The following is a 55,599-nucleotide window of genomic DNA, read 5'->3' on the forward strand; positions in this document are numbered from 1 at the left end:
ATGGTCTTGGCCAGGATCACCGTCGGCTGACCGGTGTGCTCCATCGCCGCCTTGTAGGCCGCATAGACCTTCCGGTAGTCGTGGCCGCCGCGCTTGAGCTTCCACCACACGTCCGCGTCGGACCAGTCGGACACCATCTCCTTGGTCCGCGGGTCGCGCCCGAAGAACTGCGAGCGCACGTAGGCGCCGTCGTTGGCGCGGAAGGTCTGGTAGTCGCCGTCGCTCGTCTGGTTCATGATGTGCACCAGGGCGCCGTCGCGGTCGGCCGCGAGCAACGGGTCCCAGCCGCGGCCCCAGATGACCTTGATGACGTTCCACCCGGCGCCGCGGAAGTAGGCCTCGAGCTCCTGGATGATCTTGCCGTTGCCGCGCACCGGGCCGTCCAGCCGCTGCAGGTTGCAGTTGATCACGAAGGTCAGGTTGTCCAGCTCGTCGTTGGCGGCGACGTGCAGCAGCCCGCGCGACTCGGGCTCGTCCATCTCGCCGTCGCCGAGGAACGCCCACACGTGCTGCTGCGACGTGTCCTTGATGCCGCGGTGGTGCAGGTACTTGTTGAACTGCGCCTGGAAGATGGCGTTCATCGGGCCGAGCCCCATCGACACGGTCGGGAACTCCCAGAAGCCGGGCATGTTGCGCGGGTGGGGATAGGACGGCAGTGCCAGCGGCTTGCCGTCGACGACGTGCGAGTGCTCCTGGCGGAACCCGTCGAGCTGCTGCTCGGTCAGCCGTCCCTCCAGGTAGGCCCGTGCGTAGATCCCGGGTGAGGCGTGGCCCTGGATGTAGACCTGGTCGCCGCCACCCTCGTGGTCGCGCCCCCGGAAGAAGTGGTTGAAGCCGACCTCGTAGAGGGTGGCCGCCGACGCGTAGGTGGAGATGTGCCCGCCCACACCGACGCCGGGCCGCTGCGCGCGGTGGACCATGACGGCGGCGTTCCAACGCATCCAGGCGCGGTAGGTGCGCTCCACGTCCTCGTCACCGGGGAACCAGGGCTCCGACTCGGGACCGATGGTGTTGATGTAGTCCGTCGTGGTGAGCGACGGGACCCCGACGTGCCGCTGCCGGGCGCGCTCGAGCAGCTTGAGCATGACGTAGCGCGCGCGGGTGCGGCCGCCCTCGTCGATGACGCCGTCGAGCGACTCCAGCCACTCGTCGGTCTCCTCGGGGTCGATGTCCGGCAGCTGGCTCGGGATGCCGTTGAGGATGGGGCCGGCCTGGTCACGTGACACCACGGGAGTCCTTTCGCTCAGACGAGCGCCGCCGTCGGGCGACGCGGCCTCCATCCTCTACCCGAAGGGCTCGCTGTTCATAGTCGGGCAGGGTTACCGGCCGGTATGACGATTCTCGCCTCGCCGGCGTAGAGCGTCAGCCGTGGGTCGCGCACGAAGCCGGCCAGGGTCATGCCCGACTCCTGCGCGAGCTCGACGGCCAGGCTCGAGGGGGCGGAGACCGACGACAGGATGGGGATGCCCGCCATCAGAGCCTTCTGGGTGAGCTCGAAGCTGGCCCGGCCGCTGACCTGCAGGACGTGCCCGGTGAGGGGAAGGCGGCCCTCCCGGACCGCCCAGCCGATCACCTTGTCGACCGCGTTGTGCCGACCGACGTCCTCCCGCACGCACACGAGTTCACCGTCGGCCGTGAACAGCCCGGCGGCGTGCAGCCCGCCGGTGCGGTCGAAGACCTTCTGCCGAGCGCGCAACGCCTCCGGAAAGGCGACCAGCAGGCCGGCCGCCACACGCGTGCGATCCTCGCGGACGGCATATCGGCTGCGGGTGCGGACCTCGTCGATGGTGCGCTTGCCACAAAGGCCGCAGGAGCTGCTGGTGACCAGGGCGCGGGCCGAGCTGGGCTCCGGCGCGGGGACACCGGGCGCCAGGGTGGCGTCGACGACGTTGTAGGTGGGGCGGCCCGACTCGTCCTCGTCCAGGCAGTGCATCAGCTGGATGACGTCCTCGGCGGCGTTGATCAGGCCTTCGCTGAGCAGGAATCCGAGGGCCAGGTCGAAGTCGTCGCCCGGCGTGCGCATCGTGACCGCAATCGAGACCCCGCCCGCGCGGACCTCCAGGGGCTCCTCCACGGTCAGCGTGTCGGGACGGCCGACGACCGCCGGCGCGCCCGGGTCGCTCAGGTCGACCCGTCTCGCCGGTACGCGTGTCGTCACTCGGCCCATCCGGCCACTCTAGAGGAGCCGGTGCGGCGGGGTCGGTGGCCCAGTTCGAGCAGACTGCTTGCAACATCGGGCCAGACCTAGTGGACTACGCCTTGACAACACGCTCGTGCCGGCGGGGGAGCTCCTCGGCCGGCCTCTGGAAGGGAACAACACGTGGTTGCGACCGCGCAAGCGGCGTCGGCGAAGAGCTCGGCGGAGAAGCTGGGCTTTGCCGCAGGACAGATCGTGCAGGAGTTCGGCTATGACGAGGACGTGGCCGAGGACCTGCGACTCGGGATCGAGGACGTGATCGGTTCCGAGCTCGAGGACGAGGACTACGACGGGGTGGCCGATGCCGTGGTCCTGTGGTGGCGGGACGGCGACGGTGACCTCATCGACGACGTCGTGGACGCACTGACCGGGCTGGTCGAGGGTGGGTTCGTGGTGCTGCTGACACCCAAGGTCGGGCGCGACAACCATGTCGACGCGAGCGACATCGAGGAGGCCGCGCTCACCGCCGGACTGCACGCCTCCGGGAGTGTCGGGGCCGGCGCCGACTGGAACGGCACGAGACTCGTCGCCCCCAAGACCTCTCGCCGCTGACCTTTGCCGCCGCCGGCGCGCGACCTAGGGTGGAGGTCATGAGCATCCCTGTCGATCTCGCCGTCCTCGGCGAGACGCTGCGCGACTTCGACTATGCCTACCTGGTCACGATCACCGAGGGGTCGACCGCGCACGTCGTCGCGGTCAGCCCTGTCGTTCGTGGTGACAAGGTCGAGATCGACGGGCTCGGGCGGCGCACCCTGTCGAATGCCGGTGAGCGGCCCGCCGTCACGCTGGCCTGGCCGCCCCGCGAGCCGGGAGGCTACTCCCTGATCGTGGACGGCACCGCCGAGACGGCCGGCGTCGGTCTGGCGGTGTCCCCGAGCCGGGCGGTGCTGCACCGCGCGGCCCCCGAGCGGGAGCCCAAGGAGGGCGACGGCTGCGCCTCGGACTGCGTCGAGGTGCCGCTGGCCGGAGCGTCGTGAGCCCCGCGTCGCCACCCGGGGTGGGCGCGGCAGCGCCCCCGCTCGCGCTGCAGGACGAACACGGTCAGCAGGTGTCCCTGGCCGACTACCGCGGCCGCAAGTACGTCCTGCTCGTCTTCTACCCCTTCGCGTTCTCCGGGATCTGCACCGAGGAGCTGGGCAGCGTGCGGGACGACCTCGGCCGCTACCAGAACGACCGCGTCCAGGTGCTCGCGATCTCCTGTGACCCCATGTTCACGCTCCGGGCGTGGGCCGAGCGGGAGGAGTTCGAGTTCCCCCTGCTCAGTGACTTCTGGCCGCACGGTGGGGCGGCCCGTGCCTACGGGGTCTTTCACGACCGGGGCGGCTTCGCCACCCGGGGGACCTTCCTGCTCGACCGGGACGGTGTGATCCGGTGGACCCTGGTCCACGAACCGGGTGAGGCGCGGGACCTCGCGAGCTGTCATCAGGCGCTGGCGGATCTGGGTTAGCCTGTGCCGCCGGACTTCCGATCCGCCGGATCGGTGCGCCAGGGCCTGTAGCTCAGTTGGTAGAGCACCGCGTTTACACCGCGGGTGTCGTCGGTTCGAACCCGGCCGGGCCCACGTGGACGATCTGACCCTGCGCGACTTCGTCGCCGCCCTCGAGGAGCTGTACCCACCGGACACGGCCCAGTCGTGGGACCGTGTCGGGCTCGTCAGCGGTGACCTCGACCAACCGGTGCGGCGGATCCACCTGGCCGTCGACCCGACGCTGGCCGTCATCGAGGAGGCGCGCGCCGAGGCCGCCGACCTGCTGATCACCCACCACCCGCTGTTGTTGCGCGGCGTGCACAGCGTCGCGACCACCAGCGCCAAGGGCGCGTCCGTCACCTCCCTGGTTGTGGGCGATGTGGCGCTGTATGTCGCGCACACCAACGCCGACGTCGCCTCACCCGGGGTGTCGGACGCCCTGGCCGCCGCCGCCGGCCTGGACGGCACGGAGCCCCTGGTGATGGAGGAGGGCCGCCCGCTCGGACGGGTCGGAGAGCTGGCCGCGCCCGTCACCCTGCGTCGCTTCGCCGAGCTGCTCGCCCGTGCCCTGCCGTCCGCGCCGGGCGGCCTCCGCGTCGCGGGCGACCCGGACGCCGAGGTGCGCCGGGTCGCGGTCCTGGGCGGTGCCGGGGACGACCAGTTCGATGCGGTGCGCGGCTGCGGCGCGGACGTCTTCGTGACGGCCGACCTGCGCCACCATCCCGCGTCGGAGGCGAGGGAGGAGGCCAGGGGCGGCACGCCATACCTCATCGACGCCGGGCACTGGGCGACGGAGTGGCTCTGGCTGGCCAGTGCCCGTGACGAACTCCTCCGGACACTCGCCGACCGGGGAGATACGGTGGAGTTCCACATCTCCAGCCTGTGCACCGACCCGTGGGACTTCGTGGTCGATGCACGCACCGCACCCGAGCCCGGAGGCCGTCCTGAAAGCTGAACTGAGTCGTCAGTGGCGCCTGCTCGACCTGCAGGCGCTGGACACGAGGATCGACCAGATCGACCACCGCAAGGCGAGCCTGCCGGTGCTGAAGGAGCTCGAGGGTCTGCAGCGGGAGGCGTCGGCTCTGGACGCCGAGGTGGTCAGGGCGCGCACCGCCTTCGACGACGTGGGCCGCGAGATCGCCAAGTCCGAGGCGGACGTGCAGCTGGTCCGCGACCGCGCCCTGCGCAACCAGACCCGGCTCGACTCGGGACAGGGCACCGCCAAGGACATGCAGGCGCTGCAGCACGAGATCACCTCACTGGCGCGGCGGCAGTCGGAGCTGGAGGACCTCGAGCTGGAGGTCATGGAACGGGCGGAGGGGCTCGAGACCACCCTGCGTGAGCACGAGGCCGCCCGGGCCGAGCTCGCATCGCGCATCGCCGACCTGGAGGCGGCTCGCGACAAGGAGCTCGGGGAGCTCGACGCCGAGCGGGAGCAGGTCGTCGCGGAGCGGGCGCAGACCGTGTCGGGTGTGGGCGAGGACCTGATCGCCCTCTACGACAAGGTCCGGGCCTCGAGCGGCGGGCTGGGCGCGGCCGCCCTGACCCAGCGGCGGTGCGGTGGCTGCCGACTCGAGCTCAACCAGGTGGACCTGGGCCGCATCGCGGCCGCGCCGGAGGACGAGGTGGTGCGCTGCGAGGAGTGCCGCCGCATCCTCGTGCGGACCTCCGAGTCGGGGATCTGAGCGGTGGGGCGCAGGCTCATCGTCGAGGCCGACGGGGGATCCCGCGGCAACCCGGGCAAGGCGGGGTATGGCGCGCTGGTCCGGGACCCGGGCACCGGCGCGGTGATCGCCGAGCGTGCCCGCTCCGTCGGCATCGCCAGCAACAACGTGGCCGAGTACTCCGGTCTGATCGCGGGCCTGCGGGCTGCCCAGTCGATCGACGCGGGTGCGGACATCGAGGCCCGGATGGACTCCAAGCTGGTCGTCGAGCAGATGTCCGGCCGCTGGAAGATCAAGCACCAGGACATGCGCCGACTCGCGCTGGAGGCGCGTGACGTCGCGGCCGAGATCAGCGCGGCCGGCGGGTCGGTGACCTTCACCTGGGTGCCGCGGGCCGAGAACTCCGCTGCCGACGCCCTCGCCAACGCCGCCATGGACGGGCAGACCATCGAGCGCGACCCGGCCGACCTCGCCGGCCCGGACGAGACCCCCGGCGAGGCCGCAGCGCCGGGTGACGCGAATGCCACGGGACCGTCGTCGGACGTGGCTGGTGCGATGCGGACTCCGGTGCAGGAACAGGTCATCAGCGACAGTCGGCACGCCGATCTCGATGCGCCCTCGCGGATCATCCTCGTCCGGCACGGGGTCACGAACTTCACCGTGGCCGGCAAGCTCGACGGCCGCGGGGGAGCGGACCCCTCACTCAATGAGCAGGGGCGCTCGCAGGCCAAGGCCGCAGGCGCTGCGGTGCGGGAGCTGCTCGAGGACATGCCGCACGGGCCGGTCCGGGTGCTGTCGTCCTCCCTGGCCCGCGCGGTCGAGACCGGAGAGGCGGTCGCCGCTGCCCTCGGCCTCGAGCCTGTCATCGACGCCGACTGGGACGAGCAGGGATTCGGCGATTGGGACGGCAAGAGCATGGCCCAGATCGCCGCCCGCTTCCCCGACGACCTGAGGTCGTTGCGCACCGACGACGACTATGCCCGGCCCGGTGGCGAGTCGCACCGCCAGCTCTTCGAGCGGGTGGGTGGCGCCCTGCACCGTGCGGTCGACCTCGGCGGAACCGTCGTCGTGGCCACCCACCGCAAGCCGATCATGTGCGTTCTCTCGCAGCTGCTCGCCATCCCGCACGAGCGACTCTGGTCGATCGCCACCTCGCCGGCGTCCTTGACCGGCATCGAGGTGTGGGCGGACGGCGGGTTCTCCGTGTCGTTCGTCAACGACACCCACCACCTCACCCGATGACCCGCGATGACTGACGACCGGCCGGCATACCGACCCGACACGCTCGCCGTGCGCGGCGGACTGGCGCGCAGCGACTTCGAGGAGACCTCGGAGGCGCTTTTCCTCACCTCCGGGTTCGTCTACGGTTCCGCGGAGGAGGCCGAGGCGGCCTTCGCCGGGAAGAGTGACCGGTTCCTCTACTCGCGCTACGGCAACCCCACCGTGGCCATGTTCGAGGACCGGATGCGGCTGCTGGAGGGCACCCAAGCGTGCTTCGCGACGGCGAGCGGGATGTCGGCGGTGTTCGTGGCGCTCGCGGCGCTGCTCGGGCAGGGCGACCGGGTCGTGGCCTCACGCGGGCTCTTCGGCGCCTGCTTCGCCATCCTCGACGAGGTGCTGCCGCGGTGGGGGGTCGAGACGGTCTTCGTCGACGGCACCGACCTCGAGCAGTGGCGCGCGGCCTTGTCGCAGCCGACGGCCGCCGTGTTCTTCGAGAGTCCCAGCAACCCGATGCAGGAGCTGGTGGACATGTCCGCCGTGTGCGGCCTCGCGCACGCGGCCGGCGCGCAGGTGGTCGTGGACAACGTCTTCGGCACGCCCGTCTTCTCCCACCCGGTCGAGCACGGGGCGGACGTCGTCGTCTACTCGGCGACCAAGCACATCGACGGGCAGGGCCGGGTGCTCGGCGGCGCCGTGCTCGGGACCAGTGAGTTCATCGACGGCCCGGTCAGGACGCTGATGCGCCGCACCGGACCCTCGATGTCGCCGTTCAACGCCTGGGTGCTGCTCAAGGGCCTGGAGACCATGTCATTGCGGGTGCGGGCGATGGCGTCCTCCGCGCTGGAGCTGGCTCGGGTCCTGGAGTCACATCCCCGGGTGTCGCGGGTGCTCTACCCGTGGCTCGACTCGCACCCCCAGCACGGGCTCGCGCATGCCCAGATGGAGGGGGGAGGGACGGTCGTGACGCTCACCCTGGACGGCGGCAAGGCCGAGGCGTTCGCACTGATGAACGCGCTGCGACTGGTCGACATCTCCAACAACCTGGGCGACGCCAAGTCGATCATCACCCACCCGGCCACGACGACCCACCGCAGCGCCGGAGCCGAGGGACGCGCGGCCATGGGCATCACCGACGGCACGCTGCGGATCTCGGTCGGACTGGAGGACACCCGCGACCTGGTCGAGGACTTCACCCGGGCGCTGGCCTGATCCGGCGGGGCCGCTCCCCAGCCAGTCCTGCGGTCAGGTCTGCGCCCGGTCGGTGAGTTGCCGGTAGACCAGGTCCGCGGCCGCGAGGTAGGTCACCGCGTAGTAGCTGCGGCGTCCCTGGTCGTCCGCCTCACGGGCCTTCTCCGGTGAGCGCTCGGTCCAGCGCCGGTGCAGCTCCTGCAGCTCCCGTGCGAACGCTTCGGCCTCCGGCCTGCTGAGGTGCAGGGCGGCGTCGGCGATCATCGCCTCGGCGTCGTCCGACGTGGTGGTGGCCATGGCCGCGTCGACGAGGGCGTGGCTGTTGTTCTGCGCCCATCTCCTACCTCGTCGCCGCAGCGTGCGCGGGAGCCGTCCGCGCGCGACTCGGAGCGCCGTCGCAGCCGCCCGGGCCGCGCGAGCCACTGCGGGCCTCGATCCGCGCGGGCCTCGCCTTCATCTGGCGGCACGAGGCGCTGCAGCCGATCTTCGTCACCTCTGCCGCATTGAACTTCGGTGCCAACGGGCTTCTGCTGACGTTGATCATCGCCTTGCAACAGCGCGCGGTCGCACCGTCGGTGATCGGGCTCCTCGAGACGGGCCTGGCCGCCGGGATGCTGGTAGGCGCGGCGGTGCTGCCCACGGTCAGCCGGCCGATCCGCCGGATCCCGCTGCTGTCCAAGGTGGATCCGGTCGAGGACCTCGGGGCGGCGGTGGGCGAGGCGAGCGAGCCGGGGCAGTCGACGCCGTCTTAGGTCACCCCAGGGCCAGCGCCAGGGTGGCGGCACTGACCGCTGCCACGGCACACACGGCCCCCTCGATCCCCATGCGTCGCAATGACACCCGGACCCCCGCACGATGGCAGCGGTCCCGCCACAGGAGCGTGGCCAGCGAGGCCCAGACCGTGATGAGCGGGCCACAGTTGACGCCGACCAGCAGCGCCGCGAGGCGGTTGGGGTCGGTGTCGGCGACCGGCTCCAGCGCCAGGTAGGCAGGCAGGTTGTTGACCAGGTTGGCGCTGCCCGCCCCCACGCCCGCGACGCGGAGCAGGTCGGCCCCACCGGCGCCGGTCCCGGCCCAGTCGCGCAGCAGGTCGGTCAGCCCGTGCCGCCCGGCCACGTCGATCACCACGAAGAGCACGCAGACCCCGACCACCGTGGCCCAGGGCACCGAGATCCGCCGCAGGAGTGTCCGATCCCGCCAGGTGGCCAGCAGGAGCAGCAGCACCGCCGCCGCCCCGGCCGGGACGGCGGGGACGATGCCCGTCGCGAAGACCGGGCCGAGCGCGAGACAGACCGCAGCGGCTCCCAGCAGGAGCACCCGGTCGTGGGGCTCCGCAGGTGGCTCGACGGCATACTGCCCGCGCAGGTGGCTGCGGTGCAGCGTTGCCAGGACGACCACGGTGGCGGCGATCGCGGCCAGCGCCGGGCGCCACATCAAGGAGACGTATGCCGCGAAGTCCACTCCCAACGCGTGGAACTGGTGCAATGCCAACAGGTTCGTGAGGTTGGACACCGGCAGCAGGAGCGAGGCGGTGTTGGCCAACCAGACGGTGGCCATGACGAACGGCGCGGCGGACATTCCCACCTGGCGGGCCAGCGTGATGACCACCGGCGTGAGCAGCACCGCCGTCGTGTCGAGACTGAGCACCATGGTGCTCACGCAGGCCAGTGCCACCACGAGGGCCCACAGGCGCCAGCGACGGTGACGTCCTGCTCGGGCCGCCCAGTGCGCGGCCACGTCGAAAACCCCCGCCTCGTCGGAGATCTCGGCGACGATGGTGACCGCGACGAGGAACGCGAGGACCGGGCCGACGCGCTCGGCCAGCAGAGCGGCGTCCATCGGCCTGCTGGCTCAGGCCGCGGTGGCGTCGAGGATCCAGGGCCGCCCCGGGCGCGGAGAAGGCGTGAGGAGTGTCGTGAACGCGGGGGAGAGGAGGCGCTCAAGAGCCTCCGGGTTGCGAGCCGGTTGGCCGACCTGGCAGAGGTGCCGGGCGACCAGGCCCCGGGTGTGCTTGGCCATGTGGGTGGCCCCGGGCACCCTGATCTGGACCCACCGCTGCGCGAGGCCGTCGTGCGGAGTCCAGGCCGCGGCATACGTGCTCGAACGGCAGTCGACGATGACGCCGCTGCCGGCCGCCGCCGGCAGCACCTCGGCGAGCGGTTCCCGCCAGACCGAGGCGAGGGGACCCAGGTCGCCGAGGTTGACGGCCATCGACAGGCGGTAGGGCGGCACCGGGTCGGTGAGCCGCAGGACGCCGAAGAGTGCGGACGCGACGAGCAGCCACCGGTTCGCGCGTCGCTTGGCCGCGGTGTCGAGACTCGTGTGGTCGAGGGCGTCGTAGAGCACGCCGGTGTAGAGGCGGCTCGCCGGGAGCGCCGGCGCCTCGTGCAGCTCGAGGTTGTGGTCGATCTCGTCGCGCAGGTTGGCGCTGACCCCGAGGAGGGCGGGAGCGTCCGCCCGGCGGCTGACCTGCTCGAGCGCATCCATGACCTGCTCCCGGACCGGTGTGAGCTCGGGAAAACTGAGCTTCTTCAGGTCCACCGGGTTGCCCCGTCGACGGCCCGTCTTCGACTCCGAGGGCGGCAGGAGGATCAGCACGTCCAGACTGTATGCCGCGTCCGGGCAGGGCGCTCCTCTAGGGTTGCCCCATGGCGAGTCGACGCATCCAGGTGCACAGCGACCGACGCGACGACAAGGGGGTTGACGCCGGAGAGCTCGATGCGGCGTTCGCTGCCGTGCGGGCGGAGCTCAAGGTGCCGGACGAGTTCCCGCCCGAGGTGCTCGCCGAGGCCGAGCGGGTGGCGAGCGCACCGGACCTGCCGGATCGTGACGAGACCGGACTGGCGTTCTTCACCGTCGACCCGCCCGGTTCGAAGGATCTCGACCAGGCGATGCACCTGGAGCGCACGGGCGATGGCTACCGCGTGCGCTACGCCATCGCTGATGTGCCGGCCTTCGTCACCCCCGGGGGTGCGATCGACGAGGAGGCCAGGCGCCGCGGGCAGACGATCTACAGCCCGGACCAGCGCAATCCCCTGCACCCCGCGTCGCTCAGCGAGGGGGCCGCCAGCCTGCTGCCCGGGCAGGTGCGTCCTGCCTACCTCTGGGACCTCACGCTCGACGCCGACGGAGAGGTGACCGCGGCCGAGGTCTACCGCGCCATGGTGCGCAGTCGGGACCGCCTCGACTATGACCAGGTGCAGGAGGCGGTCGACGGGAGACGCGACGACGGGCGCCTGCTCCTGCTCAAGGAGGTGGGGGAACGCCGGATCGCCTTGGAACGCGGGCGCGGGGGGGCCAGCCTGCCGATGCCCGAGCAGGAGGTCACGCTGACCGACGGGGGGCGCTATGTGGTGGGCTTCCGGCCGCTGGCGCCGGCCGAGGACTGGAACGCGCAGATCTCGTTGATGACCGGGATCGCCGCGGCCGAGATGATGCTGCACGGGGAGGTGGGCATCCTGCGCACGATGCCGGCTGCCGACCGCGACACGATCGCCCGATTCCGCCGCCAGGCGCGGGCCCTCGGGGTGGAGTGGCCGGCCGAGATGCTCTACGGCGAGTTCCTGCGCTCACTGGACCGCTCCAACGGCAAGCACCTGGCCCTCATCCACGACGCCACGACGCTCTTCCGGGGTGCCGGTTACACCCCGTTCGACGGCGCTGTCCCGGAGCAGACCGAGCATGCCGCGGTGGCCGCGCCCTATGCCCACGTCACTGCGCCGCTGCGCCGGCTGGTGGACCGGTTCGGCCTGGTGGTCTGCGAGGCCCTGTGCACCGACTCCACGGTGCCCGAGTGGGCGGTCCAGGCCCTGCCGACCCTGCCCGAGATCATGCAGGCAACCGACCAGCTCGCCAACGCCGTGGACCGCGCCTGCACCGACACGGTCGAGGCGGCGGCGCTCAAGGACCGGGTGGGTGAGGAGTTCGACGCAGTGGTGGTCGACCAGCGCGGAGAGGGCGAGTCACTGGTCCAGGTCACCGATCCCGCGATCCTCGCGAAGTGCGACGGCGAGGCCCAGCTGGGCGCGGCCGTCCGCGTCAGGCTCGTGGAGGCAGAGGTCGCGGACCACTCGGTCCGCTTCGCGGTGACCGGTGGGGCGGCGGGGTCGGCAAACGGTGGCCAGGTCCTCCCGGCACCGGCCGCTGCGCCGGGAGGACACGACGGAGCGTGAGGACATGACGACCGGCTCGCGCGAGCTCCCCGCGGTCGTGGCGAGCGATCTGGACGGCACGCTGCTGCGGAGCGACGGCTCCGTCTCCCGCCGCACCAAGGAGGTGCTGCGTCGCGTGGAGGCAGCCGGCGTCGAGATCGTCCTGGTCACGGCGCGGCCCCCTCGTTGGCTGGACCACCTGCGCGACATCGCCGGAGCGCACGGCGTCATCCTCTGCTCGAACGGCGCCTTCGTGTATGACGTGGGCGCGGGTCGCGTGACGGCCGAACACTGCCTCACGGTGGAGACGATCCTGGAGCTCGCGGCGGACCTGAGGACGGCCTTGCCGGGCATCGGGTTCGCCGTCGAGCGCAGCACCGGGTTTGCCCACGAGCCGGGCTACCTCGTCGGCGGCACGGAGCCGCGTGGCGTCACGGTGGTGGAGGCTCCCCAGGACGCTGCGGCTCTGGAGTCTCTCCTCGACCCCCTTCCGGGGAAGCTGCTGGCCAAGTGCCCGGGCGTCGCCGACGAGCACTTCCACCAGACCGTCCGTGCCGTCGTGGGGGAGCGGGCGGTGCTGGCGTTCTCGGGTGCCCACGGTCTGGCCGAGATCAGCGCGGCCGGCGTCACCAAGGCTGCTGCACTGGCCGACTGGTGCGCTGCGCTGGACGTCGGCCCAGACCGGGTCTGGGCATTCGGTGACATGCCCAACGACGTGCCGATGCTGACGTGGGCGGGCACGTCCTTTGCTGTCGCCGGTGGGCATCCCGAGGCCCTCGCCGCGGCGACGTCGGTGTGTCCCTCGAACGACGCCGACGGGGTGGCCCAGGTCCTCGAGGCGGCGCTGCTGCGGTAGGAGCCGCCCCATGCCTTCCCCCTCCGGGCGTCCTCCAGCGTTGCGGCGGGCGAGAGCGGCTCTCGACGACCCCTTCTTGCCGCAGCGACCTTCGGCGAATGGCCTATGCTTGGGCGCGGATGAGTCGGTCAGACGGTCGCGTCGGTGTCCACGTCAGTGGCGCCGCCGAGGAACGTCCGGGCTCCGTAGGACACGGTGGTGGCTAACGGCCACCCGGGGTGACCCGCGGGACAGTGCCACAGAGAGCAGACCGCCACGGTGGACCACCCCGCTCCGGCGGGGCAGGCACCGGGGTAAGGGTGAAACGGTGGTGTAAGAGACCACCAGCGCCCCAGGTGACTGGGGCGGCTTGGTAAACCCCACCGGGAGCAAGGTCAGACAGCACGCGTTCGAGGGCGGTCCGTCCGAGCGTGCGGGTAGACCGCTGGAGGTGTCCGGCAACGGGCACCCGAGATAGATGACCGTCACCCGGCCGCCGGCAACGGCGACCGGGCACAGGACCCGGCGTACAGACCGACTCATCCGCCAACAGTCGGAGCGATGGTGCGCCGTTGTTCAGCGTCGTCAGGATGCTGCGGTGTTCGACAGCCGCCCCGCTTGACGATTCCTTGACGAAACGGGTCCTTCGCCATCAACCACGCCTCCTTGACAGCGGTCTACGCTCTGGGGCCATGGCCACCACACGAACCGGTCCGTCGCCGGTGCTCCTGCGCTTGTTCTCCACCGCCACCATCGCCCTGGCCGTGGTGGTCGCCCTCTGCGTGAGCGCCCCACCTGCGACCGCTTCGCCGGCGGCCGCGCCCACGGTGGTCCAGGCCGTCCAGACCTCCACCCGCTGGATCTCTGTCGACCGCGCCGTGTCTCGCACGGGACCGGGGACCCAGTACGCCGCGGTCGGCCGGTACTGGAAGGGCACGCAGGTCACCGGCACGTTCACCGGCTCGGGCTGGCTGAAGCTGGCCAACGGGCGCTACGTCTCGGGTGATTCGTTGACGAGCGTCACTCCCGGCATCCTGACCCGCTACGTCGCCACCGCGACGGCCAACTACCGGACCGGACCCACGACGAACTACACGGTGGTGGGCACCTACCGCAAGGGCACGAAGCTGACGGGCACCCCGTCGGCATACGGCTGGCTCAGGCTGGGCAACGGTGGCTACATCTCGTGGGCCGTCCTGCGCACCACCCCGCCGCCCCCGCCGACCACCCGTTGGGTCAAGGCGTCGTGGGCCAACTACCGCACCGGCGCCGGCACCGGCTACCGCGTGGTCGGTCGTTACTGGCAGGGCACCCAGGTGGGTGGCCGCCTCACCTCGAACGGCTGGTTGAAGATGACCAACGGGCACTACATCTCGGGTGTGGTGCTCACCTCCAAGCGGCCGCCGACCGTGACGCGCTACGTGAAGTACGCCGTGGCCAACTACCGGTCGGGGCCAAGCACGCGGTATGCCGTGAAGGGCACCTACAGCCGGGGCACCAAGGTCACCGGCAGGATGAGCAGCAGTGGTTGGCTTCGTATCAACGCCAGCGGTTTCCACATCTCCGGCACGGTGCTGAGGTCGCAGCCCCTGAATACCACCACCGAGGTGAGCCAGCACGTGGCGGTGCGCTGGGGCGACGTCTACACCCGCCCCACCACGTCGTCCACCCGCATCGACTACGCGCCCAAGGGAGGCCTGGTCAAGGGCACCGTCTCGAACGGGTGGCTCCGCATCGGCCCGCACCGCTACATCCGGATGGCGCAGCTGACCACCAACACCTACGCCTACACCGGCAGCAACGGTCGGTTGAACCCGAACTCGTTGTGCCACCTGCCCATTCCCGGCAAGGAATACCGGTTCGTGAGGTGCGGGGGCGCCCGGTCGGGCATGCAGGCGATGAACGCCGCCTTCAAGGCCAGATTCGGTCACAACCTCGAGGTCGACGAGTGCTATCGCACCTACGCCACCCAGGTCTTCTACCGCCAGGAGAAGGGGACCAAGGCCGCAGTGCCCGGCTACTCCAACCACGGCCGGGCCATCGCCTGTGACGTCAGCGGCAACGCGGCGCGCTACGGCTACGGCACGCCGCGGGAGCAGTGGCTGGTCGCGAACGGGCCGAAGTATGGCTGGCAACGTCCCCACTTCATGGACCAGGGCGGCTCCAATCCCGAGTTCTGGCACTTCGAGTACGTCGGCTGACCGGCTTCGATCCGCAGGTCGCCTCCCGGTGCCCGCGGATGAGATCCGGCGGTAGTGGGTAGGACCACGGCATGGAGACTCCACGGAACCGGACCACGCAGGCCGACGTGCCCCTCGAGCTGCGGCCGGGCGTCCAGCCACCTGGGGATGCGCTGACGACCCGGCTGTGGCTGGCCCGTCTCTCACTCATGGTGTGCGTGGTGATGACCGTGGTGGTCTTCATCCTCGGCAACCACCCGTTCTGGCACGTTGCCTTCCCCGCGGGGATCCTGTGGAGCCTGGTCGCCTCGGCCTCCCTCACCCGGCGCAGGAAGGTCTGGGAGGACCTGATGGAGCGCCGGCACAGCGTCGTCAAGCAGCTGGAGCGCTGAGCTCCGCCCGGCGGCACTCACCAGGAGACCGGCTGGGGCCTGCCCTCCTCGTAGCCGGCGCTGCTCTGCACCCCGACCACCGCGCGCTCGTGGAACTGGCGGACGGAGGCAGCCCCGGCGTAGGTGCAGGAGCTGCGCACGCCGGAGACGATCGAGTCGATGAGGTCCTCGACGCCGGGGCGGGCGGGGTCGAGGTACATCCGGGAGGAGGAGATGCCCTCCTCGAACAGCGCCGAACGTGCCCGCTCGAACGCCGACGCGGTCCTGGTCCGGTTGCGCACGGCGCGGGCGGAGGCCATCCCGAAACTCTCCTTGTAGAGCCTCCCGTCGGCGTCCCGCATCAGGTCCCCCGGACTCTCGTGGGTCCCCGCGAACCACGAGCCGATCATCACGCTCGCCGCCCCGGCCGCGAGCGCCAGCGCGACGTCGCGTGGATACTTCACCCCGCCGTCGGCCCACACCGTCGCGCCCGACTCCCTTGCGGCAGCCGCACACTCGAGGACGGCCGAGAACTGCGGACGACCCACCCCGGTCATCATCCGCGTGGTGCACATGGCCCCCGGTCCGACGCCGACCTTGATGATGTCCGCGCCCGCATCGGCGAGCTCGGCGGCGCCCTCAGCCGACACGACGTTGCCGGCCGCGATGGGCAGGCGGATCCCCGTGGCCACCTCGTGCGCGTCCCGGGCGGCGACCACCAGCGGGAGCGCCTCGAACATCTTGTCCTGGTGCCCGTGTGCGGTGTCGACGACCAGCACGTCGGCGCCGGCGGCGATGATCTGCTCGGCCTTGGTCTTGACGTCACCGTTGATACCGATGGCGGCGCCGACCAGCAGCCGGCCCCCTGGATCGAGAGCGGGCTGGTAGATCGCCGAGCGCAGCACGCCGCGGCGGGTCAGCACGCCGAGCATCTGGTCGCCCTCGAGCACCGGCACGACGTCAAGGTGGTGCGTCGACAGGGTGTCGAACGCGCCATACAGGTCCTCGTCGCGGCCCACGGTCACGATCTCCCGTGTCATCACGTCACCGACCCGCGCGAACCGGTCGACGTCGAGACAGTCGTGCTCGGTGATGATGCCCACGGGGCGCCCCTCCTCGAGAACGACCGCGGCGCGGTGCGACCGCTTGCCGAGAAGGGCCAGCACCTCGGCCACCGGAGACTCCGGGTCGATGGTGATGGGGGTCTCGAAGACCGGGTGGCGGCTCTTGACGTAGTCGATCGCGGACTGCACGACCGGCGCCGGGATGTCCTGCGGCAGGATGGCGATCCCGCCTCGGCGCGCGACGGTCTCGGCCATGCGCCGACCGGAGATCGCGGTCATGTTGGAGACCACGAGCGGGATCGTCGTCCCCACGCCGTCCGGCGAGGCGAGGTCGACGTCCATCCGCGAGGCGATGCCCGAGCGCGAGGGGACCATGAACACGTCGGAGTAGGTCAGGTCGTAGCCGGGGCGCGCATCATTGAGGAACTTCACGGGCAGACATGCTACGTGCAGCAGCGTAGGTTGGCGCCATGCGACTGACCCATCTCGGCCACTCCTGCCTGCTCGTGGAGTCCGGTGACGACCGGGTGCTCCTCGACCCCGGCACCTTCTCCGACTTCGACGGAGTGACCCGGCTCGACGCCTTCTTCATCACCCATCAGCACGCCGACCACGTCGACGTCGCGAAGCTGCCCGGGCTCCTCGCCGCCAACCCCGGGTCCAGCGTGTATGCCGAGCCGCAAACCGTCCGTGCGTTGGCCGAACAGGGGATCACGGCCAACGAGACGGCCGCCGGGCGACACGTCGAGGTGGGCGGTCTGCGTGTGACGCCTGTGGGGGAGCTGCACGCGGTGATCCACGAGTTCCTGCCGCGGATCGGCAACCTCGGGCTCGTGATCAGCGAGCAGGAGGGACCGACGCTGTTCCACCCGGGCGACGCCCTCGACGCGGACCCCGGCGTACCGGTCGACCTGCTCGGTGTGCCGCTCAACGCGCCATGGTGCGCGGTGAAGGAGACGATCGCGTTCGTCCGGCGCGTGCAGCCGGCGGCCGTCATCCCGATCCACGACGCGCTGCTGACTGCGCCCGCGCGGGCGATGTATCTGAAACACGTCGCCGACTTCGGGCTGGAGGGCGGCGTGACGGTGCACGACCTTGCCACGGGAGACGCCACGGACTTCTGACGAGTCCCTCGCGGCGTCAGAAGCCGGTTTCGGTGGGCTCGGGGTAGTAGGTGCGGAACTTCTTGATCTGGTTGAGCTTCGCCGCGACCACGTAGGCCCTGCGCCTGACCCCCTCGATCCTGTTCTCCAAGGGGTGCGCGATACCGCGCTTGCCCAGCGCCGTGACCCGGGCCTTGAGCGCCGGGTCGGTGACGTACTTCAGCAGCAACCGCTGCGGGAGGATCGAGTACAGGATCTCCCGCTCGACCACGACCGGCTCCACCGGCCGGTCCTCGATGAAGTCGCCCACGACGAACTGTGCAACGTTCGCACCCGCCGCAGTGACGTAGTAGTTGTTGCGGCCGATTCTCGGGTTGACCTCGAGGAAGCGGAAGGTGCCGTCACGCGGGTCGACCTTGACGTCGAAGTTGGCGAACCCGACGTAACCGACCTCCTGCAGCAGCCGCTTGGCCTGCTCCATCGCCTCGGGCAGGGCGGTCGTGATCATCGCGGCCGGGTTGCCGAGGGCGAGTGGCGTGTGCTCCTCGAGGAGGACCTGCGCGGAGCACAGCAGGGTGACCTCGCCGCGCCGGTCGCAGTATGCCGTGATCGACCGCATCCACGTGTCGTCACCGGGGATGAGTTCCTGCACGACGAAGCGGCCGGCGAAGCCGGCCGCCGACAGACGCGCCCAGAGCGCGTCGAGCTCGGCCTGGTCGGAGATGAAGTAGATCTTCTTCTTGCCCTCGAAGGACATCCCCTCGTACTCCGAGCTGGCGGCCGCCTTGGCCACGACCGGGAACGGCAGGTCGATCGGTGAGGCCGACCAGCCCGGCGCGGCGGCGCCGGAGAAGTCCTGGATCACCGTCGTCGGGGTGTCGATGTCGAGCTTCGCGCAGAGCTCGGCGAAGTGGCCCTTGTCGGAGAGCTGGTCGAGCAGGGTCGCGTCGATGAACGGGATGACGTAGTACTGGCTGAGCTCCTCGCGGTGGTCCACCACGAACCGCACGAAACCGTCCGCGTTGCACATCAGCAGGGCCGGTACGTCCTGGCTCCGCTGCTGCCCGATCCGCAGCAGCTCGCGCAGGGTGTCGTCCAAGGTGGTGCCCTCGCCGAGCGCCACGTTCTCGATGATCTTCGAGTTGGCGATGGGGCCGGTGGCGAGCCGGGACACCACGGTGGAGATGACGCCATACCGCTCGTGGAACGCCCGCGCGAGCGCGTAGACGCCGATGTCGGCCCCGATCATCACGAGGTCGAACGGTGGCGTGGCGCGTGCAGCGGGAGTCGTCACGCGGCGCCCCCGCGAAGTATCGGAGCGAAGCGGAGAACTTCGTGGGGTGCTGTCATGAACCATCCATCCGTCGGGGACCTGCGCCCCGCAATGCTACGGCAGGCCCGGGCCCGGCCCGGTCCGGCACGCGCGCGGCCGTTACCGGCTCGCCTGCTCCGCAAGCCAGGCGGCGCCGATGATCCCGGCCGCGTTGGCCAGCTGGGCCGGCACGATCGGCGCCCGCAGGTGCAGGTGGGGCAGGTACCTCTCCGACTTCTTGGAGACGCCGCCGCCGATGACGATCAGGTCGGGCCAGAAGAGGTCCTCGACCGCTCCGAAATAGCGCTGCAGCCGACCAGCCCACTGCTCCCACGACAGGCCCTCGGCCTCGCGCGCGCTGTTAGCCGCCCGCGACTCCGCGTCGTAACCGTCGATCTCGAGGTGCCCGAGCTCAGTGTTGGGCACGAGCGCGCCGCAGTTGAGCAGCGCCGAGCCGATGCCGGTGCCGAGGGTGGCGACGAGCACGAGACCGTCGCAGTTGCGCGCGGCGCCGTAGTGCAGCTCTCCGACCCCGGCGGCGTCCGCGTCGTTCACCACGACGACCTGCCGCCCGACCCGGGCGCTGATGAGGCGCTGCGCGTCGGTGCCGACCCACGTCTTGTCCACGTTGGCGGCCGAACGCACCACTCCGGAGGTGACGACCGCGGGGAAGGTCACGCCGATGGGGGAGTCGCCGGTCTGGTCGGCGAAGTGGTCGCAGATCTCGGCGACCACGTCGGCCACCGCGTCGGGAGTGGACGGCTGGGGCGTCTCGATGCGCAGCCGCTCGGCAGCGAACTCGCCACGCTGCAGGTCGACCGGTGCGCCCTTGATGCCGCTCCCGCCGATGTCGATGCCGAGCGGTTGGTGGGTCGTGGACATGGCGCGCCTTCCGTGCGGTGTGCGGATCAGGGCAGGGTGAGGATCTCGTTGCCGGACTCGGTGACCAGGATGGTGTGCTCGAACTGCGCGGAGCGACGGCCGTCCTTCGTCACGACCGTCCAGTCGTCGTCCCACATCTCCCACTCGGGGGTGCCGAGGTTGAGCATCGGCTCGACGGTGAACGTCATACCGGGTTCGATCACGGTGGCGTAGGAGGGAGCCGCGTCGTAGTGCGGGATCACCAGGCCGGAGTGGAACGAGGATCCGATGCCGTGACCGGTGTACTCCTTGACGACGCCGTAGCCGAAACGCCTGGCATAGCTGGCGATCACCCGTCCGATGACGTTGATCTGCCGGCCCGGGACCGCCGCCTTGATGCCCCGCAGCATCGCTTCGCGGGTGCGCTCGACGAGTAGCCGCGACTCCTCGTCGACGTCTCCGACCAGGAAGGTCGCGTTGGTGTCGCCGTGGACTCCGCCCACGTAGGCGGTGATGTCGATGTTGACGATGTCCCCGTCCGCCAGGGGCCGACTGTCCGGTATGCCGTGGCAGACCACCTCGTTGACGCTCGTGCACAGTGACTTCGGGAAACCCCGGTATCCGAGGGTGGACGGGTAGGCGCGGTGGTCCACCAGGAACTCGTGCCCGACCTTGTCGATCTCGTCGGTGGTGACGCCGGGCGCAACAGCGGCGCCGGCGGCCTGCAGGGCCCGGGCCGCGATCCGCCCGGCCACCCGCATCCGCTCGATCGTCTCGGGATCCTTGACCTCCGACCCGGTGAAGGGGGCGGGCGCCGGTCGGTCGACGTACTCGGGCCTGCCGATGGCCACCGGCACCGTGCGCCGCGGACCGATCGTGGCCGGAGCGACACTTGCGTGGGTTGGCGGCATACGGTGGAGTCTAGGCACCAGCACGCCCGACCGACCACGGAGGTTTCTCGTGAAGTACTGGTACAACGTCGACCGCGCCCAGGTGGAGGACGACACCAACCGCAGCCGCAACGAGAACGTGCTCGGCCCCTACGACACGCGTGAGGAGGCCGAGCAGGCGCTCGCGCACGCACGGGACAACACCGAGAAGTGGGACGCCGAGGACAAGGCCTGGAACGACGAGGGCCTCGAGGACTGACCGCAGTCCCCGCCGCTCCGCTCGATACCGTGACGGCCATGGAGAGCGAGCTCACAGCTGACCTGATCACCTCGACGTGGCGCCCGGAGCAGGTGCGGCTGTCGCCCGAAGGGCGCCGTGTGGTGTGGTCGGCAGCGCCCTACGGCCAGAGCGATGAACACGGTGAGAGCGCGCTGTGGCTCGCGACGACGGACGGAGAGGAGTCCGGTCGACGTTGGACGTATGGCGGGTGCGACAGCGCGCCGCGCTGGTCACCGGACGGACGGCGGATCGCCTTCCTCTCCGACCGCAAGGAGAGGGGCACCAAGGGTCTCTACCTGCTGCACACCGACGGGGGCGAGGCAGAGCCGCTCGTGGTGCGCAAGCGGTCGGTGAGCGCGCACGACTGGTCGCCCGACGGCTCGCGCCTGGCCTTTTTGGCCCCCGACGAGCCGGACGATGAGGACGAGCGCCGTGAGCAGGAGCGGGACGACCCCGACGTGTTCGGCGAGCATTGGCAGCGCGACCGGCTGCACACCGTCGACGTCGCCTCCGGCGAGGTCACGACGCTGCTGGAGCTCGACCTGCACCCGGTCGAGGTGGCCTGGTCGCCGGACGGCTCGACGATCGCCTTCGTCGCCCAGGACACCCCGGAGCCGGACGAGTCCGACCGACGGGCACTGTGGCTGTGGGACGTGGCCGCACAGGAGGCGCGACGGCTGTGCGCCTCCGCCGGTATGGAGGGCCTCGCCTGGGGTGCCGACGGCACCCGGTTGAGCTACACGGCATACCAGGACGGCGTCCACCAGGCGTCCTTCACTGCGTGGTCGGTGACGACTCCCGAGGGTTCGGTGCCGGAGAGGGTCGGCACCGGCCTGCAGGAGGGTGCCTGCACGGTGGGCGCTCGACCGGACGACGGGCGGCTCGCGATCCACGTCGTGCAGGGCCTCACGGACCGGCTCGAATGGAGCGATCCCGCCTCCGGTCAGCGGACCCTGCTGTGGGAGGTCGAGGGGGAGATCGGCGACCACGACGTGGCCCGAGGTGTGTTGGCAGCGGTGGTGAGCACCGCCGACCGTCCGCCCGAGGTGTGGGTGGGGCGTCCGGACCGCGTGCGCCCGGTCTCCGACCACCACGCCGACTGGGCGGACGTCGCGCTCGGGACGGTGGAGCCGTTCACGACCGAGGCAGCGGACGGGCTGAAGATCGACGGCGTCACCATCACCCCGCCGGGTGGTGTCGACGGGCCCAACGCGACGGTGGTCCTCGTCCACGGTGGTCCCTATGGCCGGTCCGGGCTGTCCCCGCACTGCAGCCCGCTCGACTGGGGGCAGTGGCTGGCCTGCGCCGGATACACGGTGCTCATGCCCAACTACCGGGGCGGCATGGGGCGGGGCCAGGCCTTCGCGACCGCGGTGCGTCACGACGTCGGGGGCGCCGAGGCGCAGGACGTGCTGGCGATGGTGGACGCCGCCGTCGAGCGCGGGATCGCGGACCCGCAGCGACTGGGCATCGGGGGGTGGAGCCAGGGTGGGTTCATGACGGCGTGGGCGGTCACCCGGACGACACGCTTCCGGGCCGGCGTCATGGGAGCAGGGATCAGCGACTGGGGTGCGATGTCCTCCCTGTCCGACCTGCCGACCTTCGAGTCCGTCCTCGTGGACGACCGGCCGTGGGACGGACCCGGCCCGCACGACTTCGCGAGGAGATCACCGATCTCGTATGCCGCGTCGCGCGAGACGCCTCTGCTGATCCTGCACGGGCAGAAGGATGTCCGCGTCCCGATCGGTCAGGCCACGGCCTTCCATCGCGCCCTGCGGGGGCAGGACGTGCCGGTGGAGCTCGTGAGCTATCCGCGCGAGCCGCACGGCGTGGGTGAGGCTCGCCACCAGGTGGATCTGCTGCGGCGCGTGCGCGAGTGGTATCAGCGCTGGCTACCGCTCGGCTGACGCGGCTGCGTCAGGAGGCCGCGGTCAGCCGCTTGAGTGCGCCCTCCCAGCGCTCCCGCAGCTGCTCTGGGGCGCTGCCGTCGGCGAGGTGCTCGTGGCGCAGCTGGAGCCTCGTGCCCTCGTCGGCAGGGCTCAGCGTGAGGTCGACGAGCGAGGCGGGTGCATCGGCGTCGGCGTGCCAGGAGACCCGCACCTGCTCCATCGGGTGGTAGCTGCGGACGACGCCGTGGGTGCCGTCCTCGCAGTGCCACGGTTCGCCCTTGCCTCCGAGCCTCGCCCCCCGACCGAGCAGGGCCTCGATGCCCTCGTTGGTGGTCAGCCGCGCCCACACGCTCTCCAACGGGCGGGGCACGACCTCGGTGATCTCGACGCTCGTGGTGCGTTGCCCCGCGGACTCGGTCTCCGTGGACTGTTCCTCATCTGTCATCCAAACCTCCTCGGTTCGGCCCGGCCGACCGTTCGGCCGGGTGGGAGTACTGCACGAGACCAGCACACCAAGAAGTGGGCCCCGGCACAATGCCCAGCGGCGTCCAGGTTGCCCACGATGCCCGCGCCACGCCCGGGTGTCCGACCCGCGGCCCCTGACGCACGACCCCACGCGAGAGTGAGAGCCTGCGGTCATGACGGGCCTGACGCCGGACGAGCGGCGAGTTCTCGACGCGGTGGACGACGACGCGATCGTCTCCGACCTCGCCGCGCTGGTGGGCATCCCGTCCGTCGGTGGCACCCCGGCCGAGGTGGCGGTCCAGCAGTGGTGCGCCGAACGCCTGCGGGTGCTCGGGATGCAGGTGGATGAGTGGGAGATCGACCTGCCCTCGGTGCTGGCCGAGCACGACTTCCCCGGGATGGAGGTCGACCGGGTCTCAGCACTCGGCGTGGTGGGCGTCCTCGGTGCGCCGTCGCCCGACCTCACCGACAGCAGTGGTGTGCCGGCTCTTGCCTTCTGCGGTCACACGGACGTGGTGCCCCCCGGCGAACGGGAGGCGTGGCCGGGCGGTGACCCCTTCGTGCTGCGGCTGGAGGAGGGACGCGCCCACGGTCGAGGCGCCTGCGACATGAAGGGCGGGGTCGCGGCCATGATCGGAGCGACCGACGCCCTGCACCGATCGGGCGTGGCCCTCACCAGGCCGCTCGCCATCCACTGCGTCAGCGGTGAGGAGGACGGTGGACTGGGCGCGTTCGCCACGCTGCGACGAGGCCACCGGGCGTCGGCCTGCGTCATCACCGAGCCGACCGCGGAGCTGGTGGTGCCCGCCAACGCCGGGTCGCTGACCTTCCGGATCGAGGTGCCGGGGTTGGCAACTCACGGGTCACTGCGCTGGCAGGGGGTCAGCGCCGTGGACAAGCTCGATGTCGTCCAGGGGGCGCTCCGACGGCTCGAGGCCGAGCGCAACGAGAGTCCGCCGGCAGAGTTCGACCACCTCGACCTGCCGTGGCCTCTGTCGATCGGCGTGCTCAGGGCGGGCGACTGGGCCAGCACCGTGCCCGATCTGGTGGTGGCCGAGGGCCGCTACGGGATCCGTCCCGGCGAGTCCGTCGCCGAGGCGATCGCAGTATTCGAGGCCGCGGTCGCCCGTGCGTCGGACGGTGATCCGTGGCTGCGGGACCACCCGGTCCGCGTGAGCTGGCCGGGCGGCGCGTTCGCACCGGGCGTTCTTCCCGACGGGCACCCCCTCCTCGGTGAGGTCTCGGAGGCGGTGACCACGGTCCGCGGCGAGGTGCCCGGGGTTCGTGGCGCGCCATACGGCTCCGACCTGCGCCTGTATGCCGCCGCCGGGGTCCCTACGTTGCAATACGGCCCGGGCTCGATCCAACACGCACACTCGGTGGACGAACACGTCGAGGTGGCAGACCTGCTCGCCTGCGCGCGGGTCTACGCACTGCTCGCGTTGCGGGCCTGCCGCTGACCCCCGGTCGAGGACTGGAGTGGCGGCCGTTGACGTTGCCGTAGGGTCGGTCCGGTGAGCTCGCCGACCGCCTCCACCGTCCGGAACCTCGCACCCAGCGGCTCCCTGGTCGCGGTGATCAACCTCGACAATCCCGTGCTGGCCCGAGGCAGTCGCGGCGCAGCGGTCTCGCCATGACCTCGCGCCTGGCCGACGAGGACGTCGTCCTCGCTGAGCCCGAACGGCCTTGTGGGACCGGTGTGCTCGTCCTGCACGGTTCGAGCGGCCGGCTCGAGGCGGACCGGGCGCGCCTGCTGGCCCGGCACGGCGCGCACGCGCTGGCGATCCGCTGGATCGGTGGTGTGGGTCAGCCGTCCGACCCCTATGAGGTGCCGTTGGAGCTGTTCTCGGCGGGTCTCGACCGCTTGGCCGCCCGGTGTGACCGCCTGGCGGTGCTGGGGCTCTCTTTCGGTGCCGAGGCCGCTCTCCTGACCGGGGTCCACGACAGCCGGGTCGACGCGGTGGTGGCCTTCGCCCCCAGCCCGGTTGCCTGGGCGGGGTTCTCCGGTGGGCGGATGTCGTCGCACTGGAGCCTGCGCGGTGAGCCGGTGCCGTTCATGCCGTTCCTCGTCGACGGGGAGCCGACCGGCGACCCGCCCGCCTTTCGCGGACTCTACGAGGCGAGTCTTGCGGCAGACCCGGCTCGAGCGGCGCAGGCCGCGATCCCGGTGGAGCGGATCTCCGGTGACGTGGTCCTGGTGGGTGGTGAGGACGACCAGGTCTGGCCCGGCGCGGACTTCGCGCGGTTGGTGGCGCGACGCCGGGATCGGCACGGCCTGGCCAGCACGGTCGTCATCCACCCCGGGGCCGGGCACCGCGTCATGCTGCCCGGGGAGGAACCCGCACGCGGTGGCATGAGGATGGCGCGTGGCGGCAGCGAGCGGGCCGACCGGGAGTTGGGGCAGCTGGCCTGGCCGCACCTGCGACGCGTCCTGCGCCTGCACTGACGCCGGCTCGGCCGGCGCAGGGCGGTCCTCTCCCGCCGGTGGTGTAACGCCAGGGGCCGCTGCCGCGATGGAACCAGCGGACGAGGCGCCTCTCGAACCCCCGAGCGAGAGGCGCCTCGTCTTCGTGTGGGTCGCGTCGCCTGGTCGGTGACGCTAGTGGGTGCGCCGGCCGCGGACCAGGTAGAGGATCGGCACGGCGCCGGCCGAGTTGGCGACCGTGATCGCCAGTCCCCAGGCCCACTTGGGCCCGCGCACCTGCGCTGCGGGGCGGCGTTTCAGGTCGATCAGCGCCGCGATCTTGAGGCCCGCCTCGACAGCCGCCGCCACCGACAGCAGCCCGCGTGTCCGCGGGCTGAGGTCCTTCCACTTCTTGCCCATGTCGCCTCCCGTCGAGCGGCCGACGCGCCGGCCGCGCTCGCCTGTCACGATACCGCCCGCCGCACCGGCAGGCCGGGGTGTTCTTGGCGCCCGGGAGACGGACCTGTCGCCGAGGTGCGTCAGGACTCGAAGGTGTGCTCCGGTGCCGGAAAGGCGCCCGAGGCGACGTCCGCGGCATACGCGCTGGCGGCGTCTCGCAGGGTGGTGCGCAGGTCGGCATACCGCTTGACGAACCGGGGGGCCCGTCCTCCGCGCAGTCCGGCCATGTCCTGCCAGACGAGGACCTGCGCGTCGCAGTGCGGTCCGGCGCCGATGCCGATCGTGGGGATCCGCAGGGCCTCCGTGACGCGAGCCGCCACCGGGTCGGGGACCATCTCCATCACCACCGAGAACGCGCCGGCCCGCTCGAGCGCCAGCGCGTCCTCCACCATGGCGTCGGCTCCGCCGCCGCGACCCTGCACCCGGTAGCCACCGAGGGCGTGCTCGCTCTGCGGAGTGAAGCCGACGTGTGCCATCACGGGGATGCCTGCGCGGGTGAGCAGCTCGACGGTCGGCACCAGGTGCGCGCCGCCCTCGAGCTTGACTGCGTGCACCAGGCTCTCCTTCATGAAGCGCGTCGCCGTCGCCAGAGCCTGCTGCGGGCTGGACTGGTAGGAGCCGAACGGCAGGTCGGCCACCACCAGGCAGCGCGCGGCGGCACGGCTCACGGCACGGGCCAGCGGGATCAGCTCGTCGACCGTGACCGGCAGCGTCGACTCGTAGCCCAAGACGTTGTTGCCGGCAGAGTCGCCGACGAGCAGGACGGGGATGCCGGCGGCCTCGAAGATCTCTGCGGAGTACTGGTCGTATGCCGTGAGCATCGCCCAGCGCTCGCCCCTCTCCTTCATCGCCTGCAGGTGGGGGATGCGGACGCGCTTCGGGCGTGGGGCCGACGGGCCGGAGCCGCTGCTGGCGGCCCCGCCGCCGTAGGGAGCAGGCTGCTCGCTGTTCATGCCCGTGGTCACGGCTCCTTCGCGGCAGGGTCGCTCCGCTGGGTCTTCTGCCGCAGCTCCTCCGCGGCTGGGTCGCTCCGCTCCATCGTCGTCGCTGCGGCCGCATCGTCGCCGCCGGCCGTCGCTGATCGGGCGTCCTGCTCGCGCCAGCGGCTGGTGATCGGCAGCCGCCGGTCGCGGCCGAAGGCCATCGGGGAGATCTTCGGTCCGGGCGCGCCCTGGCGGCGCTTCCACTCGGCCCGGTCGACGAGGGCGACGACGCGGTCCACGACCTCCTCGTCGAACCCTGCGGTGATGAGCTCGTCGCGGCCACGTGCCTCCTCGACGTAGAGGTCGAGCAGCGGGTCGAGCAACTCGTAGGGCGGGAGGGAGTCCTGGTCGACCTGGCCGGGGCTCAACTCGGCCGACGGGGCCTTGGTGATCGAGCTCTCCGGGATCGGGGGCTTCTCGCCGCGCCGGACGGCCTCCTCGTTGCGCCAGCGGGCCAGCTGCCACACCAGGGTCTTGGGCACGTCCTTGATCGGCGCGAAACCGCCGACGCTGTCGCCGTAGATGGTCGAGTAACCGACCGACACCTCGCTCTTGTTGCCGTTGGTCAGGACCAGGTGGCCCTCCTGGTTGGACAGGCCCATCCACACGACCCCGCGGATGCGCGCCTGCAGGTTCTCCTCGGCAACACCGGTGAGCGAGAGGCCGGCTTGGAAGGCGTCGACCATCGGTGCGATCGGGATGACGCGGTAGTCGGCGCCAAGGGCCTGCGCCAAGGCCGCCGCGTCGTCCTTGGAGTGCTGGCTCGAGTAGCTGCTCGGGTTGGAGATCCCGACGACGTTCTCGCCCCCGAGCGCGTCGGCCGCCAGCGTCGCCACGACCGCCGAGTCGATGCCGCCGGACATCCCGAGCAGCACGGAGCGAAATCCGTTCTTGCGCACGTAGTCCCGCAGCCCCAGCACCAGCGCGGCCCAGACCTCTGCCACCGGCTCGAGGCGCGGCACGAGGGTGGCCGGCTCGGCGGCATAGGTGGGCACCGGGTCATCGCCCAGATTCACGTGCTCGACGCCCGCGGGGGTGTGTTCGGGGTCCACCGTGCTCGACGTGAGGTCGAGGTCGACGGTGACGACGGACTCCTCGAACTGCGGTCCGCGTGCGAGGACCTCGCCGCCGGTGTCCACGACGACGGAGTCCCCGTCGAAGACGAGCTCGTCCTGGCCGCCGACGAGGTTGAGGTAGGCGAGCGCGCAACCGGCCTGGCCGGCCCGCCGCCGCACCAGCTCGAGCCGGGTGTCGTCCTTGTCCTGCTCGTAGGGCGATCCGTTGATCACCAGCAGCAGCTCCGCCCCGGCCGCCCGCGTCAGGGCGACCGGACCGCCTTCCTGCCAGAGGTCCTCGCAGATGGCGATCGCGACGTCGACGCCGTAGACGCGGACGACCGTGAGGTCCTGTCCCGGTGCGAAGATGCGGTACTCGTCGAAGACGCCGTAGTTGGGCAGGTGGTGCTTGGCATAGCGGGCCACGACCTCGCCACGGTGCAGCACGGCGGCACAGTTCTGGGGGAGGGGCCGCGCGGGGTCGCTTTCGGCGGTCTCGTGTGGTGCGTGGTCGAGGTAACCGACCACCACGGGCACCTCGCCATGGCCGTCCTTGTCGAGATCCGCGGCAAGCTGGATCAAGGCCTCTCGCGAGGCGTCGACGAAGGTGCTGCGCAGGGCGAGGTCCTCCACCGGGTATCCCACGAGCGACATCTCGGGAAAGGCGACCAGGTGGGCCCCCTCCGCCACGGCGCGCCGGGCCCGGTCTCGAATGAGATCGGCGTTGCCGCGCAGGTCTCCGACGGTCGGGTTGATCTGAGCCAGAGCGAGGCGTAGTTGTGCCATGCAGGCAGCCTAGCCGCGCCCGTCCACCGTGGCAGGGGACGACCTGGACGACAACAAGCGTCGTCGAGTTCCCTTCCGCGCCAGGTTTCTCCTCGTCAAACGGTGCCTTGCCGACGAATCGTCGGCAGCACCCCACGGCAGGCCAGTTCGACCGAAAGGCCTGTCCACTCGGCAGTCCGCGGTCTCCCAGCTGGTGCAGGCAGACGCGGACACCGCGTCATCGCCGTCACGGTGCACGATGTCGCCGCGGGCCTTCCCGAGCTGGTGCCACGTCATAGGGTCGGGTCGTGCCCACCACTTTCGACGACATCGTCCTCGGCGCCGGCCACAACGGCCTGACCGCCGCCGCCTACCTCGCCCGTGCCGGCCGCCGGGTCCTGGTCCTGGAACGTGCCGACCACGTCGGCGGAGCCGCCGTCTCCGCCCAGGCGTTCCGTGGCGTGGACGCCCGACTCTCGCGCTACTCCTACCTCGTCTCCCTGATGCCCTCACAGATCATCAGCGACCTGGACCTCGACCTGCGCCTGGTCCGTCGGCGCTACTCGTCGTACACGCCGGTGCCCTCCGACCCGTCGACCGGGCTGCTCGTGGACAACGGTGACGACGCGGCGACGGCGGCCAGTTTCCGCAGGCTGACGGGGGACGACGCGGAATACGAGCGCTGGCATCACTTCTATGCCCGTATGACGTCACTCGCCGAACGTCTCTTTCCCACGGTGCTCGAGCCGCTGCGGTCCGCCGAGCAGGCCCGCGAGCTCGTCGCCGACGACGACCTGTGGCGGGCCGTGGTGGAGCGCCCGCTGGGGGAGGTGCTGCGCGAGACCTTCGCCGACGACACGGTCCGCGGTGTCGTCGCCACGGACGCCCTCATCGGGACGTTCGCCGACCTGGACGACCCGCAGCTGCGGCAGAACGTCTGCTTCCTCTACCACCTCGTCGGGGGCGGGACGGGCGACTGGGACGTGCCTGTCGGTGGGATGGGTGCGGTCACCGGTGCTCTCGCGAAGGCGGCCACCGACGCCGGCGCCACCATCGTCACCGAGGCCGAGGTGTGCTCCGTCGACCCCTCCGGCGTCGTGCAGTGGCGCGAACCGGGCGGCCGGGTGCACGAGGAGCGGGGCGGCCAGCTGCTCTCCGCGTTCGCCCCGGCCGTCCTCGACCGGCTGCTCGCGGCGAGCGGCGCTGACCCGGTGTCGAGCGGGCCCGAACCCGAGGGGGCCCAGCTCAAGGTCAACCTGCTGCTGTCCCGGCTACCCCGGCTGCGGGACGCCTCCGTCGACCCGGTCGCAGCCTTCTCCGGCACCTTCCACATCAACGAGACCTTCGACCAGCTCCAGGCCGCTCACGCGACGGCAGCCGCCGGCCGGGTGCCCGAGCTGCTCCCGTGCGAGATCTACTGCCACACGCTGGCCGACCGCTCCATCCTCGGGCCGGACCTGGCGGACACCGAGGCGCAGACCCTCACCCTCTTCGGCGTGCACTTCCCGGCGCGGCTGGGTCGGGACGACAACGAGAGGGCACGCGAGGAGGGCCTCGCGGCAGCGTTGCGGTCCCTCGACGCGGTGCTCGCGGAGCCGCTCGAAGACGTGCTGATGCGTGATGGCGACGGTCGCCCCTGCGTGGAGGCACGGACCCCGCTCGATCTGGAGGCCGACCTGGCCCTGCCGGGCGGCAACATCTTCCACCGCGCCCTGCAGTGGCCTTGGGCGGAACGGCAGGCGGAGGAGGGGACCTGGGGCGTCGAGACGGCATACGAACGGCTGCTGCTCTGTGGCGCCGGCGCCCGCCGCGGCGGGGGAGTCAGCGGCATACCGGGTCACAACGCTGCGAAGGCGATCCTCGGCGGCTGACCGACAGGCGTGGCGGTGGCCCGGGGTGAGGGAGGTCCTGCGAAGCGGCGGCCCGGGTGACCGTTGCGCAGGACGTTGTGGCGTCGCGGTGGCCCGGGGTGAGGGAGGTCCTGCGAAGCGGCGGCCCGGGTGACCGTTGTGCAGGGCGTTGTGGCTGGGGTGGCGTGGCGAGACGTGGTGGGAGATCTGTGTCCACCTCCGCCCGCGGCGGAGTCCCGTCGTGCACAGGCGGTCAGCTCGCAGGTGACCGCAGGGGTGCCCTGGACCGAGCCTGCCTGCATGGCTGAAGACCATCTCGCATCGGGAGCACGGCCCGTGCCGGGCCGAGGCGTCACGGGCGTCCGTCAGTTGGCCGCGGTTCGCAGAATCCGGGTCGTCAGGCGGGCGAACGAGCAGGGCGGGGTGATCTCGCGTCGGGAGGCCTACCTTCTGGGTCTGACCCGGGCCGAGGTGCGGGCGCAGATCCGGGCCGAGCGCTGGCAGCGCGTGGGACGACACTGCCTCTGCGTCCACAACGGCCCTCTCACCCTGGTAGCGAGGCAGTGGGCGGCCGTGCTCGAGGCCGGGCCACGGGCCCACCTGGACGGGACGAGTGCGCTCATCGCCTCAGGCCTCGAGCACTTCACCGAGGAACGGATCCGGGTCTCGGTGCCGAAGGGTGCCCGGATCCGCCGTCGTCGGCGGCCGGGCATGGACCTCCGGGAGACACGGCGGTTCGATCCGGAGGACGTGGTGTGCGGCGGTGTGCCTCGATCACGACCGGCCGTCGCGGCGATCCGGGGCGCGTTGTGGGCCACGTCGGATCGCCAGGCCACGCTGGTCGTCACGATGGCGGTGCAGCAAGGGCTGTGCCGCGTGGAGGAGCTGGCGAGGGAGCTCCTGCGGGTCAAACGTGACCGTCGCCGGCTGATGCTCGCGGAACTGGTGATGGACCTCGCCGGCGGTGTGGGCAGTCTCGGTGAGCTGGACTTCCTCCGGGGGTGTCGGAGTCGTGGCGTCCCCGAGCCGGACGCCCAGGTCGTCAGGCGCACCAGATCGGGTCGCTACTACCTGGACTTCCGATGGAACCGGTGGCGGGTCGTGGTCGAGGTCGACGGTATCCAGCACGCCTGGGCGCAGAACCTGGTCCAGGACGCCATCCGCCACAACCAGGTCGCCCTGGAAGGTGACACCGTGTTGCGGCTTCCGCTGCTCGGTCTGCGCCTGTGCGCCGATGCGTTCTTCGACCAGGTGAGGCAGGCGCTGCTTTCGGCAGGTTGGGAGCCGGCCGCCCGCCATACAGGTTGATCTGGACGACCGGGGGTCGGTGCGGGATGCCGATTCTTCTCAAGGACGTCCTGCGGTGTGGCGGCGTGGGCGACCAGTTCGCAGGACGTCCCGCATCGGCTCGGGCAGCAGATAGGGCAGGATCAAGGCATGGATCGTCAGCAGGAGTTCGTCCTCCGCACCATCGAGGAACGCGATATCCGCTTCGTGCGGTTGTGGTTCACCGACGTGCTCGGCACCCTCAAGTCGGTGGCCATCGCACCCGCGGAGCTGGAGGGCGCCTTCGCCGAGGGAATCGGCTTCGACGGCAGCGCGATCGAGGGATTCGCGCGGGTCTACGAGGCGGACATGCTGGTGCGTCCCGACGCGAGCACGTTCCAGGTGCTGCCCTGGCGCGGTGACTCCCCGGGCACGGCGCGGATGTTCTGCGACATCAGGCGTCCCGGCGCCTCGGTGAGCTTCGCCGACAGCAGGGACGTGCTGCGACGGGCGATGAACCGCGCCGGAGAGCTCGGCTTCTCCTACTACACCCACCCGGAGATCGAGTTCTTCCTGTTCGAGCAGGGCACACCCCCGGGGCAACCGCCGGTGCCGGTCGACGAGGCCGGCTACTTCGACCACGTGCCCCACGGCACCGGCCACGACTTCCGCAAGGCGGCCATCACCATGCTCGAGAGCATGGGGATCTCGGTCGAGTTCAGCCACCACGAGGGCGCACCCGGCCAGAACGAGATCGACCTGCGCTACGCCGACGCCCTCTCGACCGCGGACAACATCATGACCTTCCGCACGGTCATCAAGGAGGTCGCGCTCGAGCAGGGTGTGTTCGCCTCGTTCATGCCCAAGCCGCTGTCGAACCATCCCGGGTCGGGCATGCACACCCACCTCTCGCTCTTCGAGGGTGACCGCAACGCCTTCCACGAGGCGGGCGCCCCCTACCAGCTCTCCAAGGTCGGGCGGCAGTTCATCGCGGGGCTGCTGCGGCACGCGCCCGAGACCTCGGCGGTGACCAACCAGTGGGTCAACTCCTACAAGCGGCTCTGGGGCGGCGGCGAGGCGCCGGCCCACGTCTGCTGGGGCCACAACAACCGCAGTGCCCTGATCCGCGTGCCGATGTACAAACCGAGCAAGGGCCAGAGCACCCGCGTCGAGGTCCGCTCCATCGACTCGGCCTGCAACCCCTACCTCGCGTATGCCGTGCTGCTCACCGCGGGGCTCAAGGGCATCGAGGAGGGCTACGAGCTCCCGCCCGAGGCCGAGGACGACGTGTGGTCGCTGACCGACGGGGAGCGGCGGGCCCTCGGCATCGACCCGCTCCCACTCTCGCTCAACGAGGCCATCGAGCGGATGGAGGACAGCGAGCTGGTCGCCGAGACCCTCGGTGAGCACGTCTTCGACTTCTTCCTGCGCAACAAGCGCGCGGAGTGGGACGACTACCGCAGTCAGGTCACGCCGTTCGAGCTACAGCGCTACCTGCGCAGTCTTTGAGCCGGCCCGCTCCGTGAGCACGTCGACGCGCCCCAGCACTCCGGCCGGACGAATGGCACGCGCCGGGTTCGTCGACGGGCGAAGGGCGTTGGCTCTCTTCGAGGAGCTCGGCTTCGACGATCCCGAGGCGGTGGACGGCCTGGTGCCCGCCCTGGGAGGCGTGGCCGACCCCGATCTCGCCCTGCTCGGGCTGGTGCGGCTCCGCGAGTCGTTCCAGGAGGACGACCGGCTGGACGGGGCCGAGCTGCTCGCCCGGCTGCGGACAGGCGGGCAGGAACGCGACCGGTTGCTCGCGGTGCTCGGTGCCTCGTCGGCGCTCACCGACCACCTGGTCCACCACCCGGAGCACTGGACCGCGGTGACCGATGCGCGGGCCAGCTCCGCCCGGGGACGACGGGAGGCCATCAAGGGCGCGGTGGCGGACCGGTCGGGCCGCACGGCATACGACGCCCTGCGGATCGCCTACCGGCGTGAGCTGCTCGGGATCGCCGCGCTCGACCTGACCAGCGCCGACCCCCTGTCCGACCTTCCGGTCGTGGCCGAGGCGTTGGCCGACCTGGCCTCGGCCGCTCTCGGCGCGGCACTGGCCATCGCGCGCGAGGAGCTGGGAGCCGCCGCGCAGGCCTGCCGGATCGCGGTCATCGGGATGGGCAAGTGCGGGGGCCTCGAGCTCAACTACATCAGTGACGTGGACGTCATCTTCGTGGCCGAACCGGTCGACGGCGCCGACGAGGACACGGCGCTCGCGGCGGCGACCCAGCTGGCCACCGCGACGATGCGGGCGTGTTCGGCGTCTACCGGCGAGGGCAGCCTCTGGACCGTCGACGCCAACCTCCGCCCGGAGGGCAAGAACGGTCCGTTGGTGCGGACCGTCGCGAGCCACCAGCAGTACTACGAGAAATGGGCGAAGACCTGGGAGTTCCAGGCGCTCCTCAAGGCACGAACGGTCGCGGGCGATCCAGCGCTGGGCCAGGCCTACCTCGAGGCTGTGCAGCCGCTCGTGTGGCAGGCGTCGAGCCGCGACCACTTCGTCGAGGACGTGCAGGCAATGCGTCGTCGGGTGGAGGCGCACGTGCCGCCGGGCGAGGTCCGGCGTCAGCTGAAGCTCGGACCGGGCGGGCTGCGCGACGTCGAGTTCAGCGTGCAGCTGCTGCAGCTGGTCCACGGGCGCGCCGACGAGACGTTGCGGTCGGGCACCACCTTGGAAGCGCTGGATGCCCTGTCGCAGGGTGGCTACGTGGGCAGGGACGACGCCGCCGTCCTCGACGGCGCCTACCGCCTGCTGCGCGTCCTCGAGCACCGCATCCAGCTGTTCCGGCTCCGGCGCACCCACCTGATGCCGACGTCCGACGCCGACCTGCGGCGCCTGGGGCGGGCGCTCGGGCACCGCGCCGAACCGGCGACCGAGATCACGGCGCGGTGGAGGCAGCAGGCCCGGGAGGTGCGGCGCCTGCACGAGCGGCTCTTCTACCGGCCGCTGCTCAGCGCCGCGGCGAAGCTGACGACTCCCGAGGCGAGGCTCACTCCGGCCGCGGCTCAGGAACGACTGTCCGCGCTGGGTTTTCGTGATCCGGCGGGCGCTCTGCGCCACCTCGAGTCCCTCACCGCAGGGGTCAGCAGGCGCGCGGCGATCCAACGGACGCTTTTGCCGGTGATGCTCGGGTGGTTCGCCGACGAGGCCGATCCCGATGCCGGGCTGCTGTCCTTCCGACGGATCAGCGACTCGCTGGGCACCACCCACTGGTATCTCAAGATGCTGCGTGACGAGGGAGGGGCAGCCGAGCGCCTGGCGCACGTGCTCGCCAGCAGCCGGTATGCCGCGGACCTGCTGCTGCGCGCCCCGGAGTCGGTCAAGCTCCTCGGTGACGCGGCCGAGCTCGTACCGCGTTCCCGCGAGGCGGCGCTCCGCACGATGCGCTCGGCGATGACGCGCAAGGGTGACCGTGACGAGGCCATGACGGCCGCGAGGGTGGTCCGGCGGCAGGAGCTGTTCCGGATCGCGGTCGCCGACCTGGTCGACGCCATCGACCTCTCCGGCGTCGGGGGCGCCCTCACCGACCTGACCGCGGCCATCCTCCAGGCGGCCCTGGAGCTTGCGACCGGGCACGTCGAGGGAGAACAGGGCGAGTCGCTCGCGACCCGGCTGCTCATCGTCGGGATGGGCCGGCTCGGCGGCGGCGAGATGGGCTACAGCAGCGATGCCGACGTGATGTTCGTGCACGACCCGGTGGATGCCGGTGAGGAGGCGGCCAAGCGGGCGACCACGCAGGCCACCGCGGTCGTGCAGGAGCTGCGCCGCCTGCTCGGTGGTGCGGGTCCGGACCCGCAGCTGGTCGTGGACGCCGACCTGCGGCCCGAGGGCAAGGCGGGTCCCCTGGTGCGCAGCCTCGACTCCTACCGTGCCTACTACGCGCGCTGGTCCGCCGGCTGGGAGGCCCAGGCTCTGTTGCGGGCCGCGCCGGTGGCGGGCGACGCCGGGCTGGCCGACCGGTTCCTCGAACTGATCAACCCGCTGCGGTGGCCCCAGGGTGGCATCCCGCCCTCGGCGGTCCGCAAGATCCGCACCCTCAAGGCACGGATGGAGGCCGAGCGGATCCCCCGCGGGGGCGACCCGAAGACCCACTTCAAGCTTGGCCGCGGGGGTCTGTCCGACGTCGAGTGGACCGTGCAGCTGCTGCAGCTGCAGCACGCGCACCGGGTGGAGGGGCTGCGCTGCACCGGCACGCTCGAGGCCCTGGACGCGGCTGTCGAGGCGGGGTTGATCGGCGCGGAGCACGCGACCACCCTGGCTCGGGCGTGGACGCTCGCCTCCGAGGCCCGCAACGCCTCGGTGCTGTGGCGGGGGCGGCCGGTGGACTCGATTCCGAGCGACCTGCGCGACGCCGACGGGGTGGGACGGATCATCGGCTGCGAGCCGGGCACCGGGTGGCAGCTGGCCGACACCTACCGTAGGGTCGCCCGACTGGCCCGGCACGTCGTCGACGAGGAGTTCTACGGCGGCTCGTGAGTCCGACGGCCCTGCCACGGTGCCGAGCGCCGCTGCGCCGGTCGCCTGGCCAGCAACACGAAGTATGCCGTGTCCCGGCTGCCCAGTGTCACCGCCAGCGAGTGCCGCTTGCAGTCCTCGAAGATCGCCTCGAGGGCCTCCGCGAGGTCCGGCGCCGGGCTGCAGGACCACACCGCCAGCACCCCTCCCGGGCGCAGCGCATCGTGGCAGGCGTGCAGGAACGGCCGCCGGTAGATCGCGGCGTTGCCGTCATGGACGAGGAAGTCGGGACCGTTGTCGACGTCGAGGAGGATGACATCCCACGCGCCACGAGCCGCATAGACGACGGCGGCCACGTCGCCGACCGCGACCGTGACCCGCGGGTCGGCGAGCCGCGAGCCGGGCACCAGGCCGTCCCGGTGCCACTGGACCAGGGCCGGCTCGATCTCGGCCACGGTCACCGCTGCCGTGCGCGGACACCCCAACAGCTCGTCGAGCGAGTGGCCGAGGCCGAGGCCGCCGACCAGGACCCGCACGCCCGACCGAGCACGGCAGGCGCCGAGCGCCAGCCGGGCGAGGTCGCGCTCGGTGGACGTGTGCCGGTCGTCCATGACGAAGACCCCGTTGACCCGAAGCTCCAGCGCACCGTCCCGGCCTCTGCGGCGCAGCACGACCTCACCCCGGTCGGAGAAGGCGTTGGCCACGACGCCCTCGCGAGGACGCGCCTGATGGTGCGGCACGGACCTCATTGTGCTCCGGCCCGGTGAGCAGCGCCGAGCGCGGCGATCGCACCGCTCCGGACCTCGGAGGTCGCCGGCTCGGGGCACCCGGTCGGGCTCTCTAGAATGGCCAGGTGATCTCCCGGACCGACCTGCGCGGCCGCACGCCCGACGTGCGTGAGCTGCGCGACCTCCTGCCCCGTGCCGAGTTCGACGTCGAGGCGGCGCTCGCGACCGTCCGACCGATCTGCGAGGACGTCGAGCATCGCGGAGCGGCGGCACTGCGCGACCTCGGCGAGCGCTTCGACGGGGTGCGGCCCGGGCGGCTGCGGGTGCCGGCCGAGCTGCTCGAGCGGGCCCTGACCGCGCTGGAACCCGAGGTCCGGGCGGCCCTCGAGGAGTCCATCCGCCGGGCGCGACTGGTCCACGAGGACCAGCGCCGCACCGACACGACCACCCAGGTCGTCCCTGGTGGCACGGTCACGGAGCGCTGGGTGCCCGTCGACCGGGTGGGCCTCTATGTCCCCGGTGGGGTGGCGGTCTACCCCAGCAGCGTCGTGATGAACGTCGTCCCCGCGCAGATCGCGGGGGTCGGCTCACTGGCCGTCACGAGTCCGCCCCAGCGGGACAACACGGAGGAGTTCGCGGGCTGTCCGCACCCGACGATCCTCGCGGCCTGCGCCCTGCTCGGCGTCGACGAGGTCTACGCCGTCGGCGGCGCCCAGGCGATCGCGATGTTCGCCCACGGCGCGCGCGAGGAGGGCCCGGACGGGAGCCCGCAGGCCGGTGCGGTCGTCTGCGAGCCGGTCACCCTGGTCACCGGGCCGGGCAACATCTACGTCGCGGCGGCGAAGCGGCTGCTCAAGGGCCTCATCGGCATCGACGCCGAGGCGGGGCCGACGGAGATCACGATCCTCGCCGACGACTCAGCCGACCCCGAACTCGTGGCCGCCGACCTGATCAGCCAGGCCGAGCACGACACGCTGGCCGCGGCCGTGCTGGTCACCGACAGCGAGCAGCTGACCGACGCCGTGCTCGAGGCGCTCGAGCGGAGGGTGTCCGCCACGAAGCACACGGAGCGGATTCGTGCTGCACTCGGCGGAAGCCAGTCGGCCATCGTGCTCGTGGACGACCTGGAGCAGGGCCTGCGCGTCGTCGACGCCTACGCCGCGGAGCACCTGGAGATCCAGACCCGCGACGCCGCCGAGGTCGCCGCGCGGGTGCGCAACGCGGGAGCGATCTTCGTGGGGCCGCACGCGCCGGTCAGCCTCGGCGACTACGCGGCCGGGTCCAACCACGTCCTGCCCACCGGTGGCTGTGCGTGCCACAGCAGTGGCCTGTCCGTGCAGTCGTTCCTGCGCGGCATACACGTCGTCGACTACACGGCCGACGCCCTCGCGCAGGTCGCGCACCATGTCGTCACCCTGGCCCAGGCCGAGGACCTGCCCGCTCACGGCGAGGCGGTCACCGCCCGGTTCGACGACCGGTTGCCCGAATGAGCACCATCGCCGACCTGCTGCGCCCCGACCTGCGCGGCCGCAGCCCCTATGGCGCACCGCAGCTCGACGTGCCGGTTGCGCTCAACACCAATGAGAACTCGTATGCCGTGCCGCCGGCCGTCGTGGCCGCCGTCACCAAGGCGGTTTCCCGGGTGGTGCCGCGACTCAACCGCTATCCCGACCGCGAGTTCGTCGAGCTGCGCACGGACCTAGCCGACTACCTGCAGCGATCCGGCGGCGTGGCGGTGAGGCCCGAGCAGGTGTGGGCCGGCAACGGGTCCAACGAGGTGCTGTTGCACGTGCTGCAGGCGTTCGGGGGCCCCGGGCGCACGGCGATCGGCTTCACGCCCGCCTACTCGATGCACCCCATCATCTCCGCGACCGTGGGCACCCGGTGGGTCGACGGGATGCGCGGGGTCGAGGGGCACGGTGTCTTCGACCTCGGGGTGGCCGGCGTGGTCGCGCAGGTGCGCGAGCACCGGCCAGACCTCGTGCTGCTGTGTTCTCCCAACAACCCGACCGGGACGGCGCTGCCGCTGGAGATCGTCGAGGCGGCCCATGACGCGGCACCGGACGCCGTGGTGGTGGTCGACGAGGCCTATGCCGAGTTCGCCCGCCCCGGGACGCCGAGCGCCCTCACCCTTCTCGAGGGACGGGACCGGCTCGTCGTGACTCGCACCATGAGCAAGGCGTTCGCGCTGGCGGGGGCGAGGCTCGGCTACCTCGCGGCGTCGCCCGACTTCATCGATGCGCTGCGGCTCGTGCGGATGCCCTACCACCTGTCCGCGGTCACGCAGGCCGTCGCCTCCGCGGCGCTGACCCATGCGCCTGAGCTGCTCGGTACCGTCGAGGCGATCAAGGTCCAGCGCGACCGCATCGTGGCCGAGCTGACGGGGCTCGGGCTCGACCCGGTGCCCAGTGACGCGAACTTCGTCCTCTTCGGCGGGCTCGACGACGCGCGGGCCACGTGGCAGTCGCTGCTCGAGCATGGGATCCTCGTGCGCGACGTCGGCATCGCCCACCACCTGCGGGTCACGGCCGGCACGCCCGAGGAGACCGACGCCTTTCTCTCGGCGATGCGTGAGCTGGCGCCGACCCACCGACAGGAGCAGCCGCTATGAGTGACACGAACCCGGCCGGTCGCGACGCGGCCGCGAGGCGCACCGCGAAGGTGCAACGCAACACCAGCGAGAGCCGCGTCGAGCTGTGGCTGGACCTCGACGGCTCGGGAGAGTCGGAGATCAGCACCGGTGTGCCCTTCTACGACCACATGCTCACGAGCCTGGCGCGACACTCGCTGATCGACCTGCGGGTCCAGGCCGACGGCGACGTCGAGGTTGACGCCCACCACACTGTCGAGGACGTGGCGATCGTGCTCGGCGACGCGTTCCGTGAGGCCCTCGGCGACAAGCGTGGCATCTCCCGGTTCGGCGACGCCACGGTGCCGCTGGACGAGGCACTGGTGCAGGCGGTCGTCGACGTGGCCGGGCGCCCCTACGTCGTGCACACGGGCGAGCCGGACGGTCAGGCCTATGCCATGATCGGCGGCCACTTCACCGGCTCGCTGACCCGGCACGTCTTCGAGAGCTTCGCGCACCACGCGGGCATCGCCCTGCACGTGCGGGTGCTCTCGGGCCGCGATCCCCACCACCTGGTGGAGGCCCAGTTCAAGGCCGTCGCGAGGGCGCTGCGAGTCGCGATCGCCAAGGACCCCAGGGTGACCGGGGTCCCGAGCGCGAAAGGCGCACTCTGAACCGTGGCCCTGTCTCCACGACGCCGCGCCGGCCTGCCCGGACTCTGCTTGATGCGTGGCGGCGTCGACTCCGTCTCGAAGTGGGCCGCGAGCGGCGTGGTGCCGCTGCGCGTCATACCTCTCGACGGGTGGACCGCCGCGCTGCCCGCCGGCGAGTCCCGCGCCGCCGCTCCCTATGACGCGTGCCTGCCGATGCTGGCTGCTCGCCGGGTCCCCGGCCGGTTGCGGGCAGCGTTGGGGTTCTTCGTGATCGACGGCAAGGCAGTGATCACCGTGCAGCCACGCGGGCTGCGCGCGCAGGCTCGCTTCGTCGTGTGGGAGCCGGAGTCAGGTGTGATGCGGTCGCCCGGCCTGCCGGTTGCCCGCCCGCAGGACCTGCAGCGCGCCGCGAGGCGTCCCGGGCCTCGAGCCGCGAGAGCGCTGCGTGATCTGCTGCGGTCTCCCGGCGACGATGCACGCAGCCTGCTGGCCGCGGCGATGGTCACGCTCGACCTGCCCGGCGGCGAGCTGCTCGGCGCTGCGCCGTCCGCCGGAATCGCCGGGTCGTTCGTGGTCGAGCCGGCCCCACGCGCCGTCTCCGGTTTCGACTCCGCGGCGCAGGACGAGATCGCGCTGCGCGCCGAGCTCGGGCTCGACCGGTGAGCGCCTCAGTGGTGGTCCTCGACTACGGCAGCGGCAACGTCCGGTCGGCGGTGCGGATGCTCGAACGTGTCGGGGCACGCGTCACGTTGACCGCCGACCCGCACGAGGTGGCCTCGGCCGACGGGCTCTTCGTCCCCGGCGTCGGCAACTTCCACGCCTGCATGGCAGGCCTGCGGGCGGTCCGTGGACCGGCGCTCATCGGGGAAAGGCTGTCCGGTGACCGCCCAGTCATGGGGATCTGCGTGGGCATGCAGGTCCTCTTCGAGGGGTCGGACGAGCCCAGCGCGCAGCCGCTTCCGGGACTCGGTCGGTGGGCCGACACGGTCCAGCGGCTCGCCGCCGACGTGGTGCCGCACACGGGCTGGTCGCCGGTCGAGGTGGCCCGGGGTTCGGAGCTGTTCGCGGGCGTCGAGGACCAGCTCTTCTACTTCGTCCACTCCTATGCGGCCACGACGTGGTCGGGGTCAGCTGACTCGGCTACGGCTCGTGTCACCTGGTGTGCGCACGGCACACGGTTCGTCGCGGCGGTCGAGGACGGGCCCCTCGTGGCGACCCAGTTCCACCCCGAGAAGTCCGGCGACGCCGGCGCCACGCTGCTCGAGAACTGGTTGGGCCTGCTGTGAGCCGGACCGTTTCACCTGCTGGCGCTCACACTCCCGGTGCCGGGAGACGGCATACGGTCGTGCCCTCGCCAGACGAACCACTCCGGGAGGACCTCGCACCATGACCACGTCCAGCGTTCCCTCGACCCACCGCCTCGAGCTGTTGCCCGCCGTCGACGTCTCGGACGGGCAGGCGGTTCAGCTCGTGCAGGGCGTCGCGGGCAGTGGCGGCCGGTTCGGCGACCCGTGGGAGGCAGCGAAGGCGTGGCAGGACCAGGGCGCCGAGTGGCTGCACCTGGTCGACCTGGACGCGGCGTTCGGCCGGGGTTCCAACCGGGAGCTGTTGGCCGACATCGTGGGCCGGCTGGACATCAAGGTGGAGATGTCTGGTGGGATCCGGGACGGCGCCAGCCTGGACGCCGCCCTGGCGAACGGCTGCCGGCGGGTCAACCTCGGCACGGCCGCCCTGGAGGACCCGGAGTGGACTGCACGGGCGATCGCCGAGCACGGAGACCGGATCGCCGTCGGACTGGACGTGCGTGGCACCACGCTGGCCGCTCGCGGATGGACCAAGGAGGGCGGCGACCTGTGGGAGACGCTCGAGCGGCTCGACCAGGAGGGCTGCGCCCGCTATGTGGTCACCGACGTCGACAAGGACGGCATGCTCAAGGGGCCGAACGTCAGGCTGCTGGAGGATGTCTGTGCCCGCACCGACCGGCCGGTCGTGGCCTCGGGCGGCATCTCGACGCTGGACGACCTGCGGACGTTGCGGAGTCTGGTCACCGGCGGACCGGGCGGCATCGAGGGCGCGATCGTCGGATCCGCGCTCTACCGCGGCTCGTTCACCCTGCCCGAGGCCCTCGAGGTGGCTGGACGTCCCCGTGAGTGACGCGCACGACTCGGCGGGACAGTCCTTCTTCGGCCGGCAGCTGACGGGCACCGGCTTCGACCACGACGACGGCGACGGCGACCCGAGGCTCGTGCGTGCGCTCAGCGCGCCGGCGGACGAGGCTGCCCTCGTGGCCGCGGTGCACGGGGCCCGTCTGCTGGTGCCGATCGTGGCGGCGCCGGGCGAGGTCGACGAGTCGGACGCGCTCGCAGTGGAGAAGTCGACCGACATGGCAGTGGTCACCCTGACCGCGCCGGACGGGCGACGAGCACTGCCGGTCTTCAGCAGCATCGAGGCGCTGCAGTCGTGGGACGTTACGGCCCGGCCGGTGCCGGTGACGAGCTCTCGGGCGGCGCAGGCGGCCGTGCAGGAGCGGTGTGACGTCATGCTCCTCGACCTCGGCCGACCCGAGTCGTTCGTGCTGCGACAGAGCATGGTGTGGGCGCTCGCGATGGACCGGGAGTGGGTGCCTGCGCACGAGGACCCGTTCGTCCGCGCTGCCCTCGGACGTGCGGTGGCCGAGGAACCCGACGTCGTCGGGTGGTCCGCCGAGGCGGGGGAGCCCGCTGGCACCGGGACGCTGCGGCTGGTGCTGCGACTCCGGCCCGGTCTCGATGCCCAAGCGGTGCAGGCCCTCGCCACCCGGCTGGGAGAGCAGGTCGCCACCGACGGCGAGACCCGCGCGCGCATCGACGGACTCAGCTTCTCCATCCAGCAAGCCTGAGCGCACGGCGAACCCCTCGGCACGCCCGGGAGGGTCAAAGGCGGCGGCAAATTCGGTCGGCGGCGCTCTTTCGATATGGAAGTATTGCGCCCATGCCCCTCGCCCCCTACCAGCGCGTCCTCGCGCAACGTGACGTGCGCCGAGCCCTCCTGCTCGGGCTCCTGATTCGCGTGCCCCTCTTTGCGGCCGGCGTCATCCTGACGCTGCACGTCGTCGACGACCTGGGCCGCAGCTGGAGCGACGCCGGCCTCGTGGCGGGGGCCGCGACGGTGTGCATCGCCATCAGCGGGCCGTGGCGGGGCAAGCTGCTCGACCGGCTCGGCCTGCGGCGGGTCGTGCTGCCGTCACTGCTCGTGGCCGGGGCCTGCTGGTCGGTCGCCCCGTTCCTCGGCTACTGGCCGCTGCTGACCCTGGCTTCCATCGCCGGACTCTTCGTCGTCCCGACCTTCTCGATCATCCGGCAGGCGGTCATCGCGGCGGTGCCGGAGGGCGACCGCCGCACGGCGCTGTCCCTCGACTCGGTGGTCGTCGAGATGGCGTTCATCATCGGGCCCGTGGCGGCGATCTGGTTGACGGCCGTGTGGCCGACCGCCTGGGTCCTGTTCACCCTGCAGATGCTCGGCGTCGCGGCCGCAGTGGTCCTGTGGTGGGCCAACCCGGCGATCGTGTCGGCATCCACGCTGGCGGAGGACCGGATCGCAGCCCGCGTTCCCAGGAACGCGTGGCTGCGGCCGCGCTTCGTCGCGGTGTGCGCAGCGGCAGCTGCCGCCACGGTCGTGCTGACCGGCTCAGACGTTTCGCTCGTCGCGGCGCTGCGCGAGTGGGACGAGGTGCCTCGGCTCGGCGTGGTGCTGCTGCTCTGGGGGCTCGGCTCCATCGTCGGTGGGCTGGTCTACGGCGCGCAGGGTCGACCGATCCCACCCTTCCTGCTGCTCGGGGTCCTCAGCATCATGACGATCCCGCTCGCCGTGGCCCCGGGAGTGGTGTCCATGGCCGTGATCTCCTTCGTCGCGGGGCTGGTCGTCGCGCCGACGGTCACCGCCACCGTCGATGCCGTGACGCGGATCGTTCCCGACGGCGCCAGGGGAGAGGCGCTCGGCTGGCACGGGTCGTTCATGACCGCGGGCTCGGCGCTCGGCGCGCCCATAGGCGGAGCCGCCATCGACCGGTGGGGCTATGCCGGAGGGTTCCTCTCGGTGGCAGCGATCGGCCTGCTGATCGCGATGCTCGGCGCCGGTGCCACCTGGTGGCGTCATCGTGGCGGAGCCCGACGGACACGCAAGCCTGCGGCGGCCGGCACCGTGGAGCTCGCCGCCTGACCGGCAGGGCAAGCAGTGACGGTCCGCGGCCGGGGCGGCGCGCCGGATGACCGCGCCGGGCCTCAGACCACCGAACCGGTCAGGCGCTCGCCCGGGCCCTGGCCGGGCGGGTCGGGCACGACCGACGCCTCACGGAATGCCAGTTGGAGCGACTTGAGCCCGTCCCGCAGCGGCGCCGCGTGCTCGCTGCCGATGTCCGGCGCCGAGGCTGTCACGAGTCCCGCGAGTGCGTTGATCAGCCGCCTCGCCCCGTCGAGGTCCTGCAGCTCGGCGGCGTCCGGTCCCTCCGCCAGGCCGCACTTGACGGCCGCGGCGCTCATCAGGTGCACCGCAGCGGTCGTGATGATCTCCACGGCAGCCACCTCGGCTATGTCGCGGGTCTCCCTGCTCGCGTCCACGGGCTCGACAGGAGAGGGATTGGGAGTCTGGTCGGTCACGCTGGTAGCATCCCAGACTGACCGGCTGTGCAGCTCGGCGCCCACCACGGGTCCCTCTGGGGAACACCGCACCGGGCGACGGTGTTGGACAGCGTGCAAGAGGAGCCAGCAGTTCCGCTTCCACCCGCGATGACCGACAGGTCGCCGGGTTCGTCAAGACGGCTCTTCGTCCCGTCGGCTCGCGCCGACAGGCCGGAGCGTACGCCGGGTGGTGAGCACCCGGCATACCCGCCGTGCTTGGTCCGGAAGCCCAGGCTCCTCGCGCACCCAGGTGGCGAGGAGCCTTTCTCGTCCCTGACGGACACCACAGGTTTCAGCGACAGGTCTGAACGGCAGAAGGAGCAGCACATCAGCGAACCTCGCATCAACGACCGCATCCGGGTCCCGGAAGTGCGGTTGGTTGGCCCCAATGGTGAGCAGGTCGGCATCGTGCGCGTCGAGGACGCGCTGCGACTCGCGGCCGAGGCGGATCTCGACCTGGTCGAGGTGGCGCCGATGGCCAAGCCGCCGGTCGCCAAGCTCATGGACTTCGGCAAGTACAAGTACGAAGCCGCCATCAAGGAGCGGGAAGCCCGCAAGAACCAGATCAACACGATCATCAAGGAGATCAAGCTCCGCCCGAAGATCGACCCGCACGACTACGGCACCAAGAAGGGCCACGTCGAGCGGTTCCTCAAGGCGGGCGACAAGGTCAAGGTGACGATCATGTTCCGCGGTCGCGAGCAGTCCCGACCCGAGCTGGGCTTCCGGCTGTTGCAGCGCCTCGCGGAGGACGTGCAGGAGCTGGGCTTCGTCGAGAGCGCACCCAAGCAGGACGGGCGCAACATGATCATGGTGCTCGGCCCGACCAAGAAGAAGGCCGAGGCCAAGGCCGAGGAGCGGCGCCGGCGGGCCGAGGCCGAGACCAAGGGCTGAGCCACGCGCACAGCACATTTGCAGCAAGCACGAACCGACCGAAGGAGATCGGCTCCATGCCGAAGATGAAGTCGCACAGCGGCACCAAGAAGCGTTTCCGGATCACGGGGACCGGCAAGGTCATGCGTGAGCAGGCCGGTGGCCGCCACCTGCTCGAGCACAAGTCCTCCAAGAAGATGCGTTCCATCGCGAACGACGTCGAGCTGTCCAAGCCGGACGCCAAGAGGGTCAAGAAGCTCCTCGGCAAGTAACCCCCACACATCCAGCACCGACCGGCGCGCTGCGTACGCCGCGCATGCCCCGGTCGAGCGTCAAGAACAAGGAGTACTCACGTGGCACGCGTGAAGCGGGCGGTCAACGCCCACAAGAAGCGCCGGGTCGTCCTCGAGCAGGCCAGCGGCTACCGCGGGCAGCGTTCGCGGCTCTACCGCAAGGCCAAGGAGCAGGTCACCCACTCGATGGGTTACAGCTACCGCGACCGCCGCGCCCGCAAGGGTGACTTCCGGCGCCTGTGGATCCAGCGCATCAATGCCGGTGCCCGCGCCAACGGGATGACCTACAACCGCTTCATCCAGGGTCTCAAGGCCGCGGGTGTCGAGGTCGACCGCCGCATGCTGTCGGAGCTCGCCACCAACGACGAGGCGGCCTTCACCGCTCTGGTCGAGCTCTCGCGGGCCAACGTGCCCGCCCAGCAGCCCAGCGCCACCGACGCGGCCTGACCGCCGGACTCGATCGGGGCGGCGGTCTGTGTCTGCGCGGCCCGTGCTGACCAACCCCCGATCCGATCGGGTTCGGTCGGTGCGGGCGCTCAGCCGCCGCTCGGTGCGTCAACGCCAGGGTCTGTTCCTGGCCGAGGGACCGCAAGCGGTCCGCGAGGCGGTCACCCACCGCCCGGACGTGGTGCGCGACCTCTACGCCGACGACACCGCAGCAGAACGGTATGCCGACCTGTTGGCCGCCGCGCGCGACGCGGGCGTGCCGACTCATGACGTCAGCAGCGAGGTGCTTGCCGCGATGTGCGACACCCGCCAGCCGCAGGGCCTGGCCGCGGTGTGCCGGCCGCTCGATGTCGACCTCGACGCGGCGCTCGCCGCCCGGCCGGACTTCGTCGTGGTCCTCACGCACGTGCGTGATCCCGGCAACGCCGGCACGGTGATCCGCGGGGCCGACGCGAGCGGCGCCGGTGCCGTGCTCGTCAGCGACGCCAGCGTCGACGTCTACAACCCCAAGGTCGTCCGCTCGACCGCGGGGAGCCTGTTCCACCTGCCTCTCGTCCTCGGCGCCCCGGTGGACGAGCTCCTCTCCCGGCTGCGGGCGGCGGGGCTGCTGCTGCTGGCGGCGGACGGCTCGGGGGACCAGCTGCTCACCGACGCACCGCTCGAGCGCCGACACGCCTGGGTGATGGGCAACGAGGCGTGGGGACTGCCTCCCCAGGTTCGCGACGGCTGTGACCAGGTGGTCCGTGTGCCGATCTACGGGCTGGCCGAGTCGCTCAACCTGGCCATGGCGGCCACGGTTTGCCTCTATGCTTCGGCGGGAGCCCGCGCTTCCGCCACACAGCTAAGTCGCTAGAGTCATTCGCATGGCTTCGGAGCGCGTGAACGGGACGTCACGGGGGAGCGCCGACTCCTCACCCGCGCTCCCCGCGGGCGCCCACGTCCTGGCCGACCGCCTGCCCGACGGACTCATCGTGACTGACGGGCACGCGGTCGTGACTGAGGTCAACGCCCGGGCCTGTTCCATCGTCGGCATGCCCGCTGAAGACTTGCTCGGCAAGGACATTCGCGAGGTCTTGCCCCTGCAGGACGTCGACGGAAGGTCCTGGTGGGAGTGCTCCGACCCCTGGCACGGGATCAACATCCGCTCGGGCCACCGGGAGCGGCTGTTGCTGCTCCCCGGCGGCGACGAAGCCCTGGTGAGCGCGAAGTACGTACGCCCGGGCCGCGGCAAACCGGTCACCGCCGTGGTGGTGGCCCTGCGCGATGCCCACGCCCGGCGCCGCCTCGAGGCCAACAACAGCGTCCTCGTGGCCACCGTCGCCCACGAGCTGCGGTCGCCGCTCACCTCGGTCAAGGGCTTCTCCTCGACGCTGCGCCGCCGGTGGGACCAGCTCGAGGACCAGCAGAAGCTGTGGATGATCGAGGCCATCGAGGCTGACGCCGACCGGGTGGCACGCCTGATCACCGAGCTGCTGGACGTGTCCCGGATCGACAGTGGACGCCTCCAGGTGCGCAGCCAGCCGGTCGACCTGCCCGCCAAGATCAGGGCCCACGTGGAGAGTCTGCTCACCTCGGGTGACTACGAGCAGGACCGGTTCCAGATCGAGGTCGAGCCGGACCTGCCCGAGGTGTGGGCCGACCCCGACCGGGTCGACCAGATCCTTGCCAACCTGCTCGAGAACGCCCTGCGCCACGGGGAGGGCGCCGTGCGTCTCGGCGTGTCCGCAGGGGACGGTGGCGAGGCCATCGAGGTCACCGTCAGCGACGACGGACCCGGCATCGAGGAGGAGCACCACTCAGTGATCTTCACCCGGTTCTGGCACAGTCGACCGCAGGGCGGCACGGGGCTCGGCCTCTACATCGTGCGCGGTCTGGTCGAGGCCCACGGCGGCCAGATCAGCGTCGGTCGCGCACCGTCGGGCGGTGCCGAGTTCCGATTTACCTTGCCGGCAGGCGCGCCCGAGCAGTTTGCCTAGCAGCGACGAGCGGCGGCAAACCACACAGCCTGACCGGCCTAGACTCAAGTCCTCGCGCCGACCGCCGTCGGTCGGCCGCACCCACCCCAGCCGAAGTGGAAGCGATGTCCGGAGCCAACACGCAGTACGACCCCGTCGAGGTCAGCGCCCTCGACCCCGCCGCGATCGATGAGGTCGTCGAGGCGGCAGAAGCCGCGTTCGCGGCAGCGGGCACGCTCGACGCGCTCAAGGACGCCCGTATCGCGCACGTCGGCGACCGCAGCGCCCTCGCCCTCGCCAACCGCGAGATCGGCGCCCTGCCCCCGTCGGCCAAGGCCGATGCCGGCAAGCGGGTCGGCGCAGCGCGGGCGCGGGTTGGCCGGGCCCTCGCCGCGCGGCAGGCCGAGCTGGAGGCCGAGCGCGACGCTCGGCTGCTGGTGGAGGAGACCGTCGACGTCACGGTGTCCGGGTCCCGCCGACCCGTCGGTGCCCGGCACCCGGTCGAGCTGACCGCGGAGCGCATTGCCGACATCTTCGTGGGGTTGGGCTGGGAGATCGCGGAGGGCCCCGAGCTCGAGTCGGAGTGGTTCAACTTCGACGCGCTCAACCTGGGCCCCGACCATCCGGCCCGCCAGATGCAGGACACCTTCTTCGTGGACCCTCCCGACGGTGGGCTGGTTCTGCGCACGCACACCTCGCCCGTGCAGGTCCGCAGCCTGCTAGAGCGCGAGCTGCCGCTCTACATCGCCTGCCCCGGCAAGGTCTTTCGCACTGACGAGCTCGACGCGACCCACACGCCGGTGTTCCACCAGGTCGAGGGGTTGGCGGTCGACGAGGGCCTGACCATGGCGCACCTGCGCGGCACCCTCGACCGGTTCGTGAGCGAGCTGTTCGGCGAGGGCATCACCACGAGGCTGCGACCGTCATACTTCCCCTTCACCGAACCCAGTGCCGAGCTCGACTTCCGCTGCTTCGTCTGCCGTGGTGCCGACTCGTCCTGCCGGACATGCGGCGGCACCGGTTGGATCGAGTGGGGCGGCTGCGGCATGGTCAACCGCAACGTGCTGACTGCTTGCGGGGTCGACCCCGACCGCTACACCGGGTTCGCGTTCGGGATGGGGATCGAGCGGGCCGTCATGCTGCGCAACGGCGTCGCCGACATGCACGACATCATCGAGGGAGACGTGCGCTTCAGCGCCCAGTTCGGGATGGAGATCTGATGCGGGTACCAGTGACCTGGCTGCGTTCCATGGTCGACGTGCCTGAGAACGCCACGGGTGCCGACATCGCCGCCAGCCTGGTGCGAGTCGGCCTGGAGGAAGAGGGTCTGCACGGCGGAGGCGTGACCGGGCCCCTCGTCGTCGGGCGCGTCCTCGAGATGACGCCGGAGCCGCAGAAGAACGGCAAGACCATCAATTGGTGCCGGGTCGACGTCGGCGAGAACGGCCAGCGGCTCACCGACGGCACCCCGCAGGGAATCGTCTGCGGTGCGCACAATTTCGCGGTCGGCGACCTCGTGGTCGTGGTCCTGCCCGGAGCGGTCCTGCCCGGCAACTTCGAGATCTCCGCGCGCAAGACGTACGGCCACGTCAGCGCCGGCATGATCTGCTCCGCGATGGAGCTCGGCATCGGCACCGATCATGACGGCATCATCGTCCTGACCGAGCTGCTCGGAGATGACGCCAAGGACCTGAAGCCCGGTGAAGACGCCATCGCCCTGCTCGGCCTGGCCGACGAGGTGGTCGAGGTGACCGTCACGCCGGACCGCGGCTACTGCTTCAGCATCCGCGGCGTGGCGCGGGAGTACTCCCACTCCACCGGCGCCACCTTCCGGGACCCCGCACAGCTGCCGGTCCCGGCGCCCAACGACCGGGGGTATGCCGTGCGCCTCGCGGACGAGGCGCCGCTCGGCGGCCGCGCCGGCTGCGACCGCTACGTCGCGCGCGTCGTGCGGGGGCTGGACATGGAGCGGCCGTCGCCCCGTTGGATGGCCAAGCGACTCACCGAGGCCGGCATGCGGCCGATCTCGTTGGCGGTGGACGTCACGAACTACGTGATGCTCGCCCTCGGGCAACCCCTGCACGCCTTCGACGTGTCCACCCTGTCCGGCGAGATCGTCGTGCGCCGGGCCCGGGAGGCGGAGCGGCTCACCACCCTCGACGACGTCGACCGCGAGCTCGACGTCGAGGACCTGCTGATCACCGACGGCGGCGAGGTGCCCCTGGCGATCGCCGGGGTGATGGGTGGTGAGACCTCGGAGGTCACGGCCCGCACCACTGACGTGCTGATCGAGGCGGCCCACTTCGACCCCACGTCGATCGCGCGGTCGTCGCGTCGGCACCGGCTGACCACGGAGGCGTCGAAGCGCTACGAGCGCGGCGTCGACCCGGCCCTGGCCGACGCGGCCGCCCAGCTCGCCGTCGAGCTGCTCGTCGAGCACGGCGGCGGGGTCGCCGACGACGGTGTGACCGACGTCGACCGACGGTCGGCGAGACAGCCCGTCAGCTTCGATCCGACGTTGCCCAGCACGCTGGTGGGGCTGGCCTACCCACGCAAGGAGGTGATCGAGGTCCTGCGCGAGATCGGTTGCCAGGTGGACGAACCGCAGCCGGGCGGACCCCTCACCGTCCAGCCCCCGTCGTGGCGTCCGGACCTGGTGAACGGGCCGGACTTCGTCGAAGAAGTGGCTCGACTGCGCGGCTACGACCAGATTCCCTCCGTGCTCCCGCAGGCCCCCGGTGGTCGCGGGCTCACCCACGGGCAGCGCGTGCGACGGATCGCCGCCAACACACTGGCCTCGATCGGGCTGGTCGAGGTGTTGTCCTACCCCTTCACCAGCGCGGGGGTGCACGACCAGCTCGGGCTCGAGGCGGACGACCCGCGCCGCCGGGCCGTGCGTCTTGCCAACCCGCTGTCGGAGGAGGCGCCCTTCCTGCGCACCTCCGTCCTCTCGACCATGCTGGAGACGTTGCGGCGCAACGTCTCCCGTGGTCACAAGGACGTCGCGATCTGTGAAGTCGGCCTGGTCACCCTGCCCGAGGAGTCAGCCGGACCAGCCCCGGTGCCGGCGGTGACCGCGCGACCCGACGACGACACGCTCGCGGCGATCGAGGCGGCCGTCCCGCCGCAACCGAGGCACCTGGCCTACGCCATGACGGGAGAGCGTGAGCGCGGCGGCTGGTGGGGACAGGGCCGGCTTGCCGACTGGTCGGACGCGGTCGAGGTGGTCCGGTCACTGGCCGATGCCCTCGCCGTCGAGGTCGTGGTCTCCGCCGCCGACCGGGCGCCGTGGCACCCCGGGCGCTGCGCCCGGATCACGCTGTCCGACGGCACGGTCGTCGGCCACGCCGGCGAGCTGCACCCGAAGGTGGTCCAGGCCATGGGCCTGCCAGGACGCACCGTGGCGGGGGAGATCGACCTGGATGTGCTCACCCGGGCCAGCGAACCGGCCGTCGCCGCGGGTTCGATCTGGACCCATCCTGTCGCCCACAGCGACGTGGCGCTCGTCGTCGCGGCCGACGTGACGGCTGGCGACGTCGAGGCGGCGCTGCGTTCGGGTGCCGGTGAGCTGCTCGAGTCGCTGTCGCTCTTCGACGTCTACGTGGGCGACCAGGTCGACGAGGGCCACAAGTCGTTGGCCTACCACCTGGTCTTCCGCGCCCCCGACCGGACGCTGAAGACCCAAGAGGTCAACCAGCTCCGCGACCGTGCGGTCGCCGCAGCAGCCGCGGCAACCGGCGCCGTGCTGAGGAGCACCTGACCGTGGCCGGCAGCGGGGCGCCGGTGGCGGTGGTGACCGGTGCCTCCAGAGGCATCGGGCGCGAGCTCGCACGGGCCCTGGCCGCTTGCGGGTATGCCGTGGAGCTCTGCGCCCGCGGGACCGCCGCCCTCGATGAGGTGGTGGCTGAGCTCGAGGCGAGCGGCGGCACGGCGAGAGGTCACGCCGTGGACGTCACCGACGAGACCGCGGTGGAGACCCTTGTCGCAGCCGTGCTCGAGCGGCACCACCGGATCAACCTGTTGGTCAACAACGCCGGACTGATCGAGCCGGAGGCCCCGATCTGGGAGGCCGACGTCGACCGCTGGTGGCAGGTCGTGACGGTCAACGTCCTGGGACCCTTCCTGGTCAGCCGCGCGGTGGCCCGCCACATGGCGGCAGCCGGCGGCGGGCGCATCATCAACCTCAACAGCGGCAGCGGCGGGCGGGACACCCCCGACCTGACCGCCTACAACGCGAGCAAGGCCGCGCTGGCCCGGATCACCGGGGGACTGCACCTGGCCGGAGGGGCACACGGCATACGCGCCTTCGACCTCGCGCCCGGGGTGATCGAGACCGACATGACGCACTCGATGAAGATGCACCACGGTCGGACCGAATGGACCTCTCCGCAGGAGGTGACCGACCTCGCGCTCGCGCTCGCGTCGGGCGACCTCGATGCGTGGTCCGGTCGGCTCGTGCGGGCGGGCGCCGACACCCCCGCGTCGCTGCGAGCCCGCGCCGAGGAGGGGCTCGGCGACGACGACAGGCGGCTGCGCCTGCACCCTTGGGGTGCGGACGACCCGCTGGCTTGACCGACGCTTGGTGCATGAATTCACGAAGGCGTGTATATTCATGCACATGTGGACGGCGGCAGTGGCGGGTGCGAGCGGTTATGCGGGCGGCGAGGTCGTGCGGTTGCTCTGCGGTCACCCGGAGCTGGAAGTCGGTGCGCTGACCGCGGCCAGCTCCGCCGGCACGCGGCTCGGTGCCGTCCATCCGCACCTGATGCCCCTCGCGGACCGGGTGCTGCAGCCCACCACGCCGCAGACGCTGGCCGGCCATGATGTGGTGTTCCTCGCGCTGCCGCACGGGGCGTCGGCTGCGGTGGCCGCTTCGTTGCCGGACGACGTGGTCGTCATCGACTGCGGCGCCGACTTCCGGCTGACCAGTGGGCAGGCCTGGGACGAGTTCTACGGCACGCCATATGCCGGGTGCTGGCCCTACGGGCTGCCCGAGCTGCCGCTGCCCTCCGGCGCGAAGAGGCGCGGCAAGCTCGCCGGCTCGCGCCGGGTCGCGGTGCCCGGCTGCTATCCCACCGCGTGCACGCTGGCCCTGGCCCCCGGCCTGGCGGGCGGCGTCGTGTCCGGCGACGACATCGTGATCGTCGCGGCCAGTGGGGTGTCCGGTGCAGGCAAGGCCGCGAAGGCCCACCTGACCGGGGCAGAGGTGATGGGGTCGATGTCGCCCTACGGGGTGGGTGGCACCCATCGGCACACGCCCGAGATCGAGCAGAACCTCTCTGCGGCAGCCGGTCTCGGTGATGACGCCGTCAAGGTCTCCTTCACGCCCACCCTGGCGCCGATGCCGCGCGGCATCCTGGCCACGTGCACCGCCAGACTCTCCGACGGGCACGGCGCGGGGGACGTCCGCGAGGCGTGGGAGCGGGCCTACGCCGACGAACCCTTCGTGCACCTGCTGCCCGAGGGCCAGTGGCCCCGCACGGCCGACGTGCTGGGCAGCAACGTGGTGCTGGTGCAGGTCGCCACAGATGCCAGGACCGGCCGGGTCGTGGCCGTCGCCGCCGTCGACAACCTCACCAAGGGCACCGCGGGCGCTGCGATCCAGTGCGCCAATCTCGCCCTGGGCCTCGATGAGACTCTCGGCCTTCCCGCCGTGGGAGTGGCGCCATGAACCATCTGAACCATCCCGCTGAGAGCACCCCACTCCGGCTCCATCCCGGGACCCCGGCGTGAGTGTCACTGCCGCCGAAGGCTTCCGGGCCGCCGGTGTGACCGCGGGCCTGAAGCCCAGCGGCCGCCCGGACCTCGCCCTCGTGGTCAACGACGGTCCCCGGCACGATGCCGCCGCGGTGTTCACCTCCAACCGGGTCGAGGCGGCACCGGTCACCTGGAGCCGGCAGGTGCTGACGGACGGTCGCGTCGACGCGGTGGTGCTCAACTCCGGGGGCGCCAACGCCTGCACCGGAGCGCCGGGGTTCGCCGACACGCACACCACCGCCGAGCACGTGGCCACGTCGCTCGGGGTCGCGGCAGCGGACGTGGCCGTCTGCTCGACGGGGTTGATCGGCGAGCTGCTCGACCTGCCCAAACTGTTGGCCGGCGTGACGGAGGCGTCCGGATCCCTCGCGGCAGACGGTGGAACGGCCGCAGCGACGGCGATCATGACAACCGACACGGTGTGCAAGGAGGCGACCGCCACCGCGTCCGGGTGGCGAGTCGGTGGCATGGCCAAGGGGGCCGGCATGCTGGCACCGGCTCTGGCGACCATGCTCGTCGTCGTCACGACTGACGCGGTGGCGGACTCGACCACTCTCGACGCCGCGCTCCGCGCCGCCACGAGCCGGACGTTCGACCGGATCGACTCCGACGGGTGCCAGTCGACCAACGACACGGTCCTCCTGCTGGCGTCCGGCGCCTCGGGGGTCTCGCCGAGCCTTGCCGAGCTGACGTCAGCGGTGACCGAGGTCTGTGGCGACCTCGCCCGCCAGCTCATCGGCGACGCCGAGGGCGCACACCACGACATCGCCATCGAGGTGGGCTCCGCCGCCTCGGAGGAGGACGCGCTCGAGGTGGCCCGGGCGGTGGCCCGCAACAACCTGTTCAAGTGCGCGATCTTCGGGGGTGACCCCAACTGGGGGCGCGTGCTGGCGGCCGTGGGGACGACGACCGCGGCGTTCGATCCTGCCGCTCTCGACGTGAGCATGAACGGCATGCAGGTGTGTCGCGGTGGGGGAGTCGGCGAGGACCGCTCCCTGGTCGACCTGTCCGGGCGCGAGGTGCACCTCCTCGTGCACCTGCACGCGGGCGACTCCTCGGCGACGGTGTGGACCAATGATTTGACGCACGAGTACGTGCACGAGAACTCGGCTTACTCGACATGACGACGACGAGTGAGGATCGCAGCGCAGCGAGGACCGGAGCGAGCGAGGAGTCAGGTCAGTGGGGCTCGACATGACGACGACGAGTGAGGATCGCAGCGCAGCGAGGACCGGAGCGAGCAGGAGTCAGGT

At 71.4% G+C, this 55,599-nt stretch carries 55 protein-coding genes, 1 tRNA gene and 1 other RNA gene (1 of these 57 running past the window's edge); 42 read left to right on the forward strand and 15 right to left on the reverse strand.

Annotation, left to right across the window (positions count from 1 at the left end; translation table 11 throughout):
- Both aceE and fdhD read right to left on the reverse strand, forming a co-directional pair.
- Positions 1-1,280, reverse strand: partial view of a pyruvate dehydrogenase (acetyl-transferring), homodimeric type gene (aceE, locus tag FCN22_RS07535; RefSeq protein WP_137120939.1) — the 5' portion only. 1,537 nt of this gene lie to the left of the window's left edge; the window shows 1,280 of its 2,817 coding nt (coding positions 1-1,280); the start codon lies at positions 1,278-1,280; its stop codon lies off the left edge, out of view.
- Between the two features lie 23 nt (positions 1,281-1,303).
- Positions 1,304-2,167, reverse strand: coding sequence for a formate dehydrogenase accessory sulfurtransferase FdhD (gene fdhD, locus FCN22_RS07540; protein WP_137120940.1), 864 nt, complete (start codon positions 2,165-2,167; stop codon positions 1,304-1,306).
- 153 nt (positions 2,168-2,320) lie between these two features.
- Here fdhD and FCN22_RS07545 point away from each other — a divergent pair, with 153 nt between their 5' ends.
- From FCN22_RS07545 to FCN22_RS07580, 8 genes are all read left to right on the forward strand, one after another.
- Positions 2,321-2,749 (forward strand): DUF3052 domain-containing protein, encoded by a 429-nt coding sequence (locus tag FCN22_RS07545; RefSeq protein WP_137120941.1) that lies wholly within the window; start codon positions 2,321-2,323, stop codon positions 2,747-2,749.
- Positions 2,750-2,787: 38 nt separating this feature from the next.
- Positions 2,788-3,174 carry a pyridoxamine 5'-phosphate oxidase family protein gene (locus FCN22_RS07550; protein ID WP_202911460.1) on the forward strand — a complete coding sequence of 129 codons (387 nt, stop codon included), beginning with the start codon at positions 2,788-2,790 and terminating at the stop codon, positions 3,172-3,174.
- The gene (locus tag FCN22_RS07555) at positions 3,171-3,644 is read left to right on the forward strand and encodes a peroxiredoxin (protein WP_238384586.1); all 474 of its coding nucleotides are present in this window, start codon (positions 3,171-3,173) and stop codon (positions 3,642-3,644) included. The genes FCN22_RS07550 and FCN22_RS07555 overlap by 4 nt, the downstream gene beginning before the upstream one ends.
- A gap of 41 nt (positions 3,645-3,685) precedes the next feature.
- A tRNA-Val gene (locus FCN22_RS07560) sits at positions 3,686-3,758 on the forward strand.
- A gap of 1 nt (position 3,759) precedes the next feature.
- Entirely contained in the window at positions 3,760-4,620 is an 861-nt protein-coding gene (locus FCN22_RS07565; RefSeq protein WP_137120942.1) for a Nif3-like dinuclear metal center hexameric protein, read from the forward strand.
- A complete protein-coding gene (locus FCN22_RS07570; protein ID WP_238384587.1) occupies positions 4,577-5,350 on the forward strand; it encodes a zinc ribbon domain-containing protein in 774 nt (257 codons plus the stop codon). Before FCN22_RS07565 ends, FCN22_RS07570 begins: the two co-directional genes overlap by 44 nt.
- Positions 5,351-5,353: 3 nt before the next feature.
- Complete coding sequence (locus FCN22_RS07575) at positions 5,354-6,571, forward strand: bifunctional RNase H/acid phosphatase (protein WP_137120943.1); 1,218 nt, start codon at positions 5,354-5,356, stop codon at positions 6,569-6,571.
- Between the two features lie 6 nt (positions 6,572-6,577).
- Entirely contained in the window at positions 6,578-7,759 is a 1,182-nt protein-coding gene (locus tag FCN22_RS07580; RefSeq protein ID WP_137120944.1) for an O-succinylhomoserine sulfhydrylase, read from the forward strand.
- Between the two features lie 33 nt (positions 7,760-7,792).
- Here FCN22_RS07580 and FCN22_RS07585 read toward each other — a convergent pair whose 3' ends face one another.
- Positions 7,793-8,035, reverse strand: a complete 243-nt coding sequence (locus tag FCN22_RS07585) for a hypothetical protein (protein WP_137120945.1) — start codon at positions 8,033-8,035, stop codon at positions 7,793-7,795.
- Between the two features lie 206 nt (positions 8,036-8,241).
- On the opposite strand from FCN22_RS07585, the gene FCN22_RS07590 reads away from it, so the two are divergent.
- Entirely contained in the window at positions 8,242-8,490 is a 249-nt protein-coding gene (locus FCN22_RS07590; protein WP_137120946.1) for a hypothetical protein, read from the forward strand.
- Position 8,491: 1 nt separating this feature from the next.
- On the opposite strand, the gene FCN22_RS07595 is transcribed toward FCN22_RS07590, so the two are convergent.
- Entirely contained in the window at positions 8,492-9,577 is a 1,086-nt protein-coding gene (locus FCN22_RS07595; protein ID WP_137120947.1) for an SLC13 family permease, read from the reverse strand.
- A gap of 12 nt (positions 9,578-9,589) precedes the next feature.
- Positions 9,590-10,336: a YaaA family protein gene (locus FCN22_RS07600; protein ID WP_137120948.1), complete on the reverse strand. Its 747-nt coding sequence runs from the start codon at positions 10,334-10,336 to the stop codon at positions 9,590-9,592.
- 50 nt (positions 10,337-10,386) lie between these two features.
- Between FCN22_RS07600 and FCN22_RS07605 the strand changes: the two genes are divergently transcribed.
- The 5 genes from FCN22_RS07605 (at position 10,387) to FCN22_RS07625 (ending at position 15,296) form a co-directional block, all read left to right on the forward strand.
- Positions 10,387-11,910 (forward strand): RNB domain-containing ribonuclease, encoded by a 1,524-nt coding sequence (locus FCN22_RS07605; protein WP_137120949.1) that lies wholly within the window; start codon positions 10,387-10,389, stop codon positions 11,908-11,910.
- A 4-nt stretch (positions 11,911-11,914) separates the two neighbouring features.
- Positions 11,915-12,745: an HAD family hydrolase gene (locus tag FCN22_RS07610; RefSeq protein ID WP_137120950.1), complete on the forward strand. Its 831-nt coding sequence runs from the start codon at positions 11,915-11,917 to the stop codon at positions 12,743-12,745.
- A 120-nt stretch (positions 12,746-12,865) separates the two neighbouring features.
- Positions 12,866-13,270: RNase P RNA component class A (gene rnpB, locus FCN22_RS07615), an RNA gene on the forward strand.
- 146 nt (positions 13,271-13,416) lie between these two features.
- On the forward strand, positions 13,417-14,925 hold the full coding sequence (locus FCN22_RS07620) for a D-alanyl-D-alanine carboxypeptidase family protein (RefSeq protein WP_162308156.1): 1,509 nt from the start codon (positions 13,417-13,419) through the stop codon (positions 14,923-14,925).
- Between the two features lie 71 nt (positions 14,926-14,996).
- Positions 14,997-15,296 carry a hypothetical protein gene (locus FCN22_RS07625; RefSeq protein ID WP_137120952.1) on the forward strand — a complete coding sequence of 100 codons (300 nt, stop codon included), beginning with the start codon at positions 14,997-14,999 and terminating at the stop codon, positions 15,294-15,296.
- Between the two features lie 17 nt (positions 15,297-15,313).
- Here FCN22_RS07625 and FCN22_RS07630 read toward each other — a convergent pair whose 3' ends face one another.
- Positions 15,314-16,771, reverse strand: a complete 1,458-nt coding sequence (locus FCN22_RS07630) for a GuaB1 family IMP dehydrogenase-related protein (RefSeq protein WP_137120953.1) — start codon at positions 16,769-16,771, stop codon at positions 15,314-15,316.
- Between the two features lie 38 nt (positions 16,772-16,809).
- Between FCN22_RS07630 and FCN22_RS07635 the strand changes: the two genes are divergently transcribed.
- Positions 16,810-17,463, forward strand: a complete 654-nt coding sequence (locus FCN22_RS07635; protein ID WP_137120954.1) for an MBL fold metallo-hydrolase — start codon at positions 16,810-16,812, stop codon at positions 17,461-17,463.
- 16 nt (positions 17,464-17,479) lie between these two features.
- Here the strand turns inward: FCN22_RS07635 and FCN22_RS07640 are convergent, their stop codons facing one another.
- The 3 genes from FCN22_RS07640 to map form a co-directional block, all read right to left on the reverse strand.
- The gene (locus FCN22_RS07640; protein WP_238384588.1) at positions 17,480-18,736 is read right to left on the reverse strand and encodes a carboxylate--amine ligase; all 1,257 of its coding nucleotides are present in this window, start codon (positions 18,734-18,736) and stop codon (positions 17,480-17,482) included.
- Between the two features lie 138 nt (positions 18,737-18,874).
- Positions 18,875-19,636, reverse strand: coding sequence for a polyphosphate--glucose phosphotransferase (gene ppgK, locus FCN22_RS07645; RefSeq protein ID WP_137120956.1), 762 nt, complete (start codon positions 19,634-19,636; stop codon positions 18,875-18,877).
- Positions 19,637-19,662: 26 nt separating this feature from the next.
- Positions 19,663-20,526 carry a type I methionyl aminopeptidase gene (gene map, locus FCN22_RS07650; protein WP_137120957.1) on the reverse strand — a complete coding sequence of 288 codons (864 nt, stop codon included), beginning with the start codon at positions 20,524-20,526 and terminating at the stop codon, positions 19,663-19,665.
- Positions 20,527-20,575: 49 nt separating this feature from the next.
- On the opposite strand from map, the gene FCN22_RS07655 reads away from it, so the two are divergent.
- Together FCN22_RS07655 and FCN22_RS07660 are read left to right on the forward strand one after the other, a co-directional pair.
- Positions 20,576-20,764 carry a methionine aminopeptidase gene (locus FCN22_RS07655; RefSeq protein ID WP_137120958.1) on the forward strand — a complete coding sequence of 63 codons (189 nt, stop codon included), beginning with the start codon at positions 20,576-20,578 and terminating at the stop codon, positions 20,762-20,764.
- A 38-nt stretch (positions 20,765-20,802) separates the two neighbouring features.
- Positions 20,803-22,692 carry a S9 family peptidase gene (locus tag FCN22_RS07660; RefSeq protein WP_137120959.1) on the forward strand — a complete coding sequence of 630 codons (1,890 nt, stop codon included), beginning with the start codon at positions 20,803-20,805 and terminating at the stop codon, positions 22,690-22,692.
- Positions 22,693-22,702: 10 nt separating this feature from the next.
- On the opposite strand, the gene FCN22_RS07665 is transcribed toward FCN22_RS07660, so the two are convergent.
- Positions 22,703-23,119: an SRPBCC family protein gene (locus tag FCN22_RS07665; RefSeq protein ID WP_137120960.1), complete on the reverse strand. Its 417-nt coding sequence runs from the start codon at positions 23,117-23,119 to the stop codon at positions 22,703-22,705.
- 193 nt (positions 23,120-23,312) lie between these two features.
- On the opposite strand from FCN22_RS07665, the gene FCN22_RS07670 reads away from it, so the two are divergent.
- Genes FCN22_RS07670 through FCN22_RS07675 form a run of 3 tightly spaced genes read left to right on the forward strand, consistent with a single transcriptional unit; the run spans position 23,313 to position 25,585 of the window.
- Positions 23,313-24,599 carry an ArgE/DapE family deacylase gene (locus FCN22_RS07670; RefSeq protein ID WP_137120961.1) on the forward strand — a complete coding sequence of 429 codons (1,287 nt, stop codon included), beginning with the start codon at positions 23,313-23,315 and terminating at the stop codon, positions 24,597-24,599.
- Positions 24,600-24,653: 54 nt separating this feature from the next.
- The gene (locus FCN22_RS22520; protein ID WP_274381552.1) at positions 24,654-24,776 is read left to right on the forward strand and encodes a hypothetical protein; all 123 of its coding nucleotides are present in this window, start codon (positions 24,654-24,656) and stop codon (positions 24,774-24,776) included.
- Entirely contained in the window at positions 24,773-25,585 is an 813-nt protein-coding gene (locus FCN22_RS07675; protein WP_137120962.1) for an alpha/beta fold hydrolase, read from the forward strand. The genes FCN22_RS22520 and FCN22_RS07675 overlap by 4 nt, the downstream gene beginning before the upstream one ends.
- Positions 25,586-25,738: 153 nt before the next feature.
- On the opposite strand, the gene FCN22_RS07680 is transcribed toward FCN22_RS07675, so the two are convergent.
- The 3 genes from FCN22_RS07680 to FCN22_RS07690 form a co-directional block, all read right to left on the reverse strand.
- Positions 25,739-25,963, reverse strand: a complete 225-nt coding sequence (locus FCN22_RS07680; protein WP_137120963.1) for a hypothetical protein — start codon at positions 25,961-25,963, stop codon at positions 25,739-25,741.
- Between the two features lie 119 nt (positions 25,964-26,082).
- Complete coding sequence (gene panB / locus FCN22_RS07685) at positions 26,083-26,955, reverse strand: 3-methyl-2-oxobutanoate hydroxymethyltransferase (protein WP_137121016.1); 873 nt, start codon at positions 26,953-26,955, stop codon at positions 26,083-26,085.
- An 8-nt stretch (positions 26,956-26,963) separates the two neighbouring features.
- Positions 26,964-28,826 carry an NAD+ synthase gene (locus FCN22_RS07690; RefSeq protein WP_137120964.1) on the reverse strand — a complete coding sequence of 621 codons (1,863 nt, stop codon included), beginning with the start codon at positions 28,824-28,826 and terminating at the stop codon, positions 26,964-26,966.
- A 287-nt stretch (positions 28,827-29,113) separates the two neighbouring features.
- Between FCN22_RS07690 and FCN22_RS07695 the strand changes: the two genes are divergently transcribed.
- From FCN22_RS07695 to FCN22_RS07710, 4 genes are all read left to right on the forward strand, one after another.
- Positions 29,114-30,676 (forward strand): phytoene desaturase family protein, encoded by a 1,563-nt coding sequence (locus tag FCN22_RS07695; protein WP_137120965.1) that lies wholly within the window; start codon positions 29,114-29,116, stop codon positions 30,674-30,676.
- Between the two features lie 279 nt (positions 30,677-30,955).
- Positions 30,956-31,963, forward strand: a complete 1,008-nt coding sequence (locus FCN22_RS07700; protein ID WP_137120966.1) for a DUF559 domain-containing protein — start codon at positions 30,956-30,958, stop codon at positions 31,961-31,963.
- Positions 31,964-32,092: 129 nt separating this feature from the next.
- Complete coding sequence (gene glnA / locus FCN22_RS07705; RefSeq protein ID WP_137120967.1) at positions 32,093-33,430, forward strand: type I glutamate--ammonia ligase; 1,338 nt, start codon at positions 32,093-32,095, stop codon at positions 33,428-33,430.
- Between the two features lie 52 nt (positions 33,431-33,482).
- The gene (locus FCN22_RS07710; RefSeq protein ID WP_137120968.1) at positions 33,483-36,437 is read left to right on the forward strand and encodes a bifunctional [glutamine synthetase] adenylyltransferase/[glutamine synthetase]-adenylyl-L-tyrosine phosphorylase; all 2,955 of its coding nucleotides are present in this window, start codon (positions 33,483-33,485) and stop codon (positions 36,435-36,437) included.
- Here FCN22_RS07710 and FCN22_RS07715 read toward each other — a convergent pair.
- A complete protein-coding gene (locus FCN22_RS07715) occupies positions 36,422-37,156 on the reverse strand; it encodes a spermine/spermidine synthase domain-containing protein (protein WP_202911461.1) in 735 nt (244 codons plus the stop codon). The two genes, FCN22_RS07710 and FCN22_RS07715, sit on opposite strands and share 16 nt — an antisense overlap.
- 113 nt (positions 37,157-37,269) lie before the next feature.
- Here FCN22_RS07715 and hisD point away from each other — a divergent pair, with 113 nt between their 5' ends.
- The 8 genes from hisD (at position 37,270) to FCN22_RS07755 (ending at position 44,563) form a co-directional block, all read left to right on the forward strand.
- The gene (hisD, locus tag FCN22_RS07720) at positions 37,270-38,634 is read left to right on the forward strand and encodes a histidinol dehydrogenase (RefSeq protein WP_137120970.1); all 1,365 of its coding nucleotides are present in this window, start codon (positions 37,270-37,272) and stop codon (positions 38,632-38,634) included.
- Entirely contained in the window at positions 38,631-39,755 is a 1,125-nt protein-coding gene (locus FCN22_RS07725) for a histidinol-phosphate transaminase (RefSeq protein ID WP_137120971.1), read from the forward strand. The genes hisD and FCN22_RS07725 overlap by 4 nt, the downstream gene beginning before the upstream one ends.
- Positions 39,752-40,387, forward strand: a complete 636-nt coding sequence (gene hisB, locus FCN22_RS07730; RefSeq protein ID WP_137120972.1) for an imidazoleglycerol-phosphate dehydratase HisB — start codon at positions 39,752-39,754, stop codon at positions 40,385-40,387. The genes FCN22_RS07725 and hisB overlap by 4 nt, the downstream gene beginning before the upstream one ends.
- Positions 40,388-40,390: 3 nt before the next feature.
- Positions 40,391-41,029, forward strand: a complete 639-nt coding sequence (locus FCN22_RS07735) for a hypothetical protein (protein WP_137120973.1) — start codon at positions 40,391-40,393, stop codon at positions 41,027-41,029.
- Positions 41,026-41,652 carry an imidazole glycerol phosphate synthase subunit HisH gene (gene hisH, locus FCN22_RS07740; RefSeq protein ID WP_137120974.1) on the forward strand — a complete coding sequence of 209 codons (627 nt, stop codon included), beginning with the start codon at positions 41,026-41,028 and terminating at the stop codon, positions 41,650-41,652. The genes FCN22_RS07735 and hisH overlap by 4 nt, the downstream gene beginning before the upstream one ends.
- Before the next feature lie 100 nt (positions 41,653-41,752).
- A complete protein-coding gene (gene priA, locus FCN22_RS07745) occupies positions 41,753-42,520 on the forward strand; it encodes a bifunctional 1-(5-phosphoribosyl)-5-((5-phosphoribosylamino)methylideneamino)imidazole-4-carboxamide isomerase/phosphoribosylanthranilate isomerase PriA (RefSeq protein WP_137120975.1) in 768 nt (255 codons plus the stop codon).
- On the forward strand, positions 42,513-43,244 hold the full coding sequence (locus tag FCN22_RS07750) for an SseB family protein (protein ID WP_137120976.1): 732 nt from the start codon (positions 42,513-42,515) through the stop codon (positions 43,242-43,244). The genes priA and FCN22_RS07750 overlap by 8 nt, the downstream gene beginning before the upstream one ends.
- A 92-nt stretch (positions 43,245-43,336) precedes the next feature.
- Positions 43,337-44,563, forward strand: a complete 1,227-nt coding sequence (locus FCN22_RS07755) for an MFS transporter (RefSeq protein ID WP_137120977.1) — start codon at positions 43,337-43,339, stop codon at positions 44,561-44,563.
- Positions 44,564-44,625: 62 nt separating this feature from the next.
- Here the strand turns inward: FCN22_RS07755 and FCN22_RS07760 are convergent, their stop codons facing one another.
- Positions 44,626-45,000, reverse strand: coding sequence for a DUF1844 domain-containing protein (locus FCN22_RS07760; RefSeq protein ID WP_137120978.1), 375 nt, complete (start codon positions 44,998-45,000; stop codon positions 44,626-44,628).
- Positions 45,001-45,390: 390 nt separating this feature from the next.
- Here FCN22_RS07760 and infC point away from each other — a divergent pair, with 390 nt between their 5' ends.
- The 10 genes from infC (at position 45,391) to argJ (ending at position 55,470) form a co-directional block, all read left to right on the forward strand.
- Positions 45,391-45,915, forward strand: coding sequence for a translation initiation factor IF-3 (gene infC, locus FCN22_RS07765; protein WP_238384589.1), 525 nt, complete (start codon positions 45,391-45,393; stop codon positions 45,913-45,915).
- 56 nt (positions 45,916-45,971) lie between these two features.
- Positions 45,972-46,166 (forward strand): 50S ribosomal protein L35, encoded by a 195-nt coding sequence (rpmI, locus tag FCN22_RS07770; protein ID WP_137120979.1) that lies wholly within the window; start codon positions 45,972-45,974, stop codon positions 46,164-46,166.
- An 81-nt stretch (positions 46,167-46,247) separates the two neighbouring features.
- The gene (gene rplT, locus FCN22_RS07775; protein WP_137120980.1) at positions 46,248-46,634 is read left to right on the forward strand and encodes a 50S ribosomal protein L20; all 387 of its coding nucleotides are present in this window, start codon (positions 46,248-46,250) and stop codon (positions 46,632-46,634) included.
- A 43-nt stretch (positions 46,635-46,677) separates the two neighbouring features.
- The gene (locus FCN22_RS07780; RefSeq protein WP_137120981.1) at positions 46,678-47,487 is read left to right on the forward strand and encodes a TrmH family RNA methyltransferase; all 810 of its coding nucleotides are present in this window, start codon (positions 46,678-46,680) and stop codon (positions 47,485-47,487) included.
- A 10-nt stretch (positions 47,488-47,497) separates the two neighbouring features.
- The gene (locus FCN22_RS07785; protein WP_137120982.1) at positions 47,498-48,610 is read left to right on the forward strand and encodes a PAS domain-containing sensor histidine kinase; all 1,113 of its coding nucleotides are present in this window, start codon (positions 47,498-47,500) and stop codon (positions 48,608-48,610) included.
- Between the two features lie 104 nt (positions 48,611-48,714).
- The gene (gene pheS, locus FCN22_RS07790; RefSeq protein ID WP_137120983.1) at positions 48,715-49,809 is read left to right on the forward strand and encodes a phenylalanine--tRNA ligase subunit alpha; all 1,095 of its coding nucleotides are present in this window, start codon (positions 48,715-48,717) and stop codon (positions 49,807-49,809) included.
- Positions 49,809-52,349 carry a phenylalanine--tRNA ligase subunit beta gene (pheT, locus tag FCN22_RS07795; RefSeq protein WP_137120984.1) on the forward strand — a complete coding sequence of 847 codons (2,541 nt, stop codon included), beginning with the start codon at positions 49,809-49,811 and terminating at the stop codon, positions 52,347-52,349. Before pheS ends, pheT begins: the two co-directional genes overlap by 1 nt.
- A gap of 2 nt (positions 52,350-52,351) precedes the next feature.
- Complete coding sequence (locus FCN22_RS07800) at positions 52,352-53,161, forward strand: SDR family NAD(P)-dependent oxidoreductase (RefSeq protein WP_137120985.1); 810 nt, start codon at positions 52,352-52,354, stop codon at positions 53,159-53,161.
- A gap of 46 nt (positions 53,162-53,207) precedes the next feature.
- Entirely contained in the window at positions 53,208-54,260 is a 1,053-nt protein-coding gene (gene argC, locus FCN22_RS07805; protein ID WP_137120986.1) for an N-acetyl-gamma-glutamyl-phosphate reductase, read from the forward strand.
- 58 nt (positions 54,261-54,318) lie between these two features.
- Entirely contained in the window at positions 54,319-55,470 is a 1,152-nt protein-coding gene (gene argJ, locus FCN22_RS07810) for a bifunctional glutamate N-acetyltransferase/amino-acid acetyltransferase ArgJ (protein WP_137120987.1), read from the forward strand.
- The last annotated feature ends 129 nt before the right edge of the window (positions 55,471-55,599 follow it).

This window comes from Segeticoccus rhizosphaerae (assembly GCF_005222685.1).
Classification (GTDB): Bacteria; Actinomycetota; Actinomycetes; order Actinomycetales; family Dermatophilaceae; genus Segeticoccus; species Segeticoccus rhizosphaerae.

Excerpts from the sequence above, each read along its gene's own strand:
- fdhD (WP_137120940.1), bottom strand. The coding sequence starts at position 2,167 with ATGGGCCGAGTGACGACACGCGTACCGGCGAGACGGGTCGACCTGAGC.
- FCN22_RS07550 (WP_202911460.1), top strand. The coding sequence starts at position 2,788 with ATGAGCATCCCTGTCGATCTCGCCGTCCTCGGCGAGACGCTGCGCGAC.
- FCN22_RS07570 (WP_238384587.1), top strand. The coding sequence starts at position 4,577 with ATGCACGCACCGCACCCGAGCCCGGAGGCCGTCCTGAAAGCTGAACTG.
- FCN22_RS07580 (WP_137120944.1), top strand. The coding sequence starts at position 6,578 with ATGACTGACGACCGGCCGGCATACCGACCCGACACGCTCGCCGTGCGC.
- FCN22_RS07585 (WP_137120945.1), bottom strand. The coding sequence starts at position 8,035 with ATGGCCACCACCACGTCGGACGACGCCGAGGCGATGATCGCCGACGCC.
- FCN22_RS07595 (WP_137120947.1), bottom strand. The coding sequence starts at position 9,577 with ATGGACGCCGCTCTGCTGGCCGAGCGCGTCGGCCCGGTCCTCGCGTTC.
- FCN22_RS07605 (WP_137120949.1), top strand. The coding sequence starts at position 10,387 with ATGGCGAGTCGACGCATCCAGGTGCACAGCGACCGACGCGACGACAAG.
- FCN22_RS07610 (WP_137120950.1), top strand. The coding sequence starts at position 11,915 with ATGACGACCGGCTCGCGCGAGCTCCCCGCGGTCGTGGCGAGCGATCTG.
- FCN22_RS07620 (WP_162308156.1), top strand. The coding sequence starts at position 13,417 with ATGGCCACCACACGAACCGGTCCGTCGCCGGTGCTCCTGCGCTTGTTC.
- FCN22_RS07625 (WP_137120952.1), top strand. The coding sequence starts at position 14,997 with ATGGAGACTCCACGGAACCGGACCACGCAGGCCGACGTGCCCCTCGAG.
- FCN22_RS07635 (WP_137120954.1), top strand. The coding sequence starts at position 16,810 with ATGCGACTGACCCATCTCGGCCACTCCTGCCTGCTCGTGGAGTCCGGT.
- ppgK (WP_137120956.1), bottom strand. The coding sequence starts at position 19,636 with ATGTCCACGACCCACCAACCGCTCGGCATCGACATCGGCGGGAGCGGC.
- map (WP_137120957.1), bottom strand. The coding sequence starts at position 20,526 with ATGCCGCCAACCCACGCAAGTGTCGCTCCGGCCACGATCGGTCCGCGG.
- FCN22_RS07660 (WP_137120959.1), top strand. The coding sequence starts at position 20,803 with ATGGAGAGCGAGCTCACAGCTGACCTGATCACCTCGACGTGGCGCCCG.
- FCN22_RS07665 (WP_137120960.1), bottom strand. The coding sequence starts at position 23,119 with ATGACAGATGAGGAACAGTCCACGGAGACCGAGTCCGCGGGGCAACGC.
- FCN22_RS07670 (WP_137120961.1), top strand. The coding sequence starts at position 23,313 with ATGACGGGCCTGACGCCGGACGAGCGGCGAGTTCTCGACGCGGTGGAC.
- FCN22_RS07675 (WP_137120962.1), top strand. The coding sequence starts at position 24,773 with ATGACCTCGCGCCTGGCCGACGAGGACGTCGTCCTCGCTGAGCCCGAA.
- FCN22_RS07680 (WP_137120963.1), bottom strand. The coding sequence starts at position 25,963 with ATGGGCAAGAAGTGGAAGGACCTCAGCCCGCGGACACGCGGGCTGCTG.
- panB (WP_137121016.1), bottom strand. The coding sequence starts at position 26,955 with ATGAACAGCGAGCAGCCTGCTCCCTACGGCGGCGGGGCCGCCAGCAGC.
- FCN22_RS07690 (WP_137120964.1), bottom strand. The coding sequence starts at position 28,826 with ATGGCACAACTACGCCTCGCTCTGGCTCAGATCAACCCGACCGTCGGA.
- FCN22_RS07700 (WP_137120966.1), top strand. The coding sequence starts at position 30,956 with ATGGCTGAAGACCATCTCGCATCGGGAGCACGGCCCGTGCCGGGCCGA.
- glnA (WP_137120967.1), top strand. The coding sequence starts at position 32,093 with ATGGATCGTCAGCAGGAGTTCGTCCTCCGCACCATCGAGGAACGCGAT.
- FCN22_RS07710 (WP_137120968.1), top strand. The coding sequence starts at position 33,483 with ATGGCACGCGCCGGGTTCGTCGACGGGCGAAGGGCGTTGGCTCTCTTC.
- FCN22_RS07725 (WP_137120971.1), top strand. The coding sequence starts at position 38,631 with ATGAGCACCATCGCCGACCTGCTGCGCCCCGACCTGCGCGGCCGCAGC.
- hisB (WP_137120972.1), top strand. The coding sequence starts at position 39,752 with ATGAGTGACACGAACCCGGCCGGTCGCGACGCGGCCGCGAGGCGCACC.
- priA (WP_137120975.1), top strand. The coding sequence starts at position 41,753 with ATGACCACGTCCAGCGTTCCCTCGACCCACCGCCTCGAGCTGTTGCCC.
- FCN22_RS07755 (WP_137120977.1), top strand. The coding sequence starts at position 43,337 with ATGCCCCTCGCCCCCTACCAGCGCGTCCTCGCGCAACGTGACGTGCGC.
- rpmI (WP_137120979.1), top strand. The coding sequence starts at position 45,972 with ATGCCGAAGATGAAGTCGCACAGCGGCACCAAGAAGCGTTTCCGGATC.
- FCN22_RS07785 (WP_137120982.1), top strand. The coding sequence starts at position 47,498 with ATGGCTTCGGAGCGCGTGAACGGGACGTCACGGGGGAGCGCCGACTCC.
- pheS (WP_137120983.1), top strand. The coding sequence starts at position 48,715 with ATGTCCGGAGCCAACACGCAGTACGACCCCGTCGAGGTCAGCGCCCTC.
- pheT (WP_137120984.1), top strand. The coding sequence starts at position 49,809 with ATGCGGGTACCAGTGACCTGGCTGCGTTCCATGGTCGACGTGCCTGAG.
- argC (WP_137120986.1), top strand. The coding sequence starts at position 53,208 with ATGTGGACGGCGGCAGTGGCGGGTGCGAGCGGTTATGCGGGCGGCGAG.